The organism is Paenibacillus pabuli NBRC 13638 (genome assembly GCF_001514495.1).
Lineage (GTDB): Bacteria > Bacillota > Bacilli > Paenibacillales > Paenibacillaceae > Paenibacillus > Paenibacillus pabuli.
Genome location: NZ_BCNM01000022.1, coordinates 57,672 through 115,342 on the forward strand (window position 1 = coordinate 57,672; position 57,671 = coordinate 115,342).

Annotated in this window: 55 protein-coding genes and 1 pseudogene (2 of these 56 cut by a window edge); 40 read left to right on the top strand and 16 right to left on the bottom strand. The window is 45.3% G+C overall.

The features are described from left to right. Together PPA03S_RS25350 and PPA03S_RS25355 are read left to right on the top strand one after the other, a co-directional pair. Positions 1-764 carry the 3' portion of an AAA family ATPase gene (locus tag PPA03S_RS25350; protein WP_245683727.1) on the top strand. The gene continues 28 nt to the left of window position 1, outside the view, so 764 of the gene's 792 nt are visible here — the last part of the coding sequence; its start codon lies off the left edge, out of view; its stop codon occupies positions 762-764. Positions 765-794: 30 nt separating this feature from the next. Continuing rightward, positions 795-1,502 carry a DNA alkylation repair protein gene (locus PPA03S_RS25355; protein WP_062327127.1) on the top strand — a complete coding sequence of 236 codons (708 nt, stop codon included), beginning with the start codon at positions 795-797 and terminating at the stop codon, positions 1,500-1,502. A gap of 229 nt (positions 1,503-1,731) precedes the next feature. Here the strand turns inward: PPA03S_RS25355 and PPA03S_RS34430 are convergent, their stop codons facing one another. Beyond that, complete coding sequence (locus tag PPA03S_RS34430) at positions 1,732-1,812, bottom strand: putative holin-like toxin (RefSeq protein ID WP_353057537.1); 81 nt, start codon at positions 1,810-1,812, stop codon at positions 1,732-1,734. Between the two features lie 382 nt (positions 1,813-2,194). Here PPA03S_RS34430 and PPA03S_RS25360 point away from each other — a divergent pair, with 382 nt between their 5' ends. Then, entirely contained in the window at positions 2,195-3,367 is a 1,173-nt protein-coding gene (locus PPA03S_RS25360) for a DUF4317 domain-containing protein (RefSeq protein ID WP_062327128.1), read from the top strand. 184 nt (positions 3,368-3,551) lie between these two features. Beyond that, a complete protein-coding gene (locus tag PPA03S_RS25365) occupies positions 3,552-4,271 on the top strand; it encodes an MBL fold metallo-hydrolase (protein WP_062327130.1) in 720 nt (239 codons plus the stop codon). 122 nt (positions 4,272-4,393) lie between these two features. Here the strand turns inward: PPA03S_RS25365 and PPA03S_RS25370 are convergent, their stop codons facing one another. After that, positions 4,394-5,338 carry an AraC family transcriptional regulator gene (locus PPA03S_RS25370; protein WP_062327132.1) on the bottom strand — a complete coding sequence of 315 codons (945 nt, stop codon included), beginning with the start codon at positions 5,336-5,338 and terminating at the stop codon, positions 4,394-4,396. 172 nt (positions 5,339-5,510) lie between these two features. Between PPA03S_RS25370 and PPA03S_RS25375 the strand changes: the two genes are divergently transcribed. The 4 genes from PPA03S_RS25375 (at position 5,511) to PPA03S_RS25390 (ending at position 10,630) form a co-directional block, all read left to right on the top strand. Next, the gene (locus PPA03S_RS25375) at positions 5,511-6,530 is read left to right on the top strand and encodes a glycoside hydrolase family 88/105 protein (protein ID WP_062327134.1); all 1,020 of its coding nucleotides are present in this window, start codon (positions 5,511-5,513) and stop codon (positions 6,528-6,530) included. 13 nt (positions 6,531-6,543) lie between these two features. Next, positions 6,544-8,724 (top strand): 1,3-beta-galactosyl-N-acetylhexosamine phosphorylase, encoded by a 2,181-nt coding sequence (gnpA, locus tag PPA03S_RS25380; RefSeq protein WP_062327136.1) that lies wholly within the window; start codon positions 6,544-6,546, stop codon positions 8,722-8,724. 147 nt (positions 8,725-8,871) lie between these two features. Continuing rightward, a complete protein-coding gene (locus PPA03S_RS25385) occupies positions 8,872-9,594 on the top strand; it encodes an SMI1/KNR4 family protein (protein ID WP_062327138.1) in 723 nt (240 codons plus the stop codon). 190 nt (positions 9,595-9,784) lie between these two features. Next, the gene (locus tag PPA03S_RS25390; RefSeq protein ID WP_062327140.1) at positions 9,785-10,630 is read left to right on the top strand and encodes a GNAT family N-acetyltransferase; all 846 of its coding nucleotides are present in this window, start codon (positions 9,785-9,787) and stop codon (positions 10,628-10,630) included. A gap of 179 nt (positions 10,631-10,809) precedes the next feature. Here PPA03S_RS25390 and PPA03S_RS25395 read toward each other — a convergent pair whose 3' ends face one another. Then, on the bottom strand, positions 10,810-12,150 hold the full coding sequence (locus PPA03S_RS25395) for a lytic polysaccharide monooxygenase (RefSeq protein WP_062327142.1): 1,341 nt from the start codon (positions 12,148-12,150) through the stop codon (positions 10,810-10,812). Positions 12,151-12,425: 275 nt separating this feature from the next. Here PPA03S_RS25395 and PPA03S_RS25400 point away from each other — a divergent pair, with 275 nt between their 5' ends. The 6 genes and pseudogenes from PPA03S_RS25400 (at position 12,426) to PPA03S_RS25425 (ending at position 18,189) form a co-directional block, all read left to right on the top strand. Further along, the gene (locus PPA03S_RS25400; RefSeq protein ID WP_062327145.1) at positions 12,426-12,737 is read left to right on the top strand and encodes a hypothetical protein; all 312 of its coding nucleotides are present in this window, start codon (positions 12,426-12,428) and stop codon (positions 12,735-12,737) included. Positions 12,738-12,943: 206 nt separating this feature from the next. Further along, the gene (locus tag PPA03S_RS25405) at positions 12,944-13,963 is read left to right on the top strand and encodes a phosphotransferase enzyme family protein (RefSeq protein ID WP_062327147.1); all 1,020 of its coding nucleotides are present in this window, start codon (positions 12,944-12,946) and stop codon (positions 13,961-13,963) included. Then, positions 13,962-14,177, top strand: a pseudogene (locus PPA03S_RS25410) (hypothetical protein); the annotation flags it as partial. The gene PPA03S_RS25405 and the pseudogene PPA03S_RS25410, both read left to right, overlap by 2 nt. After that, complete coding sequence (locus tag PPA03S_RS25415) at positions 14,174-15,748, top strand: glycoside hydrolase family 43 protein (protein WP_245683728.1); 1,575 nt, start codon at positions 14,174-14,176, stop codon at positions 15,746-15,748. The pseudogene PPA03S_RS25410 and the gene PPA03S_RS25415, both read left to right, overlap by 4 nt. Before the next feature lie 111 nt (positions 15,749-15,859). Next, positions 15,860-16,189, top strand: coding sequence for an ArsR/SmtB family transcription factor (locus PPA03S_RS25420; protein WP_062327151.1), 330 nt, complete (start codon positions 15,860-15,862; stop codon positions 16,187-16,189). A gap of 167 nt (positions 16,190-16,356) precedes the next feature. Next, a complete protein-coding gene (locus tag PPA03S_RS25425) occupies positions 16,357-18,189 on the top strand; it encodes a SulP family inorganic anion transporter (RefSeq protein ID WP_245683729.1) in 1,833 nt (610 codons plus the stop codon). A gap of 255 nt (positions 18,190-18,444) precedes the next feature. Here the strand turns inward: PPA03S_RS25425 and PPA03S_RS25430 are convergent, their stop codons facing one another. Continuing rightward, complete coding sequence (locus tag PPA03S_RS25430) at positions 18,445-18,828, bottom strand: hypothetical protein (protein WP_062327153.1); 384 nt, start codon at positions 18,826-18,828, stop codon at positions 18,445-18,447. A 163-nt stretch (positions 18,829-18,991) separates the two neighbouring features. After that, positions 18,992-19,981, bottom strand: a complete 990-nt coding sequence (locus tag PPA03S_RS25435; RefSeq protein WP_062327155.1) for a DUF4003 family protein — start codon at positions 19,979-19,981, stop codon at positions 18,992-18,994. 174 nt (positions 19,982-20,155) lie between these two features. On the opposite strand from PPA03S_RS25435, the gene PPA03S_RS25440 reads away from it, so the two are divergent. From PPA03S_RS25440 to PPA03S_RS25455, 4 genes are read left to right on the top strand one after another with little or no spacing between them, the layout of a single operon-like run. Then, the gene (locus PPA03S_RS25440) at positions 20,156-21,700 is read left to right on the top strand and encodes a serine hydrolase domain-containing protein (protein ID WP_062327157.1); all 1,545 of its coding nucleotides are present in this window, start codon (positions 20,156-20,158) and stop codon (positions 21,698-21,700) included. After that, positions 21,676-22,128 carry a hypothetical protein gene (locus tag PPA03S_RS34065; protein WP_062327160.1) on the top strand — a complete coding sequence of 151 codons (453 nt, stop codon included), beginning with the start codon at positions 21,676-21,678 and terminating at the stop codon, positions 22,126-22,128. Before PPA03S_RS25440 ends, PPA03S_RS34065 begins: the two co-directional genes overlap by 25 nt. Before the next feature lie 53 nt (positions 22,129-22,181). Beyond that, a complete protein-coding gene (locus PPA03S_RS25450; protein ID WP_062327162.1) occupies positions 22,182-22,856 on the top strand; it encodes a response regulator transcription factor in 675 nt (224 codons plus the stop codon). Next, the gene (locus tag PPA03S_RS25455; RefSeq protein ID WP_062327164.1) at positions 22,853-24,205 is read left to right on the top strand and encodes a HAMP domain-containing sensor histidine kinase; all 1,353 of its coding nucleotides are present in this window, start codon (positions 22,853-22,855) and stop codon (positions 24,203-24,205) included. The genes PPA03S_RS25450 and PPA03S_RS25455 overlap by 4 nt, the downstream gene beginning before the upstream one ends. A 9-nt stretch (positions 24,206-24,214) precedes the next feature. On the opposite strand, the gene PPA03S_RS25460 is transcribed toward PPA03S_RS25455, so the two are convergent. Further along, complete coding sequence (locus tag PPA03S_RS25460; protein WP_062327166.1) at positions 24,215-24,994, bottom strand: class I SAM-dependent methyltransferase; 780 nt, start codon at positions 24,992-24,994, stop codon at positions 24,215-24,217. A gap of 337 nt (positions 24,995-25,331) precedes the next feature. Here PPA03S_RS25460 and PPA03S_RS25465 point away from each other — a divergent pair, with 337 nt between their 5' ends. Continuing rightward, on the top strand, positions 25,332-26,711 hold the full coding sequence (locus PPA03S_RS25465; protein WP_062327168.1) for an amino acid permease: 1,380 nt from the start codon (positions 25,332-25,334) through the stop codon (positions 26,709-26,711). A 698-nt stretch (positions 26,712-27,409) separates the two neighbouring features. Next, complete coding sequence (locus tag PPA03S_RS25475) at positions 27,410-28,312, top strand: SDR family oxidoreductase (protein WP_062327176.1); 903 nt, start codon at positions 27,410-27,412, stop codon at positions 28,310-28,312. Positions 28,313-28,437: 125 nt separating this feature from the next. Here PPA03S_RS25475 and PPA03S_RS25480 read toward each other — a convergent pair whose 3' ends face one another. After that, positions 28,438-30,951 (bottom strand): transglutaminase domain-containing protein, encoded by a 2,514-nt coding sequence (locus PPA03S_RS25480; RefSeq protein ID WP_062327178.1) that lies wholly within the window; start codon positions 30,949-30,951, stop codon positions 28,438-28,440. Positions 30,952-31,269: 318 nt separating this feature from the next. Between PPA03S_RS25480 and PPA03S_RS25485 the strand changes: the two genes are divergently transcribed. Continuing rightward, the gene (locus PPA03S_RS25485) at positions 31,270-31,689 is read left to right on the top strand and encodes an ester cyclase (RefSeq protein ID WP_062327181.1); all 420 of its coding nucleotides are present in this window, start codon (positions 31,270-31,272) and stop codon (positions 31,687-31,689) included. 55 nt (positions 31,690-31,744) lie between these two features. Here PPA03S_RS25485 and PPA03S_RS25490 read toward each other — a convergent pair whose 3' ends face one another. Further along, positions 31,745-32,509 (bottom strand): GNAT family N-acetyltransferase, encoded by a 765-nt coding sequence (locus PPA03S_RS25490; protein WP_062327183.1) that lies wholly within the window; start codon positions 32,507-32,509, stop codon positions 31,745-31,747. Between the two features lie 197 nt (positions 32,510-32,706). Here PPA03S_RS25490 and PPA03S_RS25495 point away from each other — a divergent pair, with 197 nt between their 5' ends. From PPA03S_RS25495 to PPA03S_RS25505, 3 genes are read left to right on the top strand one after another with little or no spacing between them, the layout of a single operon-like run. Continuing rightward, positions 32,707-33,342, top strand: a complete 636-nt coding sequence (locus PPA03S_RS25495) for a M48 family metallopeptidase (RefSeq protein ID WP_062327281.1) — start codon at positions 32,707-32,709, stop codon at positions 33,340-33,342. Between the two features lie 43 nt (positions 33,343-33,385). Further along, complete coding sequence (locus PPA03S_RS25500; protein ID WP_062327186.1) at positions 33,386-33,772, top strand: iron chaperone; 387 nt, start codon at positions 33,386-33,388, stop codon at positions 33,770-33,772. 48 nt (positions 33,773-33,820) lie between these two features. Beyond that, on the top strand, positions 33,821-34,354 hold the full coding sequence (locus PPA03S_RS25505; protein WP_062327189.1) for an isochorismatase family protein: 534 nt from the start codon (positions 33,821-33,823) through the stop codon (positions 34,352-34,354). A gap of 185 nt (positions 34,355-34,539) precedes the next feature. Here PPA03S_RS25505 and PPA03S_RS34435 read toward each other — a convergent pair whose 3' ends face one another. Together PPA03S_RS34435 and PPA03S_RS25510 are read right to left on the bottom strand one after the other, a co-directional pair. Further along, positions 34,540-34,620 (bottom strand): putative holin-like toxin, encoded by an 81-nt coding sequence (locus PPA03S_RS34435; protein ID WP_350338901.1) that lies wholly within the window; start codon positions 34,618-34,620, stop codon positions 34,540-34,542. A 245-nt stretch (positions 34,621-34,865) separates the two neighbouring features. Further along, entirely contained in the window at positions 34,866-35,441 is a 576-nt protein-coding gene (locus PPA03S_RS25510) for a dihydrofolate reductase family protein (protein WP_062327192.1), read from the bottom strand. Positions 35,442-35,834: 393 nt separating this feature from the next. Here PPA03S_RS25510 and PPA03S_RS25515 point away from each other — a divergent pair, with 393 nt between their 5' ends. From PPA03S_RS25515 to PPA03S_RS25525, 3 genes are all read left to right on the top strand, one after another. Continuing rightward, a complete protein-coding gene (locus PPA03S_RS25515; RefSeq protein WP_062327195.1) occupies positions 35,835-37,421 on the top strand; it encodes a glycosyltransferase family 39 protein in 1,587 nt (528 codons plus the stop codon). A gap of 5 nt (positions 37,422-37,426) precedes the next feature. Continuing rightward, positions 37,427-37,996, top strand: a complete 570-nt coding sequence (locus PPA03S_RS25520) for a hypothetical protein (protein ID WP_062327198.1) — start codon at positions 37,427-37,429, stop codon at positions 37,994-37,996. A 355-nt stretch (positions 37,997-38,351) separates the two neighbouring features. After that, complete coding sequence (locus PPA03S_RS25525; protein ID WP_245683730.1) at positions 38,352-38,906, top strand: HAD family hydrolase; 555 nt, start codon at positions 38,352-38,354, stop codon at positions 38,904-38,906. Positions 38,907-39,076: 170 nt separating this feature from the next. Here PPA03S_RS25525 and PPA03S_RS25530 read toward each other — a convergent pair whose 3' ends face one another. The 3 genes from PPA03S_RS25530 to PPA03S_RS25540 all read right to left on the bottom strand — a co-directional run bounded on the left by PPA03S_RS25530 (position 39,077) and on the right by PPA03S_RS25540 (position 41,159). Then, complete coding sequence (locus PPA03S_RS25530) at positions 39,077-39,286, bottom strand: DUF6366 family protein (protein WP_062327201.1); 210 nt, start codon at positions 39,284-39,286, stop codon at positions 39,077-39,079. 119 nt (positions 39,287-39,405) lie between these two features. After that, on the bottom strand, positions 39,406-40,011 hold the full coding sequence (locus PPA03S_RS25535; protein WP_062327203.1) for a hypothetical protein: 606 nt from the start codon (positions 40,009-40,011) through the stop codon (positions 39,406-39,408). A gap of 146 nt (positions 40,012-40,157) precedes the next feature. Beyond that, positions 40,158-41,159 carry an AraC family transcriptional regulator gene (locus PPA03S_RS25540; protein ID WP_062327206.1) on the bottom strand — a complete coding sequence of 334 codons (1,002 nt, stop codon included), beginning with the start codon at positions 41,157-41,159 and terminating at the stop codon, positions 40,158-40,160. 326 nt (positions 41,160-41,485) lie between these two features. On the opposite strand from PPA03S_RS25540, the gene PPA03S_RS25545 reads away from it, so the two are divergent. The 8 genes from PPA03S_RS25545 to PPA03S_RS25580 all read left to right on the top strand — a co-directional run bounded on the left by PPA03S_RS25545 (position 41,486) and on the right by PPA03S_RS25580 (position 50,819). Beyond that, positions 41,486-44,179 (top strand): glycosyl hydrolase, encoded by a 2,694-nt coding sequence (locus PPA03S_RS25545; protein ID WP_062327209.1) that lies wholly within the window; start codon positions 41,486-41,488, stop codon positions 44,177-44,179. Between the two features lie 70 nt (positions 44,180-44,249). Beyond that, positions 44,250-46,160 (top strand): beta-glucoside-specific PTS transporter subunit IIABC, encoded by a 1,911-nt coding sequence (locus PPA03S_RS25550; RefSeq protein ID WP_068964236.1) that lies wholly within the window; start codon positions 44,250-44,252, stop codon positions 46,158-46,160. A 157-nt stretch (positions 46,161-46,317) separates the two neighbouring features. Next, positions 46,318-46,890: an RNA polymerase sigma factor gene (locus tag PPA03S_RS25555; protein WP_245683731.1), complete on the top strand. Its 573-nt coding sequence runs from the start codon at positions 46,318-46,320 to the stop codon at positions 46,888-46,890. Beyond that, complete coding sequence (locus tag PPA03S_RS25560) at positions 46,865-47,710, top strand: hypothetical protein (RefSeq protein WP_062327212.1); 846 nt, start codon at positions 46,865-46,867, stop codon at positions 47,708-47,710. The genes PPA03S_RS25555 and PPA03S_RS25560 overlap by 26 nt, the downstream gene beginning before the upstream one ends. Further along, positions 47,691-48,566 carry an ABC transporter ATP-binding protein gene (locus PPA03S_RS25565; RefSeq protein ID WP_062327215.1) on the top strand — a complete coding sequence of 292 codons (876 nt, stop codon included), beginning with the start codon at positions 47,691-47,693 and terminating at the stop codon, positions 48,564-48,566. The genes PPA03S_RS25560 and PPA03S_RS25565 overlap by 20 nt, the downstream gene beginning before the upstream one ends. Next, complete coding sequence (locus PPA03S_RS25570) at positions 48,563-49,618, top strand: ABC transporter permease (RefSeq protein WP_062327217.1); 1,056 nt, start codon at positions 48,563-48,565, stop codon at positions 49,616-49,618. The genes PPA03S_RS25565 and PPA03S_RS25570 overlap by 4 nt, the downstream gene beginning before the upstream one ends. Before the next feature lie 308 nt (positions 49,619-49,926). Continuing rightward, positions 49,927-50,361 carry an SMI1/KNR4 family protein gene (locus tag PPA03S_RS25575; protein WP_062327220.1) on the top strand — a complete coding sequence of 145 codons (435 nt, stop codon included), beginning with the start codon at positions 49,927-49,929 and terminating at the stop codon, positions 50,359-50,361. 11 nt (positions 50,362-50,372) lie between these two features. Then, positions 50,373-50,819: a tetratricopeptide repeat protein gene (locus tag PPA03S_RS25580; RefSeq protein ID WP_062327223.1), complete on the top strand. Its 447-nt coding sequence runs from the start codon at positions 50,373-50,375 to the stop codon at positions 50,817-50,819. Between the two features lie 173 nt (positions 50,820-50,992). Here PPA03S_RS25580 and PPA03S_RS25585 read toward each other — a convergent pair whose 3' ends face one another. Next, a complete protein-coding gene (locus PPA03S_RS25585) occupies positions 50,993-52,144 on the bottom strand; it encodes a hypothetical protein (RefSeq protein ID WP_062327226.1) in 1,152 nt (383 codons plus the stop codon). Between the two features lie 298 nt (positions 52,145-52,442). After that, positions 52,443-52,847, bottom strand: a complete 405-nt coding sequence (locus PPA03S_RS25590) for a CBS domain-containing protein (RefSeq protein WP_062327229.1) — start codon at positions 52,845-52,847, stop codon at positions 52,443-52,445. Between the two features lie 147 nt (positions 52,848-52,994). Here PPA03S_RS25590 and pbp4 point away from each other — a divergent pair, with 147 nt between their 5' ends. The 3 genes from pbp4 to PPA03S_RS33450 all read left to right on the top strand — a co-directional run bounded on the left by pbp4 (position 52,995) and on the right by PPA03S_RS33450 (position 55,496). After that, positions 52,995-55,073: a penicillin-binding protein PBP4(5) gene (gene pbp4 / locus PPA03S_RS25595; RefSeq protein WP_062327232.1), complete on the top strand. Its 2,079-nt coding sequence runs from the start codon at positions 52,995-52,997 to the stop codon at positions 55,071-55,073. 75 nt (positions 55,074-55,148) lie between these two features. Beyond that, positions 55,149-55,328 (top strand): hypothetical protein, encoded by a 180-nt coding sequence (locus PPA03S_RS25600; RefSeq protein ID WP_062327235.1) that lies wholly within the window; start codon positions 55,149-55,151, stop codon positions 55,326-55,328. Then, the gene (locus PPA03S_RS33450; RefSeq protein WP_167666099.1) at positions 55,329-55,496 is read left to right on the top strand and encodes a hypothetical protein; all 168 of its coding nucleotides are present in this window, start codon (positions 55,329-55,331) and stop codon (positions 55,494-55,496) included. It begins immediately after the preceding gene. 190 nt (positions 55,497-55,686) lie between these two features. Here PPA03S_RS33450 and PPA03S_RS25605 read toward each other — a convergent pair whose 3' ends face one another. After that, a complete protein-coding gene (locus PPA03S_RS25605; RefSeq protein ID WP_062327239.1) occupies positions 55,687-56,439 on the bottom strand; it encodes a class I SAM-dependent methyltransferase in 753 nt (250 codons plus the stop codon). A gap of 276 nt (positions 56,440-56,715) precedes the next feature. Here PPA03S_RS25605 and PPA03S_RS25610 point away from each other — a divergent pair, with 276 nt between their 5' ends. Beyond that, positions 56,716-57,135 (top strand): VOC family protein, encoded by a 420-nt coding sequence (locus tag PPA03S_RS25610; RefSeq protein ID WP_062327290.1) that lies wholly within the window; start codon positions 56,716-56,718, stop codon positions 57,133-57,135. A 220-nt stretch (positions 57,136-57,355) separates the two neighbouring features. Continuing rightward, positions 57,356-57,671, top strand: the beginning of a protein-coding gene (locus PPA03S_RS25615) for an FxLYD domain-containing protein (protein ID WP_062327242.1). The gene runs 929 nt beyond the window's last position; only the first 316 of its 1,245 coding nucleotides appear in the window; its start codon is at positions 57,356-57,358; its stop codon lies off the right edge, out of view.

A 57,671-nucleotide genomic window follows, 5' to 3' on the forward strand; every position in this document is an offset into this window, starting at 1 on the left:
ATATATATCCTGATCATGTATTCAAGCATATGTCAGGGGAAGTTCTTTTTTTTGATCGGGTTACGGTGCTCTATGGCAGCAACGGTTCTGGCAAATCCACCTTGCTGAACGTGATTGCCAACAAGTTGGGAATCAAGGGTTCTGAACGAATGACAACTTATGGACACAGCGCCTATGTGCAGCGTTTTCTAGATATGAGCAGTTATGAACTTGGGCATGACGAACAAGAGCGTGTCATCCGGCAACTGCCGGAAGGGAGCCGATACATCAAGTCAGAGGACATTTTGTATGAAATCAAGAAGATTCAGCAAGCAAATGTGCTTCGTGAAGGACTGTTGTATGAACAGATCCAGCAAGGAATGAGCCAGGCCGAGACAGATAAGTTAGAGCATTCCTATGCATTCAAGAAAAAGCTGGATAACATTCAGTTTTCTCAGGAAAAATACTCCAATGGGGAAACCTCTATGCAGTTTTTCGAAGAGTACCTGCTTCCGGGCCAATTGTATTTATTGGATGAACCGGAAACGTCACTTTCTCCTGCGAACCAAATCAGGTTGGCAGAGCAAATCAATGAGTTGGCGCGTTATTTCGACAGTCAATTTATTATTTCGACGCACTCGCCTTTTGTTCTGGGGACACTCCATGCTAAAATTTATAATCTCGACGGAACGATGTTGCAAACGGCAGAATGGTTCGAACTGGACAATGTGCGATTTTTTCACCAGTTTTTCGACAAACATAAACGTCTGTTTGATCAGACATAAAAATTTTATAGGATTGAGGAGTGTTGCGAAGTGAATCTGGATGAAGTGATGCAAGAGCTGGAAGCGCTGGGCAAAGAACGAACCAAAAAAATGTACATGTCTAATGGGGCACATGAGCCGCTCTTTGGCGTAGCAACAGGGGCAATGAAACCGATCGCGAAAAAAATAAAAAAGGATCAACCTTTGGCGGATCAGCTATACGCTACTGGGAATTATGATGCCATGTACTTCGCCGGAATCATAGCCGATCCTAAAGCCATGACCCGAGCGGATTTTGAGCGATGGATGGATACGGCTTATTTTTACATGATCTCGGATTATATCGTTGCGGTCACGCTTGCCGAGACGGATATTGCGCAAGAGGTTGCGGATGCATGGATTGCAAGCGGGGATGAGCTGCGAATGTCCGCAGGCTGGAGCTGTTATTGCTGGTTGCTTGGTAGCCGTCCGGATCATGAATTTGACGAAGGTAAACTAAGCGATATGCTTGGACAGGTACAGCAGACGATTCACGAAGCACCTGAACGAACGAAATATTCGATGAACAACTTCCTGTATACCGTGGCAACTTCCTATCAACCTTTGCACGATCAGGCGGTGGAGACAGCTAAGGCCGTTGGCCCTGTCGAAGTGAACAAGGACAAGCCCAAGAGCACGTTTCTGCAAGCTTCCGAAAATATTCAAAAGGCCGTGGACAAAGGGCGTATCGGGTTTAAGCGTAAATATGTAAGATGCTAAAACGATCGCTAAATGGTCAGTTCTCATATACGGATCATGTGGAGATCGTGGCTACGCTGTGGATTGAAATCTGCAATCACCATGTTATAATAAGGACAGAAACAGCTTATAATGCAAAGAGAGCCGTGCGCTAACACGACTCTCTAATGCAATAGCCGCTTTTAAGGGCGGTGGGCTTAACAAGAGGATACACGATCAAGTAGACCGCAACCTTTGCATGGGGGGCGGTCTACTTGTGTTTATTGGACAGCAACGCTACGATCAGCGAACCGAAGGTAAGCATCAGCATAATCGCTTCAAACACTGTCACAAGGCATCACCTCCCTTCCGGGAGATTAGCCGACCGCACATATAAGCCTTTCTATTGCTCAGAAATTATACCATATTTTTCTTGAGGATGAATAGATGAACCATTATTCGTTCCACTTCCGAGTTGAACATTTTCAACGGGAATCCGACAAGGTTACTCCCAACCGGGGACTACTGTTGAATGCGGACGTTCTGCTGAACGGCTGTTAGAATCACGAAAAAAGGCGTAAGCGAATCATTTCCTAGGCGTCTTTCTTTTTTTGTGCTGCACGCCTTGGAGTGTCAATGTAAATGTTCTTTAGTTGAACTTATCTAGCGAAGGGTTTTTATATCCTTTATACTAATAAAGCCAGAAACATACCTAAGGAGTTGCCAAATTCAATATGAATAAAAAAGAAGTCGCGCATATACGTAAGCAATTTAAGATGGATCATGATTTACTGAATATTTACGATATTCTCAACGTGTATATTACGAAGGAAACGAACGAGGTCTATCACTGGGAACGCCATCCGTTTGAGCTGGTGGACAGAGAGAAACAGGAACTGTACATGGGTAATTTCAAAAAATTGCTGACAGGCGAGTTGGATCAGAAATTGTTTGAGCTGAAGTTCCAGGAACAAGCGGAGGAGCCAGCTCAGGTAATGCTTCACCAAGCACTGGTAACAGGAGATCCGGAAGAATGGCAGGACCTGATGCTGCTGCTCGTGGATCGAATGCTGGTGGATGCGAAGTATGAACGGGATATGGTGGTCACATTCGTTCGTGGACAGTATTACTTGCCGACCAAGGCCCGTAACGATGAAGCGGAAGAGAGCGAGAAAAATGAAGTGTTCGCACATCCATTCATTCTGTGCAGTGTGAATTCCACAGAGAAGCAGCGGAAGACGCTCTTGTTTGATTATGTGGAGAGAGAATTTAAGTACAATGTCATTGTAGATCCGGTTGTCAAATTAAGCACCCCGGAGCAGGGTTTCCTGTACCCGAGCGTAACGGACAACTACTCCGATGTGAATCGTGTTCTATATTGCACAGGGAAATCCAATTTCCCGGATCCGCATTTTGTTGAAAATGTTTTGAATGGAGAAAGGTCTGTGACAGCGCTGGAAGAACGGGCGATCTTCGAAGATATCGTGAAGGAAGTGGCCGGTGAACAACTCGACTCAGCCACAATTGCACATGTGTATGAGGAGATCAATCGGGTCATCGAAATTAACGAAGAGTCACATGAGGAAGAACCTCCGAAGCTCGATTATAAAGATCTGGAACGTGTGCTGACTGCAAGCGGTGTAGAGGACCTGACGTCGGAGAAAGTGGAACGTGCATTTGAAACCATCGTCGACAACAAGAATTATGAAATGAAAGCGACCAGTGTTATGCCGAAGTTTACGTCCAAGTCCATTAAGATTGAAACCAAAGTTGCTACGATTTCGGTTAGCCCACAAGACTTGAGATATGTGAAACAAGTGAATTTTCAAGGCAGACGGTGTATCATGATTGAAGTGGATGAAGATGTCGTGATTGAAGGGTTCACGCTTACGACAGAGGTACTGTAGAATTGCCTCACGGTTTTGTTTTTTGAGATAAATAGATGGAAATTAATATGGGCTATTCTTAAAATCTTTTATCAGGATTTTGGATAGCCCATATTGTAGTTGTAACTCATTTTTCTCTTTTGGGCTTGAAATATTTGGTATAGTACATCTTAAGTCTGTATCATAAAGGTGGGAACGCTATATTATGGAACTGAAAAAATTAAATGAATCTATTTATTATTCCGAAAGTGTCAGAGAAACAGATAGACCTGTTTTAGGGTATGTATTAGGTAGAAACTTCTCCATTATGATTGATTGTGGCAATTCTAAATCGCATTTCGATGCATTTATCAAGTGTCTGGATGATCAAGATCTACCACGTCCCAAATATGCTTTGATCACCCACTGGCATTGGGATCATACTTTTGGCATGCATGCGTTTGATGGAGAAACCATAGTCTCATCGGCAACGAATGAAATACTCCAGAGACTAAAAGGATGGGAATGGGATGAAGAATCTGTCTTAAAACGTCTGGAGACTAAAGAAGAAATAGATTTTGCCTATAATTGTATGAAAAAAGAATATGATACGTTTGATGATATTGCGGTTAGCACGGGTTCGATTATGTTCGAGGATTTTTTGACGCTAGATTTGGGGGATACTACTTGCCAGATACTAAAGGTAGGCGGACCTCATGAAGAAGATTCTTGTGTTGTATATTTAAAAGAAGCCGGAATTTTATTTGCAGGTGATGCACATAGTGGAGATTACTATCATGGGGAAGGCAAGATTGATCCTATTAAAATGAGAGCATATGTTGAGTTTTTGAAGGACCTTTCATTTACTACGTATGTTCCAGGACATGATGCACCAATGAGCAAGGATCAAATCATTCAAGTGTTAAGTCGTTTTTGTAATGTGTAGTACAGTAAGTGGTATCTTCATTACGGCAATTAAATTAAACATTTCAATTCAAGGAGACGCTCGAGACTTGCCCCCGAAGCGTCTTAAATTTGCCTATAAACTCTTTCGCAGATATCCCATCCCTACATCCACCCCGTAAATTCCAATATCGACGCTTTCGCGGATTGCACTTCGGACTGTGCGCCTTTGCGCCATTCTTTTGGCGATTTCCCCATAAGTCTGGAGAAACATCGGTTGAAGCTGGAAATGGACTGAAAACCGACTTGTTCGGAGATCGAAAGAATGGAAGCGTCTGTGCTTTTTAATTGCTTGCAGGCTTCTTCGATCCGGGTGCTGTTTAGGAAATCCAGAGGTGCGGTTCCCATAATGTCATGGAATTTTCTTCGAAAATGAGTGGTGCTCAGATGGCACAGATTAGCTAGGAAATCGATGGTGATGGGTGACATATAGTTTTTGGCGATATACTCCAGAACCGGAGAAATAACAAGATCACCTTTTGAATGATGCTGCGTTTCTTGATCTGCCAAGGGTTCATTCCGGGAATGGATTCGCAGGAGTTCGATATAAAGGGATAACAATAAACCATAGGCACTTTCCTGATAAAAAGGATTTTTCTGCTTTATTTCTTCTACGACGGATGTCGCAAGGGTGTAAATCCTCGGATGTTCTTCCCTGTTTAGAATGCAGTTCAATCCCTGAATTCGCCACCAATTGGGCTCAAAGTTACTGTCGGCACTGCTCTTAAACGAATGTTGAAAGAGGTCCTCCGGTGAGAAAAAGAGATAAGACCATAAACTGGCTTCATTGGGTGAGCTGTACGTCGTATGAGGAAGATACCTGGGGATAAAGGTCACATCACCGGCTTTAAAAGGTACCGATTCACCTTTGATCTCCATAATGCCGCTATCCGAATGGCAAATACCAATCTCCAAATGGTTATGGAAATGAAGATGTTCACTTTTGATATCGGAAATCTTCCAACGTTCTCCGCTTAACAACAGAATAGGAAAGTGGATCGGCAAGCTGTAGTGACGGTATTCAATGATGGGCTGCTTTTTTCTGGGCACATTCGATAACTCCCGTTCATAAATGATTGAAATTGCGCAGTTTTGTTGCGAATATGCTTAGATTGAGACTATTTTACTTCGTACAATGGAATAAGTAAAGCGTTTACAAAAATGGACGAACACCTCTCAGGGCGCACTTGGGGGCGTGAGCGCAGGGAGAGGGGAATTACCGATGCTTCAAGTGAAATATGACAGGGAACAGATTCTACACGTAATCGAGAACGTTACCAAGAAAACACTGGATATGGATCTGACATGGGATTGGCCCGGCGGTGTGGCTTATTATGGCGTATCCAGAGCCTATCAAACGACAGGCAACCAAGAGATTCTGGACAGGCTGGTGAAATGGGCAGACGAATATATCGAGCTGGGACTGCCGAGTTGGACGGTAAATACATGTGCCATGGGCCATGTGCTCATCACTTTATATGAAGAAACCGGAGATCAGAAATATTGGGATATTGTCCTCAGCAAGGTGGATTATCTGCAAAATCATGCGCTTAGATTCGGAGATAACGTGCTGCAGCATACGGTATCCGTTTCCAATGATTTTCCGGAACAGGCTTGGGCGGATACCTTGTTTATGGCGGCATTTTTCCTGCTGCGCGTAGGTAGCAAATTAAAAGATGAGGCCATGATTCAGGATGCGCTGAATCAGTACTACTGGCATATCAAATACCTTCAAGATCCGAGCAGCAGTCTGTGGTATCACGGTTATAACAATATCAACAAGGACCATATGTCCGGATTTTACTGGGGAAGAGCGAACGCTTGGGGAGCCTATACGATGTCTCAAGTGAAGCCGCAATTGAACGACTGGTACCTGTATCCGCAATGTATGGATGTAGAATGTGCACTTCGCGATCAATTGGCGGCTCTCAAGCTGTTGCAGACCGAGAATGGTTTGTGGCGTACGGTTCTGGATGACGAAGATTCGTATGAAGAGGTATCGGCTTCTGCTGGAATTGCAGCAGCCATGATTAATAACGGCAATCCACTGCATACCAAATATGTGCAAAAGGCACTGGAAGGCATCCTGAGCAACATTAGCGAAGATGGACGCGTGCTTGGGGTATCTGGCGGTACAGCGGTGATGAAGGATCGGGATGGCTATCGCAATATTCCAAAAGACTGGATTCAGGGCTGGGGTCAGGGCCTTGCGCTCGCTTTCCTGTCCGACATGTTGAAATAGGGAGGGAACCAAGTTGTCCAAACCTAGCAAAGGCTCCTTTACGCTGCCTGGGGAATCCGGTTATGAGGAATTGACTTTACAACTTGCCGGTCGCTGGGGTGCCGATGTGATTCGAGATAGTGACGGTACAAAATTGTCCGATGAGATTATCAATGCCGGATATGGTATCTATTCAACCATTTGCATTATTCGGGATCATAATGAGTGGGCATCCCGTAATCTGGATAAGTTGCAGCAATGTTTTCTCATTACGAATCCGAAGGTCGCTGTACAAGATTATGTATCCATCTATCTGATGGAGGACTTCTTCGCTGAACAATTCAGGGTGAATGATTCCAAAGAAGCGTTTAAATATTGGCAGGTGTACGACCGAACGACTGGGGAAGAAGTTCCTAGAGGACAGTGGAATTATGAAAGGGAATCTGGCAATGTTGTGATTACTGGCGTTGCTCCTTGGCATAAATACACGGTAAGTTTCATGGTTTATCGGATATGGGAAGAGATTTCCATGTACAATCATACAACGAATGATTGGGACAAAGAGCATCTGATGCAGATTGATCCGATCTATACAGAAACGCAAACGTATCTGCTGGACTGGATGGAAAAGTGGTGCCAAGACCATCCGGAAACAACAGTTGTCCGGTTCACCTCCTTATTCTATAATTTCGCCTGGATCTGGGGCAGTGATGAGCGGAATCGCCATCTGTTCTCGGACTGGGGTTCATATGATTTCACGGTAAGTTCGAGAGCGCTGGATCTGTTTGCTCAGAAATATGGATACTCCCTCTCTGCCGAAGACTTTGTGAATGGCGGTAAATATCAGGTCACTCATATGCCTGCGGATCAGCGCAAGCTGGACTGGATGGCATTTATCAATGATTTTGTGATTGAATTCGGTAAAAAGTTAATTGATATTGTACACAAGCATGACAAGCTGGCGTATGTCTTCTATGATGACAGCTGGGTAGGCATGGAGCCTTACAATGATCGCTTTCAGGAGTTTGGATTCGACGGCATGATCAAATGTGTGTTCTCCGGCTATGAGGCAAGAATGTGTTTAGGCGTTAAGGTGGATATCCATGAGATCCGTCTGCACCCCTACTTGTTTCCGGTTGGTTTAGGCGGGCTACCTACCTTTAAGGAAGGCGGAGACCCTACGCTGGATGCCAAAAAGTATTGGATCAACATAAGGCGTGCTTTGCTCAGAGAGCCGATGGATCGGATTGGATTGGGCGGATATCTGCATCTGGTTGAGCCATACCCGGACTTTGTGGATTACATCGAGAAGATTGCGAATGAGTTCAGGGAAATAAAAGAGCTGCATCATGATGGCAAGCCTTATCAGATTAAGACGAAGGTAGCTGTGCTGCATAGCTGGGGCAAATTAAGATCGTGGACATTGTCCGGCCATTTTCATGAAACGGTTATGCATGACTTGATTCATGTAAATGAAGCCTTATCGGGATTACCGGTTGAAGTACAGTTCATTGATTTTGAAGATATCCGTCAGGGCATATTGCAAAATATAGATGTCGTGATCAATGCCGGCTCTGCCGGTTCAGCCTGGAGCGGCGGAGATCATTGGAATGACCACCAGTGTGTGGACCTGCTGACCAAATGGGTGTATGAGGGCGGTGCCTTTATTGGCATCAACCAGCCATCGGCGGTAGACGGGTACGACAGCTTTTTCCGAATGGCACATGTGCTTGGGGTGGATGAGGATACTGGTGCCAGAGTTGTTCATGGAAAATGGTCATATGAGACTAGTGATAAGCATGGTTTGGTGCCTGAGGGGGCAAGCATAACGCCGAAGAATGGTATTTATCTTACCGATGGATCGGCGGATGTGCTGTACGAAACGGAAGGCAACATTACGCTGTCTACGCATTCGTTCGGCAAAGGAAAAGGGATCTATCTTCCAGCATTCGAATTCAACTGGGAGAACACCAGATTGCTGCTGAATCTAATTCGCTTTGCCGGCCATGAATCTCATGAAACGAAGTACATCACGGATAACGTATATACAGAGTGTACTTATTATCCGGAGAGTAAAATATTGGTCGTTATTAACAATAGTGATCAGGTTGAAACCACGACGATCGATACCGAGTATGGAAAACAGACCCTGGAATTGGCCCCGTATGATACGGTTATCACCAGAATAGGTTTAACAAAATCGGTATCCCCATAGAATAGTGACTCAATAGACCGCATTCCCTAACCAGGAAGCGGTCTATTTTATCTGAAAAGGAATTTTACCCATTCATATTTTTTAATGTAAACCATGGAGCTCGGTTGTTCTTTAATATATACATTATAGAGGCAGGAGGAGATCAACTTGAATGCAGAATATAAATACCTGACCCAAATTTTGGAATGTCACAATGATACGGAAGAATCCATTTCCGAGGAAGACATTCGTGAACAGGAACATCGTCTTAGTATTCAATTTCCGAAAGCACTGCGCGAATACTATAAAAGGTTTGGCAATTCCATGTACATCACGCAACATTGCAATAATCAGTATGAGCCGATGACCCTGCAGAATATTTTTGTGCCGGGTCCCGATTTCTTTACGAGGGACAAGGATTTTCTGGTGTTCTATCAATGTGAAGAATCAGTAATCTATTGTGGCATTCGATTCAGCGATCTGACAAGGGAAGATCCTCCGGTTTATATATGCGCGTGGAACAATCCCGACTGGGTTTTGGAGAACGAATCGCTCACGAATTTTTTGGTATGCAAGGCTTTCATTCAGATGGGTATAGAAGACAGGCTGCCCTATTGGGTTATTTTTGATGAAAATATGTGGGGTTTATCCGAATATCAAGCGTATTGGAATTTAAACGACGAGCAATATGAAATAAAAGAAACGTCATCCATGCAGGCATGGCGAATATTTTATAAGAATGATGTCATCCTTCTGTTTGAAATGGCTCTTGAAGAAAATGATGATGATATTTTGGCCGTATATTTGGCGTCTTTCAATAAGCAGAGTATGTTGGACCTTACAACTCAGGATGTTGCGCTGCCTGAATACAGGACCAATATAGGCTCATAGTTCAAACGGATTCACTGCTCGGAATCACGATCTTATTTCTAATTTCAGCTCGGTTTTTCTTATTCTATGACGTTTATAGTGCGGGTTTTACTGTATCGTGTTAGCATTATTTAGTAAAATATTTAAATAAGGGCAGAGATCATGAGCCCTAATATGTTATTGCTGTCTTTTCAAAGGAGAGAGTGCCCGAATGTACACTTATAAAATGTTGGACAAAATAAGCATGGAAACACTTCACCAAGCGTTTGTGGATGCCTTTTCCGATTACCAGGTTAAAATGGATTTGCCTTTTTGGAAATTTCAGCAAATGCTTCAACGAAGGGGCTACCACCCCGAAATATCTATGGGAGCCTTTAAGGATGAGAAAATGGTCGGGTTTGTTATCAATGGACTTCGAAACTGGAATGGAAAGGCAACCGCATATGACCTCGGAACAGGTGTTGTAAAAGAATTTAGACGGCAGGGCATAACAAGCGATCTGCTCTTGAATATACAAAAGCTGCTAAAAGAAAAAAATGTAGAGCAATATTTGCTGGAAGTCATCCAATCCAACGAATCTGCAGTTCAGCTTTACAGTAAACAAAACTTCAAAATTCAAAGGGAATTTTCATGTTTCCAGTTGCAAAAAGATAAATTCATACCGCAAACGACCTGCACGGTGGAATGTGTGGAGAGGATCGATCTGGAGCAGTACAAGGCATTTTGGGATATGGAGCCATCCTGGCAAAATTCAATTGATTCCATCTACGCTGTGCCGGAAGCTTTTATCTATGTGGTTGCACGTCTGGATCACAGCATTGTTGGCTATGGCATTATAGATAAAAAAACAGGTGATATTCCTCAGCTCGCAGTCAACCAAAATTACCGGGGCAAAGGCGTTGCAAGCAATATCCTGACAGAGATGGTCCTTAATACTGAATCCCCTAAGGTCAGTGTCCTCAATATGGAAGCTCATCTGAAACCGATGGAAGATTTCCTGGTCAAATCAGGCTTTGCGTATCATGTTGGCCAGTACGAAATGCTCTTGAAATTATAACGTGGTTGCCGACAGCCTTTTCCGAATGACACATGTGCTTGGGGGTTGGGACTAATTCCTGAAGCGTCTTATTTTTGCACATTGTAGTACAAAGCCGATCCCATGAATTATGGACCGGCTGTTGTTGTAAATCAGCATCTATATGGAATTCTTTTCAACTAATCCTCCAGTCAATCCCGTTATTGCAGCTGCCAGAGGGTTGGTGTTGCCGAAGGGATCCAATCCACTTGAGACTTGTGGGTTAGGAGGCATTTGTATGTCAGGTTATTGTAGCTCACGATTGTACCCGCTGTGTATTGCGTATTGGCTGCCCATGCAGGTGCAGCAGCAGCTGCGGCTGTTTTACCGCTGACTGTGCTAGCAGCCGATTGGTTGCCTGCTGCATCCACAGCATAAACCGAGAAGTTGTAGGTTGTGTTCGCTTCAAGATTAGTTACCGTATAAGACGTTGCCGTCCCGGATGTCGTTGTAACTAAAGTAGAGCCGTTATAAATTTTATACCCTGTCACTCCTACATTATCCGTGGATGCCGTCCACATCAGCTGAATGCTGGACGCGGTTGGTGTTCCCATCACATGCAGCCCGCCTGGAGCTGTCGGTGCGGTAGTGTCATTAGCAGGAGGTGCAGTTGTGGTAACGCTTACACTATTACTGGCTGCAGATTCGTTGCCTGCTGCGTCGACTGCTTTGACAGTAAAGGTATATGCCGTATTTGCTGTCAGCCCCGTTACCGTATAGCTTGTAGTTGTGCCGGGGACATTCCCTACCAAAGTATTCCCGTTGTAAATTTTATACCCTGTTACACCTACATTATCTGTTGAAGCCTTCCATGATAAAGATGTACTGGTCGCAGCAGTTGCAGTTGCTACAAGGGAAGTTGGAGCTGTTGGTGCTACGTTGTCCACCGGATTCGTCCCGGAGAAGTTTACGTCGATGACATTATAGAAGGCGTTGGCAGTATCCGCAACCTCCCAGACGGCTAGAATGACATGATAACCGCTGCGTTCTGGTACGTTGCATGAGTTGGTGTAACTAAATGGAGGTTGGCTGCCATTATAGGCAACGGAACAGAACGGTGTCAGGTCAAACGAATCACGAGATAGAGGTGCATTCGGATTCCAGTTCGTTTTCGTAATATAATACTTCCAGCTTGCCGTTGAATGGTTAGCTGTTAGCTTCCAAGTAAACGTATTACTACCACTAGACATATTCACTTTCGACCAACGCGTAGCAGATTGCTCATCAAGCTTAGGGAACACACCGTTAGCACTTGCAATGTGGCCGTCGGTAGGTCCAGCACTAGGGAAACCCTTAGTTGCTTCCAGGCTTTGGGGTTCATACACGATATTGCCGCAATCCTGATTGACTCCCGAAGCACACAGTGCAGCCCGGCTCGCTGGCCCTTCTACGTAACCATGTGACAATGCCCTTGGACTGTTGAACAGCATGCTTACCGTTGTAAGTACCAGCAAACAGCAAATCAATACGAGCTTTGAAGACGGTAAAATGAATCTGAACATTCGATAGCCTCCTGTATCATTTTTTTATATAAACTCAAGTCAGAGCTTATATCGTAAGGAAGTGCTATACATGGATGTTGTTTATAAAGAAATCGATATAGGGGAATTTCTAAAGTTATTGTATAGGACGCACATTTGCTGAACAAGGATAAATTTGATAGATAATCCAGTTATTCAAAGCTTAGGTAGTCATGCAAAAAGGCCTTCATCACCTTGAGTTTGGTGCTTGGAAGTAAACCAAATTTTTCATTATTTTTTTGTGGGGTGATATGGTTATGGAAAAAGTATTGGGTATTGTCGGTGGTCTGATTGGTATTCTTGCTTTTATTTTTGTTAATATTGCTCCTAATTCAAATGAAATTTCAACCGTTATTTTGGTTTTTGGTTTGCTTATTCCATCCTGTGGTGTGATATATGCTTCTTTAACTCAAAGAATTTTATTATTTATAATTTTTGTGATTTGGTCTTTACCATTAAGCCTTTATATCTCTTCTGGTGAAGGATTTTTCAAGTATATTTGGATTAATCTTGCTTTATTTTTAATCAGTTTTGTATTAATGGTAATAAAAAAGAGACCAGGCATCTGATGCCAGAGCTCTTTTTTATCAGTAAATTTCGATGGTGCTTGTTAGCAAAACGTTAGCTTCCCAGTTGCATCCTCAATAGCATCATAATCGATTAAATATATATTCTGGAAAATAAAATAAAAATATACTATGTTATAGGTAGATAGATGAAGCATCATTATCTGTATCTATAGTGATGATTATATTAAACTAAAGGGAGCATACATATGTTTAACCAACCGACTGCTTTACGTTCAGTGCTCAATCCTAAATATCTGGAGTTTGTATTGAGTGATCAATATGACATCGGACCATGGAAAGAATGTTTATTTTGGCTGCGAGGGTTAAATGATACCTACCGGGTACGTACTTCCAACGGTTTGTATATTCTGCGTGTCTACCGTACAGAAATTACGGAGGAAGATGTTCGTTATGAACTGTCCTTATTGTCTGCATTAAAAGGTAATCTGAGTTCATCTGCACATACCGACATTGGAGAGTATATCGAGAAAAAGGATCACACCGGATATACGATGCTTGATGCGGCAGAAGGAAAGCGTGTGGCGGTGATGTTTCGCTATATCGAGGGAGCAGAGAATAACCTTGAGGATGAGGAATCCTGTTATACCTTTGGTCAGTCTGCCGCCGAATTGCACAGTGCCATGGATCGGGTAACGCTGGAGCTGCCACGGTATGAGCTGGATACGAAGTTCCTGATCGACGAGCCGCTGGAGCTAATCTTGAATTATGTCGGGAAAAGTAGTGAAGCAGTACCATTTCTGAATGCGTTTACACAAGTGTTAAAAGAACGGATTGCTGCCATATCCAGTCAAGGCCTGGATGTTGGACTGTGCCATGGCGATATGCATGGGAACAATAATGCTTTTCTGCAGGGGAAACAGTTTATCCATTACGACTTCGAGTGGGCGGCCCCTGGCTGGCGTGCCTATGATCTGGCTCAGGTGAAGGCTCGAAAGAGACAATCCGGTGAGCGTAAAGCAGTCTTGTGGGATGCACTCATGGCGGGTTATCGTTCGGTTCGAAGCTTCTCCAAACAGGATGAAGAGGCTGTTGATCTTTTCATCATCGCTCGCAGATTTTGGGTGATGGGTCTGGATGTTGCGTTTATTGAGAGTGATACGGGCGGGCTGGATTATGGTTCGGATTGGCTGGACAGTTTCATTGAGGAGTTTCGTGAGGCAGGAATTGTTGTAAGTGATGACTTACAGCAATTATGGATTCAATGAAGAATGCCTTCTGGATGGGGCTGGCGATTTTAAAATCTTCATGCGCATCGTGCTTCCGCTGTCCAAGCCCGTCAAAGATGTAACCAACATGGTCACTCCCGTATTCATTCGGGCAGCGATCACGGTTGTGACGGCCATGCCTATCGTTTTACTGTATCCGTTCTTGCAAAAATACTTTGTGACTGGACTCACTAGTGGAGGGGTAAAAGAATGAAAAAAGTAATGGAAGGCCAGCAATGCAAGTTCAAAAACCCGATTATGCCCGGGTTTTATCCAGATCCATCCATATGTCGGGTGGGGGAAGATTTTTATTTGGTGACATCGACTTTTGCCTATTTTCCTGGCGTTCCGATCTTTCAAAGCCGTGATCTTGTAAATTGGAAACAGATTGGCAATGTGCTGGATCGTCCTTCCCAGTTGAATCTTGAGGGTGCTGGTCATTCACAGGGCATTTTCGCTCCAACGATTCGTTATCATGAAGGAACCTTCTATATGATTACAACCAATGTATCACATGGCGGGAATTTTGTTGTAACGGCTACTGATCCGGCGGGGCCATGGTCCGATCCTTATTTTATCGAAGGAGCAGAAGGCATCGACCCAACGATTTTCTTCGATGATGGCAAAGCCTATTACCTGGGAACGCGGCCTTGCTCGCAAGGGGTCCGTTATAACGGCAATTGGGAAGTATGGCTGAGGGAGCTGGATCTGACAACCATGAAGCTGGTAGGTGATAGCCATGTGCTCTGGCGCGGGGCTATGGTGGATGTCATTTGGCCGGAAGGTCCGCATTTGTATAAAATCGACGAATATTACTATTTGTTGATTGCAGAAGGAGGTACAGGACCGAACCATGCCGTGACTGTTGCTCGCAGCAAAAGCTTGACTGAAGGATTCGTCGGTAATCCGAACAATCCGATTATTACGCATCGCCATTTGGGCAAGCGTTACCCCATTGTTAATGTGGGACATGCCGACCTGGTGCAGAGTGCGAACGGTCAATGGTTCATGGTCATGCTGGCTTCCCGTCCGTATGGAGGAAGCTTTAGCAACTTGGGCCGGGAGACGTTCCTCGCTTCGGTCGATTGGGAGGACGGATGGCCGGTAGTGAATGAAGGCCGCGGAATTCTGGAGGAGCAGGGTATTGTGAGTTTGACACCAGCTCCCGTCGAGCCGCCATTGCGAACCGACCACTTTGACAGTGATCATCTGGGCTTGCAATGGATGTTTCTGCGTAATCCCCAGGAGGACCTCTATTCATTAACCGAGCGAAAAGGATACTTAAGGCTGAAGCTGAAACCGCAAACATTGAAAGAGAAAGAGAATTCCAGCTTTGTTTGCCTGCGGCAAAGGCATATGGATTACGTGGCAGGCACAGTGATGGAATTTGTGCCCCAAAGCGTTCATGAGACGGCTGGTCTTGTCGTCATTCAGAATGATCAATATCATGTTCGGATTGAGCGTGCGATGACCGAGCAGCAGCAGGTGCTGCGCGTGATGTCCTGGATCGACGGTCAGGAAACCCGCATTGCGCAAATCGTGCTGGACAGCGATGCTTCGCGAGTGTATATCAAAATGGCTGCATTAGGACAGCAGCTCAGTTTTTACTACAGCACGGATGGAAGTCAGTATCATCTGGTTGCAGAACAGGTGGATACGAGCAGCTTGAGTACCGAGGTGGCCGGGGGCTTCGTTGGCTGCTGTATCGGCATGTTTAGCACCAGCAATGGCGAGCCATCGGATCAGGCAGCCGATTTTGACTGGTTTGAATACGGTTCCTACTGACGGAGCCGATAACTCCCAGAAAGACCATCACGGGATGAGGGGACTCCCTTTCAATATGTTATATGTTATGATATTTGCATCTTCAAAAGTTCGATTGAAGGGGCATAGCGTATGAATCAGAGCATACAACAGTTTAAAGCGGATTTTTTCAAAGCGTTAGCGCATCCAATGCGGATTCAGATTCTGGAGCTGTTGAGTGAAGGCGAGAAAAACGTTAACGAGTTGCAAAGTATTCTAGGCTCGGAAGGCTCGGCTGTCTCGCAGCAGTTGGCTGTATTACGCAGTAAAAATGTTGTGCAAGGACTGAAAGAAGGGACCACGGTTATATACTCTCTGCGGGACCCCTTGATTAAAGACTTGCTGGTGGTCACCAAACAGATTTTTGATAATCATCTGGTCGATGCCATTTCCATGTTGGAAGATATACGAAAAGAAACATAAACACATTAAACAAGAGGAACCGGAAGTAAATTCAGGTAACTTCTTGTTTTTTGTGTTGTGGGCCTGCATGACATGTGAGGAGTAAGATTGACAGGGGATCTACTAGGGAGTAGTCTTCATATTATATTCAAATATTCAAATATATGAAGAAAAGAAGGTTAGTGTAGATGAAATGGATGGGGAGATATGCAGGTTACAATGCTGCCGCTTTTCGCAAGGATCTGTTATCAGGGCTGATTGTAGGAATTATTGCGATTCCACTGGGTATGGCGTTTGCCATCGCTTCCGGGGTCAAACCAGAGTATGGCTTGTATACAACGGTGATTGCAGGTATTCTCATTTCTTTGCTGGGTGGGTCCAAGTTCCAGATTGGCGGACCAACGGGTGCATTCATTCCAATCCTCTTCGCAATTGTGATGCAATATGGATACGAAAATCTATTGATTGCCGGGATCATGGCCGGATTGATTCTTGTATTGATGGGGCTGTTTAAACTTGGCGCATTGATCAAATTCATACCACGACCTGTGACCATCGGTTTTACGGCGGGTATTGCTGTTATTATTTTCAGTGGGCAGATTGCTAATTTCCTGGGATTAAGCGGGATTAAAAAACACGAGGATTTTTGGTCCAATATGAAAGAAATCGGGATGCATATCTCAACCGTTAATATATACAGTTTGCTGACAGCAGGCAGTTGTCTGGCTGTTATTTTGCTTGTGCCGAGGTTTGCGCCGAAGGTGCCTGCCTCACTGGTCGGGCTGGTTCTTTCGACGGTAGTCGCAGCGTTCTTTTTTGAAGGACAGGTGGCTACGATCGGATCGTCCTTTGGCGCCATACCTAACTCCTTGCCGCAGTTTCATGTGCCGGAGATCACTTGGGAGCGAATTGTAAACTTGCTGCAACCCGCCTTTGTCATCGCCATGTTGGGTGGAATCGAATCGCTGCTGTCTGCTGTTGTTGCCGATGGCATGACCGGAAGCCGGCATAATAGCAATCGAGAGCTGATTGGGCAGGGGATCGCCAACCTGGTGACCCCGCTATTCGGTGGTATTCCCGCAACAGGAGCGATTGCACGTACAGCAACGAATATCAAATCCGGCGCGGTATCCCCATTTTCGGGGGTTATTCATGGCGTAGTCGTTCTACTGGTACTCGTTCTGTTCGCACCGTATGCATCTCACATTCCACTTGCCAGTATGGCTCCAGTCCTGATGATGGTTGCCTGGAATATGAGTGAACGGAAATCGTTCATGCATGTAATGAAAACCAAAACGAGCGATTCGCTTGTGCTACTCATTACCTTCTTGCTCACTGTATTTACAAGTTTAACAACGGCGGTAGAGGTTGGGTTGATTCTGGCTGTTCTTTTATTCGTAAAGCGGATGAGTGAGATGTTGAAGGTTGCCAAAGTATTGCCCGATCCCGATCATAAACATGAGAAAGTCATGGCCCACATGGTTCAGGAGGGACATGACTGTCCGCAGATCAGCCTTTATACAATTGAAGGGCCACTTTTTTTCGGCGCAGCGGATAGTTTTGAGAAGTCGGTCATGGAATCGATTCATCGACGACCGGGTACTTTGTTGTTGCGCATGAGCAAGGTGCCCTTTATGGATACGACGGGGGAATCCAATCTGGCCAGAGTTGTCAAACATATGGAGAGATCTGGCGGAAGAGTTCTGCTATCAGGCATTCAGGCTCAACCCCTTGAGATGATGAAAAGAACGGGATTGATTGGACGGATCAGTCCAGAGCATATGTTCGAGCATACAGGTGAAGCGATCAATGATGCATTAATGCATCTGGATGTTCAGAAATGTAGGGGATGCAAGCATTTTGCCTTTCGTGAGTGTGCTGCTTTGTCGAGTTCAGGTCCAATCCTGAGCGTAAGAGCCTGTTGGAGCAGTGAAAGGGAGTCAAAGCAAACAGTTTTCAACAGAAATAATCAAAAACTATCCATTCATAATTTTGTAAGAGACACTGATAACAAATCCTGATTGCAGGAATTTCTATTTTTGGAACGTTATTAAGCCTTGCTTTATGTAAAGCATAAACCAAAGGATAAGTTGTCGAAAAGAAAAGACACTTGTTTTAAAACCGTTGATCTCAAAGAAAGATCAACGGTTTTTTATGCTTTGTAGTGTAAGAACAAAGTTGTTTAAGTAGTCGTCTAGTAAAAGAACTTGGTACTATTGCCGAATTAGTTGAAGAAGGGAGGTCTCCTGGTGCATTTCAATTCATTCAGTGATCTGTTATGGTTTAATATTGACACTTGTAGCATACCAGTGCCCGTTCTTGATTTTTAAATTAATTGTTAGCGGCTCACGAAATCCAAAGTTAGGCTGATTATATTCGTGAGTTACGAATACCTTAGCTATAAAAAAGAAATGTAATGGGAACGCGGCACCTATTTTATGATTTTCGGGTTCATATGAAAAATTGTCTGAAGTATCGCCTCGTGCTATTAAATTTGTTTTATCAAAGACAGATTGACTCATGTATTCTCCATAGTTACTGTCTGATTCCAAGGACTTTTCCAAGATAATTTTAGTATCCTTCGCTATCCAAACACCAAACGAAATGTAAATTAATGCGAACAAAAAAATAAGTGTTAGGAACCATTTCTTTTTATTCATAATTAGTCCTCCTATACTAAAAAGTTGGTACAGTTATTAGGAGTTTCGTGAGACAGGAATTGTTCAGTAAGTGATGACTTACAGCAATTATGGATTCAATGAAGAAGGCCTTCTGGATGGTTCCAGAGGGCCTGTTTTATTTTGCAAGATGCATTTCATGACCTTAATTCGATGAAGTCGAAGCGACGACGGCGGCCGAAGTTGCAGCAGCGGCCATGGCAGCCTGTTGAGCGATAATAATGTTGGTGATGCTAGTAGAGACTGTCGTGGTCAGAACTCCGTTTCGAAGCTCCTCCACATATTGTACCGCCACCAGCGAGGACGAGAGCAGCAGCAATTCCTGTTTGTTGATTGACCAGGCACCAAAGCCCTTCTGTGTGCGCAACCATTCGTATGTTTCCTCAACTTGGTCTACTAGCGTATCTCTGTCAGCGGGCAGTAGGGATAGGATCCCCAGAGATGGCAGGGTGTACATTTTGTCTAATCGTATTCCCCGTCTGCGGAATGCCTCATTTAGCGCTAGCACATGAGCGCCCGCCTCCGGATTTTCATCTCCTAGGACCAGCACCTGTGTCAATGCTTGCACGCTATTGCCCGGCGAGAACTCAGGTTTTAATTCAGTATAGAGCTGCTCCATACGGCTCCCACCGGATTCCACGTCCAGATCGGAAAGGGCCAGCATGGAAGCAAAAATATAGTCGTCCTGTCCGGTAAGAAAGCGATGCTGTGCTTTCATGTGATCATAAAATGCTTTGGCTCGTTCGACCTTATGCTCGAATTGGTCAGGCGTCGCGTGAGCTGCAATCTGATAGGCGGCAATAACCAGATAATCGGATGTGCGGAATTTGTTCTGTTTCATTAGCTCGTAGATAAGAAGAGTGTCTTTCAGTTTCTTTTCCTGATCTGTTGTAAGCGAGAGTAAGGTAGCGACGCTGATTGCCGAATTTCCTCTGAAGGCCGAGAAGAGATTGGTGTTTTGTTTAATCAATTCATGACTTTGACGAATGGCATCGCCATCGGCTTGTTTATTTTCCGTTGCATATAAAAGGGCCGCCAGACGGTGCATCATCGCATTTTGCCACTTGAATGATTTCTTGATGATCTGAGTGTTGGAAACGAATAATTCGACTCGTGCAGCATGTTGCTCTTGCATAAGCAGACCTCCCGAATGATTGGACCTTTTCTCCAGTTTACTATATATGAGTTGGTTTTTGTTGGATGAAAATGGGAAAAGTATTCACGCTCCGTTCATACGTTCTTGATATGCTCTCGAAAGAAAGCGTAAGGAACAGGTATTAAAAAATATGCGGAGTGGTGGAGGTTGGTCATGTCATCGTCGATAAGGAAGATTTTTGGGAAAATGATGTTACTGGTGTTGTTAGGCGTTACATTAGGGACAACGGGGTTAGGGACTGTGGTTCCCGTATCGGCAGCAGTATCCAATCCGGGATTAAATTCGGGTCAATTGGACCAAGGAGCCGCAGCGAATCTGGATGATTCCGATCAGTTAACGGCGTTCATTGATGGGATTATGGATGTGCAGATGGGTTCTTTACAAATTCCGGGCGCAGTCGTTTCGATTGTGAAGGATGGTAAGATTCTGCTCTCCAAAGGGTACGGACGTTCGAACATTGAAGAAAATAAAGCCGTTGATCCTAAAACCAGCTTATTTCGAATCGCTTCGACAACGAAGCTGTTCACATGGACCGCAGTGATGCAATTGGTTGAGGCAGGCAAGCTTGATCTTGATACAGATGTGAACACCTATCTAAAAACGGTGAAAATACCGAAAACCTATAAGCAGCCGATTACGTTGCGCCATCTCATGACCCATACCGCAGGCTTCGAGGAAGGCGGTGTAGGTTATCAGATCACTACCGATCCGGGGAAACTTCCCGTCTCTATTGCTGAAACGATGGAGAAACATATGCCTGCACGGGTTAAGCCACCAGGCGAGATGCTGTCGTATTCCAATTATGGCGCCTCACTCGCGGGACTTATCGTCGAAGAAGTCAGCGGTATTGCCTACAATGACTATATACAGAAAAATATATTTGATCCGCTGGGCATGAATTATGCTACGGTAGAAGAGCCTGTTCCAGCCTCTTTGGAGCCTTATGCCGTCCTTGGATACGCCCGAGCCAATGGCGAGTTTGTAACTAAGCGACCAACGTTTGAGGGAGGCTTCCGGCCTGCGGGATCAGGCAGCGTCTCGGCGAACGATATGGCTCATTTCATGATTGCCCATCTACAGGACGGGCGATATGAGGATAAGCAAATGCTCAAGTCGGAAACCGCCAGGCTCATGCATTCCCCGGCATTCCAGTTCGACGAACGTTTACCCGCTATGGACTTGGGTTTTTATGAGTTGAATATGAATGGACTGCGTGTCATCTCTCATGGAGGTGCCGACGAGTTGTTTAATACAGCGCTCTATCTTGTACCGGACCAACAAGTCGGCATATTTGTTTCCTATAGTGGAGGAGATGGTGGAACGGCAGCAGGAGGATTGGCGCAAGCTTTTTTTGACCGATACTATCCTGCCCATGCGGCTAAGCAGCCTGCTGCAACCTCTATTGAACTGGGGGAACCCCTGGAGAAATATGCAGGCTCCTATCAATTTACACGTCGTAATCACACGAAGATCGATAAGTTTTTCAGTTTTCTGACTCAGATCACTATTGAGGTTTCGGATAACCGGCTGTCGCTTGGAAGTGGTGCAGATCAGCAAGTATACACTCCGATTGGGGTGAATCTATTCCAGGAAGTCGGCGGGACGCATCAGATGGGATTCCGTACGGATACAGAGGCAAGGTCACGTATCTGTTTCTGGATATGCTCAACCCCATGCCACTGGAGCCAACCCCGCTAATCAATCAATCGAAGTTTTGGCTTACGTTGCTCGGTATCTCGGCCGTTCTGTTCATTACCGTATTAATGGGAGCTATGTATCGCAGACACGAAATCAAAGCGAAGCCAAGGGCGCAGAAATGGGCAGTCTGGCTGTCGGTAGTTATGTCTGTGTGGTCACTGGTGACCTTGGAAGCTACAATTCTGGTAATGAACATGGATTTGATCGATCGACTCAGTTACATTCCACTATCTCTACGTCTTTATCTGTTCATGCCTCTGATTCTTGTAGGTTTGACTGCTTCCATATTCATGATGACCATTCTGGCATGGAAGAACAAATATTGGACGTTACCTAGGCGTGTGTATTATACATTTGTAACTCTAGCAGCAGTAACCTTATGTTTATTTTTCTATCATTGGAATTTGTTAGGCTGGCATTTTGGTTGACCCTCCACCCAGGTGGATGAGGAGAAGAAAGATATTGGAGGCATGCATTTCATATGACCCAAATCCTTGTCGTGGACGACGATGTGCATATTCGTGAGCTGATTACCTTGTTTTTGCGGAATGAGGGATTTGAGATTGTGGTGGCTAAAGACGGTGAGGAAGCATTGGAGATTGTGGGGAAATCCCAAATCGATCTGGTGATCCTCGATATTATGATGCCGCGATTGGATGGTTGGGAACTATGCCGGGAGATCCGGCGCCTGGACCTGAATATGCCGCTCTTGATGGTCACGGTGAAAGGGGAATCAGCTCAGAAAGTGAAGGGATTCCAGCTTGGAACAGACGACTATGTAACGAAGCCCTTCGATCCGCTGGAGCTTGTGATGAGAGTGAAAGCATTGCTGAAACGGTATCGGATTGTCTCTTCCCAAACGATTCAATTGGGGGGCATCACGCTGAATCGCCGCAGCTTTCAAGTGATTCGAGGTGAAGAGACGCTCAATCTGCCTCTAAAGGAGTTCGAATTGCTGTTCATGCTGGCGAACCAGCCTGGACAGATATTTACCCGGGAACAGTTAATTACGAAGATCTGGGGGAGTGACTATGAAGGGGATGATCGGACGGTTGATGTTCATATTAAGCGATTGAGGGAAAAATTTGCTGACGATGCACACCATTTTCAGATTGAAACGGCCCGCAGTCTGGGCTACCGGTTAATGATCACATGATCAAAACCTTATACGTTCGCATCATTTTAACATTTCTGGTTGTCATTATCTTCAGTCTGCTGTCGTCTTTCCTCATAGGGCTCTTTCTGTTCAAAAAAGAAGTAAACCATCTCGGTCAGAATGACATGATTGCAGCAGGTGAGGAAATGATACGTCTCTATGAACAAACACACCCGGAGGACCGGGAGGCTTTCATTAAAAGTATGGTGAAGATATCCACCTATCCCATTCATCTATATGATGTTTCCGGCAACGTAACATACTATGATCTGGACAATACGGATACCGTTCACATTGCACCAGAGGTGGTTCAAATGGTGTTACAGGATCAGGTCTATCGTTCTCCGGCTGAGGGGGATCAGACCTTTATCGGTCTTCCTTTCCCATTTCAAGGGGAGCCACGAGCCGTGTTTATGCAATTTTCCCCACAGAACGAAAATATCATTAATCGGATGGTCTTCCTGATATTATTACTCGCACTGTTTATCGGAAGCTTCTGTATTCTTATTGCTGCGAGGTACTTGGTGAAACCCATTCAGGTATTAACGCGTGCAACGAAGCGGCTGGCGAAGGGTGATTTTGACGTGGACATCCAAACGAAACGTGTGGACGAAATGGGAGCTTTAACGCACAGTTTTAATGTGATGGCGAGTGAGCTTAAACAGTTGGAACAGATGAGACAGGATTTTGTTTCCTATGTATCCCATGAGATTCAAACCCCGTTGACCTCTATTTCCGGTTTTGCCGTGGCGATGAAAAATAGCAGTCTGGTTGCGGAGGCTGATCGTCATTATTACCTTGATATCATTATTACGGAGAGTGGACGGCTATCCAGACTTAGCGATAATCTGCTGGAGCTTGCATCTCTGGACTCTGATCATCATCCGTTCGAGGCCACTACCTATAATCTGGATGAGCAAATCCGGCAAATTATCGTTACCTGCGAGCCGCAGTGGTCCACCCAAAATATTCAGGTTCATCTCGAATTGGCAGAACCGATTCAAGTTACAGCGGATCGGGATCAGCTTAATCAGGTTTGGATGAATCTGCTGGGAAACAGTATCAAGTTTACGCCAGCGGGCGGGCATATTCACATACAGACCAGTCAGGTAGCGAATGGAGTTCTCTTCACGATAACAGATACGGGTATTGGAATAGCGCCAGAGCAGCTGGAGTATGTATTTGATCGGTTTTATAAAACAGACCTGTCGCGAAACCGCAGCATCAGCGGCAACGGTTTAGGCCTTGCGATCGTCAAGAAAATCGTGATGCTCCATCACGGAACCGTCGAAATGAAAAGCCAGGAGGGTGAGGGTACGACGGTGAAGGTTCATCTGCCTTTTAGATGAGTTCTTGTTCTAGCGTTTAACTCCAAACCATACAGTCCACAGGTCCTTTTCGACAATCGGGTGATGAACGGGCTCCAGCTTACGTTCCACGTATTCCACTAATTCTTGCATCTCCTCATCGGACAGTTCATGAAGGAGTGAGCGGCCGGTGCGCAACAATATATCTTCCTTCAAAGACTCCATATCTTCGTACACACGGCGAGTTTCCCATAGGGAAATGGTCTGGTCGAGCCTGAACCCGTTTGCTTCCATCGCCTGCTGGACCTGATTGGCATCATATCTGCGATTCACTTCCAACTCGATCAACTGAGGGAATTTTTCGAAGAAAAAACCTCTTAAATGATGTTCGTTTCCAGGGTGTATGCAGTCCTGAGGAGTACGATCCTGAATGATGAGAGTTCCACCTGGTTTTAAAATTCGATGGGCTTCCCGAAAACAAGCGTCTAAATCGTTAAGGTGATGAATCAACGCCCGCTCTAACACAAGGTCGAATTTATGATCAGGGAGGTGGGTATCGTAGGCATTGCCTAGTGAAAAAGTAATGTGCTGAATCGATTTGCAGTTTGTAGTGGCTCCCTTTAACATCTCCTGGGAAAAATCAACACCGGTAACCTGTACAGCTCCCATATGGGCCAGAGCTTGAGTATATATACCACCGCCACAGCCAATGTCAGCGACATATTTCCCGGATACGTCCACATTTTCTTGGATCATGGAGATCCAGGATTCGTTCGCAGACCTTGTAGTATAAGTGGAACGATTCTGTTCATCATGAAAATCAATAGGCATATAAACGACTCCTCTCCCTTGTTTTAATTTCATCTGATGAAACTTGGTTTCATTAAATCAACACCATTATACCATAGATATCCAGTGCCGTTTGAGGTAAAATCTCGTCTTTTCCAACTCATTTCTGCTTTTTCAATAAATCCACCTTCCACGGTCTGCCGTATTCATTAAGGGGTTATCCTGTTACTGTGTGCTGAATCCGCTTCCTTACATTCCTTGTTGTATTTCTGCGGCACATCTCGTACAATTTGGTGAAGCAATCCTGTATTGCGTTAATGTGAAAATGAAAATGTAATCTTACAACACGAAGCTGTACACAAGAAAAGGGGAGAATCGTTTGGAATCGAAGCAACTATCAAGAGGGCTGAAGCCCCGTCATGTAGAGCTGATTGCACTCGGGGGTACGATCGGCGTTGGATTGTTCATGGGATCGGCAAGTACGATCAAATGGGCAGGTCCTTCCGTACTGCTGGCCTATTTGCTGGCCGGGATCATTATCTTTTTTGTCATGCGTATTATGGGAGAAATGTTGATTCAGGAACCGGTCACCGGTTCGTTTGCCACATTTGCTCACAAATATATCAGTCCGCTTGCCGGGTTCCTGACTGCCTGGAGTTACTGGTTCCTCTGGGTCACGGTTGGGATGGCGGAAGTTACGGCGATCGGGATTTATGTAGGCTATTGGTTCCCGGATATTCCACAATGGCTGCCTGCCTTGGCTGGTGTGCTTATTATTGCGGCAGCGAATCTGGCAGCGGTAAAGTACTATGGCGAATTCGAATTCTGGTTTGCACTGATCAAGGTAACGGCAATTGTCTTCATGATTGTGATCGGAACCGGACTTATCTTCTTCGGCTGGGGGAACGGAGGACAGCCAATCGGGCTATCAAATCTGGTGAGCCATGGCGGTTTTTTCCCTGGAGGGATCAAAGGCTTCCTCTTCGCGCTGTGTATTGTTACGGCTGCGTATCAGGGCGTTGAAATGGTCGGTATTACAGCAGGCGAAGCGGAGAATCCGAAGCATACGCTGCGTAAAGCGATCAAAAATATTGTGTGGCGTATTCTCATTTTTTACGTCGGCGCGATCTTTGTCATCGTGACATTGTACCCTTGGAATGAAGTGGGAGAGACGGGAAGTCCGTTTGTAGTGACGTTTGCCAAAGTCGGCATTGTGGCTGCTGCGGGGATTATCAACTTTGTCGTGCTTACCGCTGCGATGTCGGGATGTAACAGTGGGATCTATAGTGCAGGACGTATGCTTTACACCCTTGCGGAGAATGGACAGGCACCGGCCTTTTTCAAAAAGTTATCCAAAGGCGGGGTTCCCCGCAACAGTATTGTCATTACGATTTCCTTGCTGCTGGTGGGTGTGATACTCAACTACCTGATGCCGGATTCCAAGCTGTTCCTGTACATCTACAGTGCAAGTGTTCTTCCGGGGATGGTTCCGTGGTTTGCTCTGGCCTTCAGCCAGTTCAGGTTCAGAAAGCGTTGGGGCAATGAGATGGGAGACCACAATTTTAAATCCAAATGGTTCCCGATCAGCAACTATATCATCATCGTCTATTTGACGCTCGTTATTATCGGTATGGCGTTTAACCCGGATACCCGGCTACCCCTGATTGTCGGGGCTACATTTATGGCGATCGTTGTGATCGGATATTTCGTATTTGGCATAGGAAAAAGACAGCGGGTAGATGAAGGCGAAGATCACTAGCCTCATATTATAAAATCGTTGAGATGAACGTGTTTAGAAGTTGTACCTGAATTTTACACCGGAACGGAGAGGGCAGAACCAATCTGAAGAAGCGAAGCGTGCGCCTTTATCCCCGGATTTTCCCTTTTTAAAAAGGTGAATCAAAAAATCTGGGGATAAGAGCGATCGGAAGATGGTACTGCACTCGTAGTGGCAAGGTGTATAATTTCCCTAGTCAACTTATTATCGTAATATCATACGTGCATTCCTTGAATACATTGGAGAACCTTCGGGAGATCCAGTGTCATGAAGGGAGTGCATTTTTTGTTTTGGATTTATCTTATATTCAATGTAGTGATGCTGGTGTGGCTGATTGGGGGCCGAAACAAACCTCGGAAAATGGTGTGGGGAGGATGGGGCATATCGGTTGTATTTTTGTTGGTCCATGGGATGATTGAGGGATTGCGTTGGCCCATGATTCCGGCGTATCTGCTTACACTGGTTCCACTGATTGTTTTAATTGCTAAGGCTGGAGTTTCCAAGTCAACAGGTCAGGCTCTATTATACAACCTCCAGTCACTGGAGATTCAAAGTCGGAAGGTTTGCCATGGAAATGTTCCGATTCAGTTTAAATTCCACCCATCTCGGTTACAAAGGAAAGAGTGCAACTTTTATGAAAACAACTTACAAAATAAAATAAATCCGAGGAGGAATTGAACATGGCTAATCAAGACCAACACACCATTCAAGATCCGACGACACAATACCCGAAGGCTACATCAGATTGGAAACAACAGCAGGAGGAGCCGGGGCTTCAGCGGGAAATGAACCCTGTACCTGATGCAGGTGAGAAAAGCTATAAAGGCAGCGGGCGTCTGACCGGACGTAAAGCCGTTGTGACCGGAGCCGATAGCGGTATTGGTCGGGCAGCAGCCATCGCTTTTGCTCGTGAAGGCGCGGATGTCGTTCTGGCTTACCTTCCTGAGGAAGAAGCAGATGCGAAGGAAGTGGTCAAGCTGATCGAGGAAGCAGGCCGCAAAGCTGTTGCGATTCCAGGTGACCTGAAGGATGAGAAATACTGCGAAGAACTCATTGAGTCTGCTGTAAAAGAGCTGGGCGGGATCGATATTCTTGCTAACGTGGCAGGTAAACAACAGTTTGTTGAGCAGATCGCTGATCTGACCACAGAACAATTTGATGCGACGTTCAAAACCAATGTCTATTCGATGTTCTGGCTCTGCAAAGCAGCGGTGAAACACATGAAACCAGGCAGTTCCATTATTAACACGTCTTCTATTCAGGCATATAAGCCATCTCCAATCCTGCTGGATTATGCAACAACAAAGGCAGCAATCAATACCTTCAGCAAAGCGCTGGCCCAGCAAGTCGGCAGCAAAGGCATCCGTGTAAATGTCGTCGCACCAGGTCCGGTATGGACACCGCTGCAGGTCGTTGGTGGACAACCCGTAGAGAAACTTGCAAGTTTCGGCTCCAATACTCCGCTTGGTCGGGCAGGGCAGCCTGCCGAGATGGCGCCTGCGTTTGTCTTCCTGGCAAGTCAGGAATCGAGCTATGTGAGCGGTGAGACATTGAACGCCAACGGCGGTACAGTTAGTCCGTAATATTGGATATAAAAGGTCTATGAGTCATAGGTCAGTGATCATCGGCAAGTGAAGCAAAGAACTCCATTCCCGAATGTAGGGGAATGGAGTTCTTTGTTGATATGGAATTTTTCATAATTATTGAATTACTTCTGTTCCGGGTTAGAGTCCAGAATGGCGTAACTGCCGAGTGTAGCCAACTGCGCCGTACCCAGAAGGGCTTCATCTACGGCAGCAAGAGCTTCGCCTGCAGCGGTCATCAGTTCATCTGAATCAACGGGCGAGGCAAAACGGAGAATGACCCGTTTCTCCCCATTTTTCAGTTCACTCTCAGTCTTCGTTTTGTATTCACTAATCGAAGCGACTTCGAGATCGTTCTGTACATAATAATCGTTCGCATCACTTTCGCCATTAAACAGAGCGAGTTCGGAATCAAGCCAGTAATCCTTATCCGCAATCGTTTTCTGACTTTCAGCCGTCTCATCATTTGCATTGTACAGGAAGTAAGGAATACCGGAATTGGTCAGGTTGTTGGTGGCATCCACATGGAACCATTCATTCCCGATTTTGACCTTGTTCCACGCATGAGGAACACCGCTGGATGCTCCAGTTACGACAATGCTTTCCAGTCCAGACAGATCGGAGAGCAGTTTGTAGACGGAAGCATAGCTGGCACATACGCCAACGCCTTTGACAAGGATACCGTAAGTTGTAAACGAATCGTTGAACTGTGCATCCACATTTTTAAAGTTGTTCTGTTCCGCATTTTCCAATGCAGCATCATCATACTTCGCGTTATCGTTCAGATAATCGTAGATGGCTTTCCGTTTCTCATCATCCTTCATGTCATGCTTGATGATGGAAGCAACCACTTCGTTTGCTTTGGCAATAATCTCGTCCTGTTTCTTCTGGATGACATCTGCCGACTCATTGTAATGGATCGAAAGGGTAAGTGTACCGTAATTGTATTCAAAACCTTCTACACCAAGAATCAATGGATTCTGGTACATCACTTTCAGGACAACATCCGAGAGCGTTGTGAAATTTTGGGCTTCTGGAAAAGCTTTTAATGAGATCTTGTCTTGGGCAGCGATCATGTTTTTGGCTAAAACTTCTTCCAATGCAGAATCTGCATTGATCATTGCATCGCCTGTAGCCGGCTCAGGAACCGTCTCCTGATTGCCTTGTTCAACATTTTGCTGTGTATTGGATTTTTGCTCATCTACCAGATTATCCTCTTCAATTTCGGAAGCTGGATCAGGAGATTCACTCGTAATTTCATCAGAAGCTTTATCGGAAGTTTCATCGGCAGCCTCGGTGGATACCGGATCTGTTTTATCTTCTGACGCTCCAGTATCGGTTGTGGACTCCGTAGAAGGAGCTTCTTCCACCGTCGGTTCTGCTTCTGTTTCCGTTGCCGGCTCAGTCGCATCATGATTGTTGATAATGGTTGGCACATTAGGTGCAGGGACGTATGGTGTGTCATTTTTTGGTTCCACGAGTCCGTTACTGGACTCAGCGACCGTTTGATTATTCAATTTGTCCAGGTCTTCTTGGGTGATATTTTCTACCCGTACGTAACTTTTCAGAGCTGTTCCTTTAATGTGAAAAGGAATATTCGTTTCGTTAAATTCTGAGATTTCTACGTTGGCGGTATCATAGACAATGGTTTCACGGGCTAGAGATCCGTCATTGTACTCAACTGTTGTTTTCTGAGGAAGTAGATCTATATTCTTTAGTTTCTCCATGTACAGTTGTTCTTTCAACGCTGTCGGTAATTGGGAAGCAAGTGGAGCAGTAGGGACCCCTTTGCTAAAATTGGACTCTTTGCCTCCACCCATTGCAGTGACGTAATATTCTCCTCGTATACCATGGTTCTGATGAGTAGTTATCATTTCATTATAAGTCCCAAGCCCGCCTCTTCCGTCCTTCATAAAATCATTAAAGGAAGTCTCAGTCGTTACCGCAATATCTAAAGGTATACTATTGCTGAAAGCATCCTCTTCGCCAGTTAAAGGCTTGTTTGTATCAAAGTCGGTTAGGTCAGAACGTTTATAAATTTTATATTCAGTTGCACCCTCAACCTTGTCCCAGACCAACTTGAACCGTCTATCTTTGTCAATTTCGTATCTTAAGTTGGGTACAGGTAACTCTGATTTCACTGTGAACGGAATGATGATTGGATGGTCGAGCAATGTCAGTTTCGCTGAATCTGGATCATAATTCAGACGAATGTAATAAATGGGGGCCCCACCCCAAGAGCTTTGACCCTTGGTTCTCATTGAATCTGAGCTTAAAACTCCCCAACCAAGAGGTTTAATAGAAATACTATTGTCATGAATATTGGACAACAATGCTACTTCACTTGCTTTAAGTGCTTTTATATCGGTATGTACTGAAATCATATCACTCAGCGACCAGTTAGATTTACTTAAATCAGCTTTAAACTTAAACGTAAATTCTTCATCCTGAGCTACGTTATACATCGGCATGATTGCTTTATCCGAATCGGAGCCGTACTTCTGCTTCAAACTTAATACGCTAGAGCCTTCTAATGTTTCTGTGGGGTTATTCTCGGACGGACTACTCTCCTTGTCATTGCTCTGGCAACCAGCCAATAACAGAGTGAGCGCAAACATAATCAAAAATAAACGTTTCATGGTACACCGCTTTCTCGTTTTTCTAAGTTGTTGCAAAGGCTAATTCCTGAAAAATTCCAAACACCGGAGATTATCATCTCTGGTTAAAACCCATTTTCGAACCTCTTATCAGCAAAACCTCCTATTAATTCCCTAATGTCTTTTGCTAGTCTATGGTCATATAGACTTATTGTCAAGATATGTAATGGTATATTATGACTATATACAATAGAGTAAGAATCCTGTATAAGAGCCAGTTAAATTGATCTTTGCGAGAGAGTGAGTATTGTCGAGACTTCTGATACAATGCATGATAAAGCGAAAAATGGAGTGGATCGAATGACGCCAGAACAGATTGTCAGGACTTTTTTTGAAGAAGTGCGCTCGGGTCGCAATCTTGATTATGCCAATACACTGATGGCTGAGCAGGTATTAGCTCACCAAGTGATCTCGGAAGAGGAAGTGACAGTCACAAGAACACCTTCCGATTATGCAGATCATGTGAGGGAAATGATCGAGGCCTATGGAGATTTTTCGCTCCAGATTCAGGAGCTGCTTGCACAGGGAGATAAAGTATATGTACGCTGGAGACAAGTGGGTACTCATGTCGGAGAGGTGGATGGATATGCGCCGACCAACCTGCCAGTAATTGAGATTGCGAGTGCAGTATATCGAGTGGAGAATGGAAGAATTGCAGAATATTGGATTCAGATCGACAGGCTGGGGATCGAAAAGCAATTGGAACGCAATCAGAGCTGAGAACCAGCTCTTTGTTTGTTGTTTAAAATTACGCGAAGCCAAAGTCTGATCTAGATCAGACTTTGGCTTCCTTGACTCTATAGCAGTAGGTATAGATTTTCGAGAATCCAAGCTTGGCATACAGTTTTAATGCAGGCGCATTATTGGCCACAACGGCCAAGTAACTGAACGCAGCGCCATTCTCTTTTCCCCAATGTAACAGATGCAGGATCATCTGCTCGGCTAATCCCCGATTCCGAAAGTTAGCGTCCGTAATGATGTCATACAATCCCATATAGCCACGTTCCACCACACCGAACCCACAAGCGACGACCTGCCCGTCGATTAACAAGGATATGAAACCTACACGTGTACAGATGTTGGTCAACATTTGTTCCATCGTTCCCCGATGCAGATCATTCACCTGATTCAATCTGCAAAAGTGATCCAGCCACTCTTCCGTTAACTGTTCGTTAATTTTTACATCAGGGTGATCAGGCTCCTTTAGATTTTCCAGACTTCGGGTCTGGATATGGGTCCGATCCACAATCGTATATCCTCTTTCCTGCAAAAGCTGGTCTAAGTGATTCGGCTGGACAAACGGCGTAATCTTGAATATGGTACTTAACTGATGAGAAGCGTAGATTCGCTCACATTCTTCAATCTTTTCATGCACATCTTGGGTAGAGTAGTGAATGGGTTGAATGGAGTTGGCACGTTTCGTATATCCTTTTGCAAAACGCAGCACCCATCCGTCATATAGCAAGGTGGATAAGGGCTGCCAATGATTGAGCGATAGCTCTTCAATCATTTTGTGGTCTGGATTCGTTGTAGGGTTCATATCATTCCTCCGATTTTGTAATTCAATAATAATACATATTAATGAATAAAAATTCAATATTTAATATCAATTATCGCGGAATATTATGCATAGATACACTGGATGGTATACAATCTTCATGAGTGAAAGAACATGGTGAAGTTGAAATATTGGAAGAAGCGGAGCGCATTATGCTAACTATTGAAATAAACAATCACATGATTAACTGTCATATCGAATACGGGAAACGGAAGAAAGTTTCCATTACGATGGATTTACCCTATATGGTCACAATCAAGGCTCCTAATGGAACCAGTGAAGAGATGATCCAGCAGCTTGTGGAGCAGCACGGAGAAGTGATTTTGAAGAAATCAGCTCTGATGCAGCAGGCATTGGACGGTCCTCAAGCGAAAGAATACGAAGAAGAAGGCAGAGGGAAGTTTCTTCTCTTTGGCAAAGAACATGCACTCCATGAGTTAATTGAAGTAGAGGGACGTTCGGAAGAGGATTTGCGTGCGAATCTGAAGAAGTTTTATTTTGCCGAGTGTAAAAGAATGATCGGTGAACGAATCGGTCGTTACCAGCAGGCGTTGAAGGTGAAGCCGAAGTCGGTGGATATCGTGGAATCGGCGACCAAGTGGGGCAGCTGCAGTTGGGATAAAAAACTGACGTTTAACTACCGCTTGGCGATGGCGCCGCTGGAAGTCATTGATTACGTGATCATTCATGAGTTATGCCACATCCATCATATGAATCATGATCGTTCGTTCTGGCGCCGTGTGGGCAGTATTATGCCTGACTACAAAGCCAAGGAGGATTATCTGATGCGAAATGGCCGAGCCATGACGTTGTGAAAAATGCCCATACCACGAATGGACGTGGTGGAAGGAGTTCAAGATGTCAGAGAGTACCTCTTTTGATGTGCTGGTAGATGATTATATCTCGCAATTCCCTTCGGATGTACAGATCAAATTACAAGCATTAAGACAGATGATTCGCGATTCCGCTCCCAATGCCGTGGAGAAGATCAGTTACAAGATGCCAACGTATGCAGAGCACGGGAACTTGGTCCATTTTGCTGCGTACTCCAAGCATATCGGATTTTACCCGGGTGCCAGTGGAATCGAGGCATTTAAGGAAGAACTCTCACGATATAAAGGGGCCAAAGGATCGGTACAATTTCCTTTGGATCAACCATTGCCAGAAGAATTAATCCGCCGGATCGTGGAATTTCGGGTGCAGGCAAATGTGGAAAAGGCTCGGGAAAAGAAGCGAAAGAAGTAGTGGATCGGGGAAAACGCCTATTGATCTACTATAGCAAGGGGAGAGCGTATGAATAAAGCCCTGATTGTGTTGGATGTGCAATACGGGATTACGTCATTGAGGGATTTCAAAGCACAGGTAGGCAAAATTGAAGCGATTATCACTGATTTTGAACAGCGGAATGAACCGGTCATTTACTTGAAACATGTAGACTATGATCATGAGGGGTCTTCACTTTTTTACAAGAATACTGCGGATCTGGAAATTGTCGTTGACACTGGGCGGCATGCGGTTTTGGAAAAAAGTAAACCTAACGCCTTTAGCAACCCGGAGTTGAAGAAATGGCTTCATGAACAGCAGGTGGAACATGTGTTTATTGTTGGATTTAACACAGAATATTGTTGCCTGTTTACGGCAATTACTGCGGAACATGAAGGATTCAAAGTCACTCTGATCGAGGATGCAACGGGTACGGTAAACACAGAAGAGACGTATGAAATGCCGGGATTGGACATCCAGGACTTTGTCGGTTCGATTCTGAACTGGTCCAATTGCATTGAGGTTCTATATTGGCATGAATATAAGGAATTGTATGAGGATTAACACGGTTTATATGTGACTTCAAAGATTTTGAGTATGGTATAATGAGAGCAGATTAGACGTAAAATGCTCAGAGAGCCGTGCTGGTAACACGACTCCTCTGAGCAATAGCCGCTTTTAAGGGCGGCGGGCTTCGGTAACATAACGGCACGATGAAATAGACCGCAATCCTTTGCTACGGGGGCGGTCTATTTGCGTTTATCGGACAGAATGGCAACGATGAGTGTACCAAAGGTAAGCATCAGCATGATTGCTTCAAACACTGTCACAGGGCATCCCGAAACCCTTGTAAATAAATCTCTCTTTCCAGAAGTGTTTGCATAGAAAGTTGAGTATCTTCATATAAAAAAATGGTCTGATTCAGATGTTCAGGTAAAGCTTGGCGAATGGTATGAAAATAATGATCAGATTCTTCAGATCGTTAGGTATAATCAGGCTGCGTGTGACCGCCTTTGTGAAAAGGCGGTTAATTGCGCTGTCGTCTCCCGTTAGCGTAATCACTTAAGTGACAAGGTCATCTTACCGTCTGGTAAACGAGACCTATGGCTCCAGAATCAAAGGTCTTGTTTTCGATTAGCTTAAGATTGATCTTCTCCTTGATGCCTTGGAATAACGGCAATCCCTTACCGATCAGCACAGGAGAAACCGTAATTTTATACTCATCAATTAAATCAAGCTGCATAAGATGGTGTGCGAACCTAGGACTGCCGAGGATGACCATATCCTTGCCAGGCTGCCGTTTGAGATTATTGATCTCTTCCTCGATATCTTCTTTCACGAGTCTGGAATTATTCCATTCGACGGTCTCCAACGTCGTGGAAAAAACGATTTTGGCTGTCTTTTCGATCCACTCGGCATGATTCCGTTCATGTTCCGAAGCTGATGGGTCCGAAGGCACAGATGGCCAGTAACTGTGCATCATCTGATAAGTCCCACGTCCCCAAATAACAGTATCGGCAGTACTCAGAATTTCTTTCGCGTGCTTCTCCAAATCAGCATCGTAGGAAACCCAGCCAATGTCCATTGCACCATTCGGCCCTTCTACAAAACCGTCAAGCGATGTGTGCAGAAATAGAACGAGTTTTCTCATTTTTCAGTTCTCCTTTGTTCAAGCATAATTTAGCCTGGGTTGTTTCTTATGGATTGCTAATCCCACACCTGCCCGTTAGCTTAATAAGAAGAAGCAGAAAGCCGAAGCTTTGTGTTCGTGTCGGTGACAGTAACCAGGCACGATTTGATCAACATATTCTTCTTATTCGATGAGGTATTCTCATATTCCTTGTTGTCTTTATAACAGAACCCAGCCAAATAACTTTGAGTTAAAAAAATAGACATGGGACCGTTACCTTATCCAAGGGACGGCTTTTTTGTGTTTGAAATCATCCCCCAATAAGCATTCTTAAGCACGAAACTGAATTCAGCCTTTTTTCAGGTAGAGGCATTATACTATTCCCGAATCCTGTACTGGAAAAGGAGTTTTGGCATGTCTAAGGTGATTCATAAGTCGCTTTATCTCATTATGCTTGTTTTTGTCGGCGTGTTTATCGTTTCGTCCCTGTTCGTCAGGGCCCAGTACAACTACACCCTGTACGGGGATAATCCGATTCTGGGCACGCAGCAGTGGAGTATATTTATCCCGGTGATTGCTTTGCTTCTGGTATCGGGTGTTGGATTGTACCGACTTTGCCTGAAGCTGAACAAATACAGTCCGAAGGTTGTCATTCCGGTGGTGCTGCTATGTTCTCTCGGAATTCAAATCCTAATTATCTTCGTATTTCCACGAGTGCCCACGGATGATTCACAGACCGTGCTTTCACTCGCGATGAACATGCTCTACAATCAGGACTATTCATCATTTGAAACGGGCGGATATCTGCACATGTTCCCGTTTAACTATTCCACCGTCTTGTATCTCAAAACATTGCTGTACCTGTTCCCGGATAATTATCTGGTAATCAAGTTGTTTAATAGTTTGTTTTCAACGGTAACGACGTTAATGATTTATCTCATTTATAAACAGTTAAATACCAAGTCCGCGGAACGTGATTACGGGGTTCTGATCTTTGCAGCCACGTACCTGCCATCCCTGTTTCTGAACAACCTGATCTATAACGATGTAATTGCTACAGCATTTCTAACAACTTGTTTATATTTTTTGATTCGGTTTGTACGGGAAAAGTCTTGGCAGACGATCGTCATTGCCGCCATTTTGCTCGCGATTGGCAACGACTTCCGAAGCATCGGCGTGATCGTGCTGATTGCTGCTATGTTAACCATCCTGCTAAATATGCGAAGTATTGGATTCAAGAAAGGGATTGCCTCCATCTTCGTGCTGGCTATTTTGTTTAACGTCCCAGGGTGGACTCAGAATGCGGCATTAAAATCTTCAGGTGCTGTAAGTGAGCCTGTTGGGGAAAATTCGGCACCGGTCTATATGTGGCTGAACATGGGTATTAATCTGGAACGTTTCGGGTTCTGGGACAATATGGAGAGCTACCAGATTTATCAGAGACAGGCCAATTATAATAAAGCTAAAAGTACAGCACTGTACAAACAGGAGATTGAACGCAAGCTGTCGGAAGCCAGCTTAAGTGACTTGGCTCAGATGTATTACAAAAAAATGATTTGGACCTGGACCGAGGGTACCTACCAAATGGATCGATATGGCATCGGCAATGAAAACAGCTCCTCAGGTATGGGAAGAGGACGGGCAGGCGGAATCGCAGGCTCCTACAGTTATACCAATGCGGTAACAGACTTATTCCAGGGATATTCCGTCTACCGGATAGGGTTGCTCTGGGTCGTTTATGTGATGAATTTCCTGATGTACTGTTTTATTTTCATTCGATTAATCGGTGGAATTTGTGGAAAGCGGTATGACGAGGTTCCTTTGATTCTAATCATTCTCGGATTTATCGGGTTCTATATACTGTGGGAGATTAAATCGAGGTATATCTACCCCGTATATCCGCTGCTGGTTGTATTGTCGTACATGGGATTCAAAGATGCGTATAACTTCATGTTTCATAGAAAACTCGGCTGGGAACGTTCTTCCCTGGGAAAAAGGTGATCCGTATGCGAAAAAATAGTTACCTCACATCGGCTATGCTCATGTTGTTGACCTGCTCAGTCTTGCTCGCAGCCTGCGACGCCATTACTGCCCAGAACATTACGAATACCGGTTCTGCACAAGGCATGAATGGTGGTGGTCCGGGCATGAACGGAGGCACACAGAGGGGCGGAGGCCAAGGGATGAATGGCAGAACAGGCGGCCAGAACGATATACGTGGCATGATGAATGCCGATATTACAGGCAGAGTCATTTCTGCTACAGGGAGTACAGTCACGATCATGTTACTTGAGGTGCAGGACAGCTCATCCACAGGCTCCACGAACGGAAATGGAAGACAATCAGGCGCATCCAGAGGCGGAAGCATGGATATGAAAGATACGGGCATCGAAATGGAATTGAACATCAGCGAGGATGTGAAGATCACTGAAGGTATGGGCATGGATGCCCCTGGTAACAACCAAAACGCTAATTCATCTATTCAGGTGTCTGATCTGAAAGAGGGAAATGTCGTTATGGTTTGGTATAAGGAGAACACCGAGACCGTAGAACGAGTGGTCGTTACCCAATACTGATATTCGTTGCCTATACTCACGTGTTGGAGTGTTATGGAAATCACTTGTTTCTCGAAGGGAGTGAGTGTCATGAAACGACGAGCTAAGATGATGCACAGTGTGACTACAACAATTAAGGTGATCACCAATTGAATAGAGCCGGCAGAGCAACGGACGCATGGCCGGAATGGATCCTGATTACTTATCCAGTCGAGATGATTTAGCTTAATTCAGGCACTTGCATAAACTTCATAAATAATGATTGATTTTTCATTCGGCTCCATTGTAACATTGGATTAAGCGCTATACCTTACATTGGGCTTTCATGTTTGATTACATGGTCAAACGGAAAACTGTAAGCGGTTTCGACAATTGAATGAAGAGGACGGTCATGACGAATATGGACAACAAAAAGTTAATTATCTTTTTTGACAGCGGCGATACTATCGTTGATGAATCGACCGAGATTCGGGACGAAGAAGGAATCGTTCTGAGTGCGGATCTGATTCCGGGTGCGGATATCACAATCCGAACGCTTCATGAAAAGGGGTATACGCTAGCCCTGGTTGCTGACGGGGATGCACAATCCTTTAAGAACGTATTTAAGCAGCATGGGCTTCACGATTATTTCAGCACAATGATTATTTCGGAGAACATTAAAGCCAGCAAGCCAAGCCCGCGGATGTTCAAGGCCGCAATTGGTGCGCTTGATTTGTCTGAAGTTGATTTCTCCAGGACAGTGATGATTGGCAATAACCTGAGCCGTGATATGAAGGGAGCCAACGCACTTGGCATCACCAGCATCTTTCAGAGCTGGACGCCGCGTTATCCCCATGAGCCGGTGGATGAAATGGAGCGTCCGACTCATACGGTCAGTGAACCAATGGAGCTGCTTGAACTTATTGAACGGCTGAATGCCGAGGTCAAATAAATCAGTTTCAACCATGCCCTTGGATAGAAGGATGGAATGTCATTCTATCTTCTGCTCAGGGGCGTAAAATCCGTAACTGGGGTAGGTGTCCAGTGTCCACATGGAAGAATCACATCGGAAGCCGTTGCTATACTTGGGCATATTTCAGCAGATTAAGCACCAGCACATTTTCACTGCAATTTATAAATTACATACCCTATAACCACTATTACAATAAGAATTCCGGTCCCTTTCCATCCCAAACCGCCAACTAAATCTGCGAAACTTCCAAATTGGGCACGATTTATGCCATCACCAAACGTACTCATGTGGTTTCCCTTTAATTCTTCTTGTCTCAAACGCTCTCTTTTTTCTTCTGGTGTTTCTTCTCGAAAATCCAATGTAACCACCCCTGAGATTTTTTTTCGGTAAACAGAACCTATATTCCAAAAGAACACAGGTGATCCGAAGTAAGTCAGGAACGCTTTGTGCTCTTGGCTGTATTCAAATGATGTTGGAATTAGGGTTCGATGCTTAGATCAAAATCAGGCTCACACATATAGTCAATTGGATAGAGATCATCTCTCGCCGAGATTAATGCACGAAGGTGCAGGTAACGATTTTGGGGTTGTTTGACAACACCATCGACAGAATAGGGGACAAGTTCAGCCACGACGAAAACATCCTCTGCATGGTTACATTTAAAGATTACATTATTCGGGTTACACACTTCCTCCATATAACTGTAGGTCATGACATGAAAGGAACGGCCCTTCCAAATCGTCTTAATCACTTTATAGGACTGCGTCCGCACAAGATCAAGATAACGCTCCAGTGCAAAGGTATGCTCGAACTGGGTGATATACCCTTTTTTATCCACATCAATCGTAAATTCCACATCATAGCTTTCGTGAAACTCTTCCTTATACGTTCCCTTCATCATCTTCATCGCATCAAAGTAAGAACCGAATTCAGAATCTTCCACATAGGGAATGGCAATAAGCTTAGGCTCAACATGATCGGTAATTTCGGTATTCTTGGAAGTGCCCGTAATAAACTTGGATGGCTGAAGGTCAATCGACCCAATCATTTTTCCAGCATAAGCAGGACTGCAGGTAATTCGCATAGTCATCTCCTTTGTTGTTAGTCAGTAATTAGACGAAAGGCAAAGGCGAAAGTTGCGCCAAAATAAGGAAATGAAGATTAGTTATGGCCGCGCAATACTCTATCGTCGAGCAAAATGGTTACAGAGTTGCGCCGCTGTATTCGCCGTCATTCTTGTGTTTTGGTAGCGTTTTGCTCCCTATATTGCTGGGGTGTGATGCCGAAGTGATCCTGAAATTTTTTATAAAAATAACTGAGATTGCTATGTCCCGTACTGCTGGCTATGTCATAGATCGTACGATCGGTATTCACGAGTAGAAACGAGCAATAGTTTAGTTTTTCGCTTTGAACCAAATCTTTGAATGTATGTCCCGTCGCTTTTTTAATGAAAGTGGATAAATAATTTGGATTGAAATTGAAATGGCTTGCCGTGCTTGTAAGTGAGCAGTCCATGTAATGATTCTCGATGTATTTCAGAATTTCGATGATTGTCACCTTGTTCTGCGCCAGTGTGCGGGGGCGATTCGTATCATACTGAAACACACGCAGCAGCTCGTGGAAGATCAGCAGCATGTAGGAATCCATCATTTCGGACGAGCCGAGTGATTGGTCATAATATTCACAGAGCAACTGTCTCATCAGAATGGGAATGTTGCGGTTATTCTCCGAGTGAAAAATAACGTAGCGGTTGTGATTCTGCCGATCCGAAATCGCATTCGCTAGAAAGTGAGACAAAATGCCGTTGTTCGCCAACTTGCTCAGAAATGAAGAGGAGAAGTATTTCTTACGAATCAGCATGTTGATGATCACATCATCTTCCGATGTGGGCAGAATGGCGTGAGGCACACCTGTATCTACAATACAGAACTGTCCTTGCTTTAGCGTGACCTTTTTACCATTAATGATCTGAGCGCACTGACCCGAATACACGAAGCTGAGCTCAATGAAGGTGTGAATGTGAAGCGGCACCTCGGCAAACCGTGTGTGCTTGGAAATCGTGATGTTGTCTTTTTCCGCAATCATGTCCGCAAAAACATAGACTTCCTGTCCATCATGAACGATTTTTTTCATTGAATCATAGGTGGCAGAGCGGGAGGATGGATGAGCCTGATAATGCAACTCCCTGTCTGTGAGTGTCCGAAGCTTCACATCCAGTTGATCATGGTCCATGTCGGCTGCCTCCATTCGGCTGAAGTTTGTAGGTAACCATAACATCTGAAATTATGACAGTCAATATGTACTGTTTTGATATTTCAGTCTTTGTTTGAAAGCGCTATATCAAAAGTGTGATATAAAAATAATCTTTGTTTATATTTATCTTCACCCGTTTTCGACTGTTTCATGAGTTTTATGCACTTACTTGTATTTGAATTAAACTCTAATCGCCTTTCTATAATATGTAATTTTGATACTTATATAAGTTGAACCTGAATTTTTACATCATAACGGAGAGTGCAGAACCAAGTTGTTCGTATTGCAGAAAGGAAGGATGTTGGATGAGAAAGATTACCGAAGTATTGGAAAACCGGGAGGGAAATTATATTCTGCCTTTCTTCTGGCAGCACGGTGAGGAGGAGCATGTACTGCGTGAGCATATGCAGGTCATAGACGAGAGCGGAATCAAGGCAGTGTGTGTGGAATCCCGTCCTCACCCGGATTTTGTTGGACCCCGTTGGTGGGCAGATCTGGACATTATCATGGATGAGGCGCGTAACCGGAACATGAAAGTGTGGATTCTGGACGATTCTCATTTTCCTACAGGATACGCGGCAGGAAGAATCAAGACGGATTATCCCCAGTACCAGAAGCAGTTTCTGAAAGTACATCAGCAGGATTTCGTCGGACCGCAGCTGCAGGCGGGAATCATGGTGAAATGGGCGCTGCAACGACCGGGCCAGAGAGGCATCAGTGTTGGGGTGGAGCAAGTGAAGTCGGATCAGGGGGGCGAACAAAAGGAAGCCTTCTCGGCTAAAGATCGGATTGTCGGGGTAGTGGCGGCTCGCAAAACAGGTCCCGATGAGATTGATCCGGATTCCCTGGTTGATCTGACCGCACAACTGCACGAAGGAACAGTCCACTGGGATCTGCCGGAAGGGCGCTGGAGAATCTTCACACTGGTTCTGACCTATGACGGGGGTGAGAAAGCAACCGAGGGATATCTCAACCCTATCGTACCAGAGGCGACGCAAGTGCTGATTGATACGGTGTACGAGGCACATTATGACCGGTACAAGGCTGACTTTGGATCCACACTGGCCGGGTTTTTCTCGGATGAGCCGAGGTTTGGCAATGTAAAAGGACCGCTGGCTTCCATTGGACGCATGGATATGATTCTTCCGTGGCGGGAGGATCTGCCTGACATGTTGAAGCAGCATATCCCGGATGAGGAGGTTATTCGCTTGCTACCCCTGTTATGGGCGAATGCAGGAGTAAAAGGCCATGAGATGCGCTATCGCTACATGGATCTGATCACCCGATTATACGCCGAACATTTTACGGGCAGACTGGGAGATTGGTGTCGCGCCCATCATGTAGAGTACATTGGGCACGTGATTGAAGACAATAACGCCCATGCGAGACTTGGTTATGGAGCAGGGCATTTCTATCGCAGTCTGTGGGGGCAGGACATGTCCGGCATTGACGTGGTGCTGCATCAGATTTTGCCTGGCATGGATGACGGCTATTACAAATCCTTCACATCAACCGGATGGGACGGAGAGTTCTTCCATTATGGCATGGCGAAAATGGGGACTTCACTCGGGCACCTGGACCCCAAGAAACAAGGACGGACCATGTGTGAGGTATATGGCGCTTACGGATTTGGAGAAGGTCTCAAGCTGATGAAATGGATCACGGACCATATGCTGGTGAGGGGGGTTAACCACTTTGTACCTCATGCGTTTTCACCGAAAAAATACCCCGATCCGGACTGTCCGCCGCATTTATATGCCAACGGATATGATCCGCAGTATCGATATTTGCCAATACTGACACATTACATGAACCGAGTAAGCCATCTGTTATCCGATGGGGTGCATGTTGCACCAGCGGCCATACTATATCACGCAGAAGCCGAGTGGTCCGGAGAGTATATGCTGTTCCAGAAACCAGCGAGAGAACTCACACAGCACCAGATCGATTTTGACGTAATCTCGGCTGAGCTTGTTGCTTCATCGCAGGTAGAAGGCGGAAAACTTCACATTAACGGAGAGCACTTCTCTGCCCTGATTATCCCTTATGCCGAGGCGTTGCCGGAGCACCTGATTGCTCAGCTTTATGCATATGTAGAAGCGGGTTTGCAGGTCTATTTCGTGGATGGACTGCCTGATCGCAGCAGCGAAGGGGAGGCTTGCGAAACCGAATTGTCAGTACTGGATCAACATGAACGAGTAAGTATTGTTCCATTGCATGAACTTGCGGCACGGCTGCGGAGCGATGACGTGTATGAGATTTCCGTGTCTGAACACCAGCCGTACTTGCGTTATTATCACTATCGTCATGACGATGGCGATGTATATATGTTCTTCAATGAAGATCCGGCGAAAGCTATCGATACAACGATTGAAATCCCCGTGTTAGACGGAGTGAATGAGGCCTACATCTATGATGCTTTTGCCAATGCACTCTCACCATTACAGGTTAGCACAGGTGAGAACAAGCAGACGTTCACTCTGAGACTTGAAAAATATGAGTCTGTAATGATTGTGCAGGGTGCTGGACTGGCGGATCAGATCACAGAAGCTTCAAACTCAGATCGTTCGTACCCAAAAGTGCAGGAGATCACAGGAGAGTGGAACCTCTCGTTGGCAACGGCCATGCAATACCCGGAATTCTCGGCGTATGGGACGTGTTCGGAGCTTGCTTCTCTCGCTGTACCAGAGGTGCTGCCAGACTTCTCGGGAACCGCAAGATATGAAATTGAGTTTGACATGGATGAAGTACCTGAAGCAGCCCGACTGGTGATTAATGAACCGTATGAAGTGGCTCAGGTTTGGCTGAATGGTCATGACATCGGAACGCGAATCAGTCCACCGTACGCGTACGACGCCAGCGGATGTTTACAACCGAAGAACAACACCCTTGCGATCGAAGTGACAAACACCCTTGTGAAGGAACAGCAAGACTTCCTGTCGCAATTCCTGATTCAGGAACCGACAGGCATCGTAGGCAGCGTCTATTTACAATACTGAAAATGGATATGGATGAAAGTGTGAGAATGGATTGTTCATTCATATCGCACCTATGAGGGAGTGATCAGGCATGGATCATCGTCAACTGGCAACGGATGTGTTACGCAGTGTCGGAGGCAAAGAAAACATCAACAAGGTTACGCACTGTGTTACCCGTTTGAGATTTGAACTGAAAAACAGCAAAATTCCCAATGCCGAAGAAATCAAGAAAATGGATGGCGTGCTTACCGTCATCCAGCAAGGGGGGCAGTATCAAGTGGTCATTGGGAACCAGGTGGTTCCCGTATTTAACGAGCTGTCTTCCCTTCTGGGAGACATGAGCAATACTGAATCCTATAATGATGTACAAGGAGAGAAAAAGAGTCTCTTTGACCGCTTCACATCCATGATTTCCGGTGTATTCACGCCTGTTATGGGAGCGCTTGCAGCAAGCGGTATTATCAAAGGGTTGCTGGCGTGTTTGTCTGCATTCGGTGTTCTAACCGCAACGGATGGAACGTACATCGTGCTCAATGCGATCGGGGACGCATTATTCTACTTCTTCCCGATTTTTCTGGGTAGCTCGGCGGCGAAATACTTCGGTCTGAATCAATATGTGGGGATGATTATCGGGGGCTCCATGGTATATCCCACGCTTGTGAGCTTTGTAGGTTCCGAGCAGCAGTTGACCTTCCTCAGCCTGCCAATGAATATGATGAATTATACGTCATCCGTATTCCCGGCAATTGTAGCGGTGTGGATTGCATCCCTGTTGAATCGTGTCATCGAGAAGCGTATACCGCAAGGCTTCAAATATTTTCTGGCTCCGTTTATCGTGCTGCTGATTACGGTCCCCCTGACCCTATTCATCATTGGTCCAGTGATATCGTACCTCAGTAACGGACTGGCCGATATTACGACAGCCATCTACAATTTCAATCCGGTTCTGGCAGGACTTGTGCTTGGTGGACCGTGGATTCTCATTGTCATGTTTGGTTTGCACTGGGCCTTTATTCCGATCTTTATTAACAATATGGCAACCATCGGTTACGATTCCGTGATGGGATTGCTGGCAGCGAATCAGTTTGCGATGGCAGGCGCAGCTTTGGCCTTTGGACTGAGAGCACGGGACAAACAGGTGAAAACGCTGGGTATTTCAACTGGCGGTACAGCCTTGCTTGGTGTGAGTGAACCCGCATTGTATGGTGTGCTACTTCCACAGAAAAAACCTTTAATCATGGCTATTATCGGTGGTAGTGTTGGTGGAGTCATTGGTGGAGCCTTTTTGTCCAAAGTCTATGCGTTTGCTCCGTCCGGTGTATTTGCTATTCCGGGTGCCGTTAATCCTCAAGGCATTGATGCTGGATTCTACGGTTATGTAGTACAGATGGCGGTGGGTCTCGTTATTGGTTTCATTCTAACCTATCTCTGGGGGTACAAAACCCGATCGGAATCTGCGAAGTCTACACCCCAAGGTTCAGTAAATTCCGTATCTGTATCTGATGTCCGTGGACAAAATAACGATTCAGGTTCCCCCGTACAAAAGGCAGAGATGACGGTACACAGTCCGCTGTCGGGCGAGGTGGTAGAACTGGCCAGTGTAGCGGATGAAGCATTCTCCAGTGAAGCCATGGGAAAAGGAGTTGCCATTATCCCTTCGAGTGGCACAGTGGTTTCTCCTGTTGAGGGTGTAGTAACAACCATCACCAAATCCAGACATGCGATTGCCGTCATTGGCAACGATGGGGTGGAGGTATTGATCCATGTGGGCCTGGATACTGTCAAACTGAAAGGCGAGGGCTTTACCCTCAAAGTGCAGGAAGGTGATCAGGTGAATGTCGGGGATGTAATGATGGAAGTGGATTTGGCAAAAATCAAGGAAAGAGGTTTTGAATGGATTACTCCGGTAATCATCACGAATTCTGGCAATTATTCATCGGTAAGTGGAATCGGGGAACGGAACATCTCTGCAGGTGAGCCAGTGATCGCGATAAAAGTGTAGATTTATCCGTTAATGATCCATTAATTTAAGATGTATGATAATATGACTCCAAGCCTGCGTTCATCGCGGGCTTTTCTGCATTCAGAATATATACATAAATATTTTTGATCTTTTATGATCGAGGCATCGTTAATTGAATTGAGGGGGTGAGGGAGCGTTGAATGATGAAGAGCTTATTCAGGAGATTCGTGAAGGCAGCCGGGCTGCGATGGAAGTATTGGTGAAGCGGCATTATAAGTCGATATTCGCTTATGTGTACCGGAAAACGGGTGACTATCATACTGCTTATGATCTGACCCAAGAGATATTTGTGAAAATGATGAATTCACTGGACAAGTATCGGGACACCGGAAAATTCAGTCACTGGCTGCTGAAAATTGCAGTAAATCATTGCCTGGATTATTTTCGTGGACGCAATTTCAAACAACAGCAGAGAGAGTGTGAGTTAACGGAAGGGGCGCTCCCTGCCAGTGAACACCAGAATGTATGGAACATATTCCATAAACGGCTTCAGAACGAACAAGTCAGGCAGGCGGTATTAAGTTTGCCCGAGCACCAGAGGGACGCGGTTATCCTGAACTATTACAACGGACTAAAGATCAGGGAGGTTGCCGATCTTACGGGAGCAAATGAATCGACAGTAAAGTCACGCATACGTTTGGGCATAACGAAATTAAGGGAAATCATTCTGGGAGGTGAACGGGATGAAACGAAGAGGACACGGAGATAAACGAAATCGAGCAGCTGAATTGGAGATGGAGGAGTACAACGAAATTGCTCCCTATCTGGACGAGTATGCGGTCGATTTTCCATCCGAAATGGAGATCGACAGAATGATCAGGGCACTGGATGCCCATATGCCGGATCAGGCGGGCGTTCGACCGAAACCATCATACGGAAGGTCAATGAGGGAATTGTTCCAGCTTGTTCGGGGTGAGGTCGCAGTTTTCCACAAATCATACTGGTTGGTTTGTTCACTGCTCTTGCTGCTCGGATTTTGGCTGGGAACACACAGTAAAATCGATCCTTACATGAGCGGTCTCGTTCTGGTTCCTGTACCTTTTGTTCTTGGATTGCTGGAAGTATTCAAAGGCAGGGATCAGGGGCTCATGGAAATCGAGCTGACCTGCAAAATAACGGCACAGCAGCTGATGCTGACCCGTCTGATCGTAGTGCTCGCAGGGAATATGGCATTTATATTTTTGCTTATGCTGGCGATATCCGGTGGAACAGACAGTTCCATCTCATGGAGTGCAATCGGTCTATGGTACACACAGCTGATGATCGCTGCAGGGGCCAGTCTGTGGCTAGCGATGCGTGTCAGGGGTGGAACAGCTGTCAGTATCTTTTTGACACTATGGTTCGGACTGATATGGCTTGCATTAAGTAATCCCAAGTTCATTGCGCTATTTCAATCGATCCAGCCGTCTGTACAGATCGCAATTGCGCTATGCGGAGTGATCCTGTTGATCAGTCAGATCTACCAGATGGCGCGAAAATACACATCACAAACGGAAAGAGGTTATTCCTTTGATATTGACCATGGATAACGTATCCAAGAATTATAGGAAAAAGTGGGCCGTGCAATCGTTCTCGCTCGAGCTGTCCAGCGGAGGCGTCTACGGTCTGCTCGGACCGAACGGAGCTGGCAAAACAACGTTGCTTCGCATGCTTGTAGACATTTCCAAGCCAACGTCTGGGCAAATTATGCTGGATGGGCAACCCATAGCGCAGCTGGGAGATCGATATCGCAGCATATTGGGATATATGCCACAGCGCTTTGGATTTTATAACCGTTTCAGCGCACATAAATTTCTCATGTATATGTGTTCGTTGAAAGGGCTGAGTGTGGAACAGGCCTCTGTCCGTGTGCAGGAGACATTACGTATGGTTGATCTGGAGAAGCAGGCGCAGCATAAAATTCGCACGTTCTCTGGAGGCATGAGGCAGAGGCTCGGCATTGCACAAGCCTTGCTGAATGATCCGCAGATTCTGGTTCTCGACGAACCCACGGCTGGGCTGGACCCGAAAGAGCGCATTCGATTCCGCAATATTATTGGCGAGTTGGGAAGAGATCGGATTGTATTGTTATCGACACATATCATTTCGGACCTGGAGTTTTCGTGTAAGGAAATGATCCTGATGAACGATGGCAAGCTTATTACCCGGAATACACCGACTGAAATTATGAACAGCATGAAGGGCAGTGTATGGAAAGCAATTTTGACGGAGCAGCAGCTTACCGAACTTACATCTCATTTCAAGGTAAGTGGTTTGTCCTATCAGGCAGACGGGATTGTAGCCAGAATCCTGGGCAAAGAACGTCCTGTTCCGCAAGCGGTACCAGAGCCACCTCGGCTCGAAGATGTATATATGCACTATTTTGACGAGGAGGCGACATCGTGATTCGTTTAACCCAATTTGAATTTTTAAAAATTATGACACGTAAAAGCATTTATCTGGCACTCGCCGGGCTCCTTGTGCTGCTTGTTTTATATGCCTGTTTCAGACATTCCGGACCGATGAACGGTACATCATATTACAAACCCTATGAAGGCCCCATTACAGCCGAGAAGGTGAAAGTCGCACAGGATCAAATCCAAAATTATAGCGAAGAAACCCAGAATCGTTATGGTGTATTTTATGATATTTCCGTATTTTCGCCATTCAAGAACTCGATAAGATATGACGAGCACGGCAATGTTATGGAGCGCACGGTAACCGTCTCCGAAATTCACTACAATAAACCATGGGGCTATCTGCTGGAATACATTGATCAATTTGGAGTACTCTTTATGATGGTCATGATTTTACTGGGCTTGGCTCCGGTATTTGCAGAGGAGTATGCATTGGGAACAGCGGCGTTATTGCGAAGTAGCAAACGGGGAAAAGGGCAACTTGTATCGGCAAAATTGATGGCGTCCATGTTCTATGTTGTGATATGTGTTGCTGTGTTCACAAGCGTTAACTTGCTGGTGTACTGGCTGAGGTTTGGCAATCTGGCCGGGGCGGATACACCAATACAGAGTGTTGGGATGTACTTTTACAGTTTTGATTATGAGTTCTCACCCTATAAGTTCACCGCAATTCAGTACTATGGGGTTCAACTCGTTACACATTTGGTGGGCTGCCTGATCTTTGGGTGTATTGTATTGTTGGTGTCTGCCCTCAGTTCCACGTCGTTTATTGCCATGGTCGTGAATGTAGCGCTTGTAGGGGTACCTTATTTGGCATTTGATGTAATGAATTTTAATCCGGGCTGGGCTACGTGGATTGAGGAATTCTCATTTAGCACGATGATGCGGGTAACGAGGTTTTTTCTAACGCCGGTAAGTTATTCCGTATTTGGAATAGAGCTGTCCTATTTGAATTGGTATATGATCATCATGGCTGTGGTTACTATTGGAGTCATACTTGGTACTTATCGTACGTTCCGCACTCGCGAGGTGTTTTCTTGATATAATTCGATTAGGGATGATTATTATTAAATTGGGGTCCGCAGTTATGCGGGCTTCTTTTACATCATGTGATATTTCCAATCGTTCTACTCTTTTGATACAGTAACAGTGCACCCTATCGTTCTGCGCTTGATGAGAGAGTATGGATTCCTGTTAAACCTTTGTCGTGATTTAACGGATAAAGGCGATCGTAGGGGCTGTTCTATCATCACAGTGTCAAGTGTGAAAAATTTTTAGTTCACTTGATATAGTACCTGAGGGTTTTATCATCATGGCTGCATCATGTTCGATTCATTAGGAGGCTTAATATGTTATCTAATAAAGTGATTGATTATTGCCAAAATCAGGGCTGGTGGCATGAAGATGTGCTGGCAGAGTACGAAGAAGCTTTACGTAAACTCGGTATTGATCTTGAATCTGATTTTGCACATTTTTATTTGCATGCTGATGATGGTCCGACCTTTTACAGCAGACATCAGGAAATCTATCAGATCTGCTGGGTTATGGAAAACACCGTATATTTGGAGGACATGACGGTAGCTCAACTCACGTTGGGATTGCCTGAAGCCTACATACCGCTTGACAGCTTTGAGGGCGAGGGTGGATTCTTTTATAACCGCCAAACGGGAGATGTGGTCCTGGTGGAGCTTGGTGAGTCGATCGAACGTTTCCTGAACGGTGAGAGTACACCGCAGTGGGCGAGCTTCAATAACTTTTTGGAATGGTATTTCGAACTGGAGTAGGAGGTTATGGAATGAAGGATCTGACACCGGAACATCCCGAACTGGAGAGAGAAATTATCAAAACAGTTGAAGCGGGCAATGTTCTGGATGAAACGAAGCAGCATGAGCAGGCCCTGATCTATTATGATCAGGCTTGGGGGATGCTGCCTGAGCCGAAGACTGACTGGGAAATGGCAAGCTGGATCGCTTCCTGTCATGTGAATGCACATATGGACCTGGAGCAATACACACTGGCGAAGCCGTGGGCTGAAATGGCCCTGCAAACGAGAGGTTCCGATATTAATACCGGGCCGTGGATTGAGCTGGGTATAGTCTGCATGAGGCTAGAGCAGCATGATGAAGCTTTTGCTCATTTGAACCAGGCATATGCATATGGCAAGGAAAGGGCGTTTCAAGGCAGTCCGCGTGACGTTTTGCAATATTATAAGGAACAAAAGATGAAACGTGAACAAAACTGATTCTACGGATTACAGGATAAAGGGTACCCTATCTGCCAAATCAATGGCCGTCGGATACCCTTTCTTTCTAATTTATATATAGGTTTGATCCTTCACCTGGTTAATCTTTCGCTCCGTAAGGGAAAAATTCATCCACGAGATCCTGCGGCGATATGGACACTAATACGTGCATTTTACATGCGAAAAGGACGTCGTGCTTTTCGATCTTCCCGGGAGCGTCGCTTTATGGCGCCATGGGTATTCCGTTGTCTTCTCCACATCCAGTAGAGGACGAGTCCATGGATTCCGGCAGCCGTTAACAAGAGTCGAATAAACCATCCCACCGATGTTTTCATCAGTGGGTCCGCAGGGCTGAGGACCTTGGTAACTTCAGATGGGTCAGGAATAGAACGTGGCGTCCCGTCTTTCTCTTGCACATTCATTGCTGAAGAGCGATCCAGCAGAACGGTCGTTGTCAGATTCCATTTGCCATTCACAAGTGCACGTATGGTGGCCCGCTCAGCATCGGCATCGGTATGAAGCGTCAGCAGTCCATCCGGCGTAATAGATATTCCCTGCACGGGGGTGTCGAGCTGGAACTTTACATCAGGCGTTTCCTCTGAGGAGGATTGAACACGGTATTGGACAACGGATTCCCCGGTTACAGGCTTCACCACACGCTCGTCACCAGTCAGTTGCAGTGTGGTGAGCGCGTTCTCCGCAATAGCTTGCTTCTTGGACAAAGGCTTGATATTGCCGATGCGGAAGCTCAATTTGGCGTTTTCGGGAGTTGTGGTTGTAATGCCCCAGCCAATGACTGTGCCCAAGTTCACTTGGCCTGCCGTGCTGGCCTTGTTTTGGACCATTAGGCTGGAAAAGGGAATACGAATCTGTCCGACAAATCCCGGTTCTAACTCAATCAGACCGGAAACCGGGTGAACCAGTTCAGCCTGTCCGGTTGATTTTTCGACGACGATGATGTTTCGATCATCAGACACAGTAAGGGAGCTTTTATCCGATCGGGTCAGTACGATATTAAGAGGCAGCTTTCGGTCCGAGGCATTGCGGATGGAGAAGGTCAAAGCCCCATAGGCTGACCAGTCCCGATTCTTCAGCTCATAGACGTAAGCCGAATAGTCTCCTTTTTTGAGCCCCTGCGTAGAGGTCTTAATCTGAATACTGCCTTTGTTATCAACGCTGGTGTCTACCTTCGCTCCGTCGTTCCATTCATGGAGTGTATTCTCACTCACTTTGAGCTGCTCTGCCTGAACAGCCTGAATAGGATATACGTTCCATAACACAGCAAGGCTGGCGACAAGCGTCAATTGTTTCCACTTTTTGATCATTTGTATTGCCTCCGCTCTATAAATAAGCCATCTCGTTCAGTTCGTCTGGAGAGATGTTGTTTAGCCATTTAATCTATTTTCAATGGGTGTATTTTGTCGAATAATAATAATCATTGTATTTATATGTCGAAAATTGTGCAATATAACGGTTTTATTTATTCGTATACATGAGGAGAAAATTAAAAGTGTTCTGGCATGAGCATCTAACACAAAAAATGACGAGCTGGGGCTCGCCATTTTTGTTTCAGCCTTTGCCATCTTCATTTTCCATCGCTAAAGACCTATATTCAATTGAAAATTAGTCGGATATGTTGCGCGTATAATACTCAATAATATCCTTGCGACGAATAATACCGAGGAAGACACGGTCTACGTCCACTACAGGCACAAAGTTTTGGTCAGCTGCCAGCGTCAGCATATCCTCCATCTCAGCCTTGATAAAGACGCATTCATTATATACCCGGTTGTCAATCTCATGGACCTGAACTTGATCCATGGTTTCGAAGGTCAGACCCGGAGTGCTCCGCATTTTCCATAACAGATCGCCTTCGGACAGGGTGGCAACATATTTTCCATCCTGGTCAATCACGGGAATGGCGGTATAGTGCTGTAATTCAAGCATCTCGATCGCATCTTTCATGGAAGCGGAGGAGTCAATATAGGCCACTTCGGCTTTAGGGAGTAAAAAATAGCTGATTTCCATCATCGGGCTCCTTTACTATAATCTCACTATCCTTATTTAAACATATTATGTGAGCTTCCGGCTATTTTTAATGATAAATTCATCAGATTTGTTCCATTGTTTAATTGGGGCTGGAAATCTATAGTATATATTAGAGGTGATATGATCATGAAATCAAAACGTAAAATCTTATACGGGCTGCTTCCCATCTTGTTTGCCGGTGGAATCGGAATGTACTTATACATGCAGAATAACAAAACAGAGGAAGTGAAGCCGGAGGTCACTGTTAATCAATACATAGAGCATTTGCACAAGAAAGAATTCGATCAGCTGTATACCTTGATGACCCCTGCTTCGCTGAGTGAGTCAGGCATGAATCGGGAGCAATTTGTGGAGAAATACAATGCAATCTATTCGGGTATGGAGGTTTCTGCGATTAAGGCAGAGTTGAAACCAAAAGTAGCAAACGTAGAGACAACAGACGGCACTAGTAACGAAGAGGAAAGCAAAAACCAAAACCTGGATATCTATGAAGTGGACTACAATCTGCAATTAATGACCTTCCTGGGGGAAGTCAATGAGACACATACACTGAAACTGGTACGTGAAGAATTGGAGGATGGCGGCAAAATATGGCGGATCAACTGGAAGCCATCCCTGATTCTGACCGACATGGTTAAGGGAAGCAAAGTCCGGGTGAGGACACTCTTCCCGGAACGTGGGGACATTGTTGATCGTGATGGACTTCCTCTCGCCACCAAGGGAAACATATATGAATGGGGCATTGTGCCGGAGAAGCTTGGAGAGAACCCGGATGCCATGATTGCTCGGATTGCGAAGCATTACAAGGTAACGGAAGATGTAATTACTCAAGCGCTTGGCCAGAAATGGGTGAAACCGGAATATTTTGTCCCCATCGCTTCAACAGAGGACTCCAGGGTGCCTGATGCCCTGGCGGGTGTGCAAGTTCAATCCAAGGAAATCCGATATTATCCGCTTGGTGAGGCTGCTGCACATCTGATCGGTTACGTGCGCAAGGCCACCAAAGAAGATCTGGAAAAAGATACAGAAGGATACTACCGTGCGGAAGATTGGATTGGCAAAGCGGGACTGGAGCAATCGCTGGAGAAACAGCTTCGCGGCGAACGTGGGGGTCTGATCGAGATTACGGATGAATCTGGCAACACTCGCAACGAGCTAATCCGCAAGGATGCGGTAGATGGAGAGAACATCCAACTGACGATCAGCTCAGCAAAACAGCGGAAGTTATATAAAACGTTATCCAGCAGCGGTGACGCCGGGGCAATGGTGTTGATGAACCCGACAGATGGGAACCTGTTGGCACTGGTTAGTGCGCCTGCCTACAATCCGAACAAGATGGTTACAGGGCTGACACAGGCAGAGTGGGATGCCTATTCAGCAGATGAGAAGCTTCCATTTATCAACCGATTCACAAATCGTTATGCACCAGGTTCAACCTTCAAAGCCATTACGGCAGCGGCAGGGCTGATGGAGAAGGTCACTACTGCGGACAAATCGCATGACATCTCCGGCCTACAGTGGCGCAAGGACGAGAGTTGGGGCGGGTATTATGTTAAACGTGTAAAAGATGTGTCTCCTGTAAACATGGTGGATGCGTTGGTTTACTCGGACAATATTTATTTTGCGAAGGAAGCCGTAGAGATGGGCAGCGCCAAGTTTATCGACGGTATCCAGAAGTTCGGTTTTGGAGACAATTTTGGGTTGGATGAACTGTATTTGAAACCAAGTCAGTATGCAAACGAGGCTCATCTTGATCTGTCGTCCGAGGTGCTGCTCGCTGACACATCCTATGGACAGGGAGAGATGTTGATGTCGCCGATTCATCTGGCGTCGTCCTTCACCCCTTTTATTAATGAAGGAAAAATGGTGAAGCCTGTACTGATAGAGGAAAAGGAAACCGTCCAACCGGAAGTTGTAATTACACCCGAGGTTGCAAATACGGTGAAGGATGCCTTGGGCCAGGTGGTAACCCGAGCGGGAGGAACCGCCCATTCCTTGAACTCACTCCCTGAAGGATTGGCAGCTAAGACAGGGACTGCCGAGTTGAAGACCAAGAAGGGAGAGAAGGGACAGGAGAACGGTTTTGTCGTGGTATTTGATACCGATTCGCCATCCTTCCTTATAGCCGCAGTCATTGAAGGGGTCAACGGACGAGGCGGCAGCCATTATGTTTTGGATAAACTGAAGCCTTTCCTGGAGAAGTAGGGAGTAACGCAGTAATTATTCAAGATGCAAATATGCAATAATCGTAATATGTTAAATGTTGTGGAGGTGTTGTTAATGTCATCAAATGAGGATATAAAAAAAATCATTAAATTAACAGGTGAAAGAGCACGCCTCGACGCTAAAATACATGCAACATATGTTGTCTACAGCACTCCGAATGGAGAGATTGTAAAAGAATATGCTGACGGAGTAAAAGAAACTATATCTCATGGACCAAGTTTGGATGATGCATAGATGGGATCTACAATGTTTGTTTTTGCAGGTAATAACGGCAGTGGTAAAAGTACAATTAGGAACTTGATCATTGATCGTATTGGAACAAACGTTAATATTGATCCTGACGCTCTAGCTAGAAGAATTAATTCTCCATTTCCTGAAACGGTTCGAGTATCTGCAGGCTAATCAAGATGGCTTGCAAGAATGTGTGTCAGAGTTTCCTGAATGGGCAGTACAAATAAAAGAACAAATTCATAATAGAAGCAATAATTAAAACAGAAGTTTTTTTTAAAAGGCCCAGCCTCCATTCATATGATTTGTGAATGGGGCTGGGCTTTATCTTTTGCTGCTTATTGTTGAAAAATATAAATTCAGTTTATTTCCGGGCAGTCAGCATAAAGCGTGCCGAGTTCGTTCGAATCCCTTTATCGCAGCGATTTTGCTCGACAAACTGCTGGAAACGCTCTAAGTCGGATTCCTTCTCTCCAAAACCGGGAATGATCGGTGCATGGGTCAGCAGGAAAAGCAGATCATCAGTCGTGGCGTAATACTCTGTTGCATTATATTCACGGATCCGGATGTCATGGAAACCGGCTTCGTGAAGTTCATTTTGATAGCGCATCATCAATGTGCCGGAACAGTCAGCAGACTGTCCACGACCGAATGCTTCGGATATGTTGTGTTTATCCTGCTCGCTGACCTGCTGGGTGAGAAACACGCCATCGTCGTCGAGCACTCGAAACACTTCTGCCGCGCAAAAGGGAGCATGCCTGGAAGTAACAATAGTAAAGAATCCATCCGGAAATGTCAGTTGATCTGCGTTCATGGACATAAAACGTACATTCGGACTGGAACCTGACTTAGCCAGATTACGCTTGGCGGTTTCAATCATGCTTTGGGAAAGATCGATCCCAACCAATAACAGGGCTGCATGTGCGATGGACAGTACAGCTTCTCCACCACCTGTGCCAATGTCGAGCAGCAGATCGGATGGGCAAGCGCAGCGCGCAACTTCCTCATAGAAGTTCCACTCCACACCCTCTGCAATGACGTTCAGGGAACTGAAGTCCCAGCCATTCAAACGACCCATGTGTTCGTAAAAAGCATTATAGTCCATCGTTTTTTTCATTATATATGTTCCTCCAATGTGAATTATGGATTCAAGGCCAAATGTTGTTCATCATCGTTACGGTTCTATGTCGAGCAGACTCAAAAGGACAGACGTATCCCATGATAAGCTGGTACGCGTTTTGACCCAGCCCGACGACTAATTACTTCGACGATTCGGAAGCAACATCCGTTTCACCTCACATTGTGGAATATCGTTATTATAATGAATTGACAGCGCATACGCGAGATGTTATTTTGAGGTGAAATCCATTCTTTTCAATTGAGGTGATCCATGGTGGCTGTTCGTGCCAAGCAGATTTTTGTCAACTTGCCCGTTAAGGATTTAAAGAAGTCCGTCGAATTTTTTACCAAAGTAGGTTTTGAGTTCAATGCGAATTTTACAGACGAGTCTGCGACTTGCATGATCATTGGAGACAATATCTATGCGATGCTGCTGGTGGAGGATCGTTTTCAATCGTTTATTTCCAAAAAAATATCCAATGCGGCGGAAACGACAGAAGTTATCGTAGCCTTATCGGTTGAGAGTCGTGAACAGGTTGATGTCATTGTACAAGCTGCCCTGGATGCTGGCGGTAAGCCATCTAATGATCCTCAGGATCATGGGTTTATGTATGGCTGGAGTTTTCAGGACCTGGATGATCATCTGTGGGAAGTTTCCTATATGGATCTAAGCAGTTTTCCCACACCAGAATAGAATAGTTTGTCAGTGCCTTCCTACCTAGTAGGGAGGCATTTTTTGCGTTTATTTATCCAAATCATACACCCTGCAACCGTCCATTTCGATTCTGAAGAACATGCACGGGTTTTTATCCTGATTACATATGGTGTAATTTACCTTTTTGCTATATGATAAGTGTCGATTCATGTAAAAATAGCATAGTATACATACGTTTCTTTTTGATGGAGGGATCAGGGTGTATTGTCACGTATGTGGGACCAAAAGCAGTTCAGGGGACAGCACATGTAGAAAGTGTAGAACAAAATTAAAAGATTCAAGCTCTACAGATGTACAGATTCGGGCAGAAACAGCGGTTGGTCTGGAAAGTGGAGCGGGAAACGCAGTAAATCAACTATCCAGACAGCAGCAGCCTGCCCCAAAGAAGAGTAACACTGCTCAAGGACGTGCATTTACCTGGATTATTCCACTGCTGCTTGCAGCCGTGATGGGGGCTTTACTGACGTACTACTACAAGCAGGAAATGGGCATTAATGCGGAGGTCAAATCACTGC

Bases quoted from the DNA above. Each gene is read 5' to 3' on its own strand.
- PPA03S_RS25365 (WP_062327130.1), top strand. From the start codon at position 3,552: ATGGAACTGAAAAAATTAAATGAATCTATTTATTATTCCGAAAGTGTC.
- PPA03S_RS25485 (WP_062327181.1), top strand. From the start codon at position 31,270: ATGACGCCAGAACAGATTGTCAGGACTTTTTTTGAAGAAGTGCGCTCG.
- PPA03S_RS25425 (WP_245683729.1), top strand. From the start codon at position 16,357: ATGAAATGGATGGGGAGATATGCAGGTTACAATGCTGCCGCTTTTCGC.
- PPA03S_RS25375 (WP_062327134.1), top strand. From the start codon at position 5,511: ATGCTTCAAGTGAAATATGACAGGGAACAGATTCTACACGTAATCGAG.
- PPA03S_RS25450 (WP_062327162.1), top strand. From the start codon at position 22,182: ATGACCCAAATCCTTGTCGTGGACGACGATGTGCATATTCGTGAGCTG.
- PPA03S_RS25520 (WP_062327198.1), top strand. From the start codon at position 37,427: ATGCGAAAAAATAGTTACCTCACATCGGCTATGCTCATGTTGTTGACC.
- PPA03S_RS25390 (WP_062327140.1), top strand. From the start codon at position 9,785: ATGTACACTTATAAAATGTTGGACAAAATAAGCATGGAAACACTTCAC.
- PPA03S_RS25575 (WP_062327220.1), top strand. From the start codon at position 49,927: ATGTTATCTAATAAAGTGATTGATTATTGCCAAAATCAGGGCTGGTGG.
- PPA03S_RS25360 (WP_062327128.1), top strand. From the start codon at position 2,195: ATGAATAAAAAAGAAGTCGCGCATATACGTAAGCAATTTAAGATGGAT.
- PPA03S_RS25600 (WP_062327235.1), top strand. From the start codon at position 55,149: ATGTCATCAAATGAGGATATAAAAAAAATCATTAAATTAACAGGTGAA.
- PPA03S_RS25430 (WP_062327153.1), bottom strand. From the start codon at position 18,828: ATGAATAAAAAGAAATGGTTCCTAACACTTATTTTTTTGTTCGCATTA.
- PPA03S_RS25545 (WP_062327209.1), top strand. From the start codon at position 41,486: ATGAGAAAGATTACCGAAGTATTGGAAAACCGGGAGGGAAATTATATT.
- PPA03S_RS25540 (WP_062327206.1), bottom strand. From the start codon at position 41,159: ATGGACCATGATCAACTGGATGTGAAGCTTCGGACACTCACAGACAGG.
- PPA03S_RS25550 (WP_068964236.1), top strand. From the start codon at position 44,250: ATGGATCATCGTCAACTGGCAACGGATGTGTTACGCAGTGTCGGAGGC.
- PPA03S_RS25515 (WP_062327195.1), top strand. From the start codon at position 35,835: ATGTCTAAGGTGATTCATAAGTCGCTTTATCTCATTATGCTTGTTTTT.
- PPA03S_RS25475 (WP_062327176.1), top strand. From the start codon at position 27,410: ATGGCTAATCAAGACCAACACACCATTCAAGATCCGACGACACAATAC.
- PPA03S_RS25560 (WP_062327212.1), top strand. From the start codon at position 46,865: ATGAAACGAAGAGGACACGGAGATAAACGAAATCGAGCAGCTGAATTG.
- PPA03S_RS25525 (WP_245683730.1), top strand. From the start codon at position 38,352: ATGAAGAGGACGGTCATGACGAATATGGACAACAAAAAGTTAATTATC.
- PPA03S_RS25455 (WP_062327164.1), top strand. From the start codon at position 22,853: ATGATCAAAACCTTATACGTTCGCATCATTTTAACATTTCTGGTTGTC.
- PPA03S_RS25420 (WP_062327151.1), top strand. From the start codon at position 15,860: ATGAATCAGAGCATACAACAGTTTAAAGCGGATTTTTTCAAAGCGTTA.
- PPA03S_RS25435 (WP_062327155.1), bottom strand. From the start codon at position 19,981: ATGCAAGAGCAACATGCTGCACGAGTCGAATTATTCGTTTCCAACACT.
- PPA03S_RS25510 (WP_062327192.1), bottom strand. From the start codon at position 35,441: ATGAGAAAACTCGTTCTATTTCTGCACACATCGCTTGACGGTTTTGTA.
- PPA03S_RS33450 (WP_167666099.1), top strand. From the start codon at position 55,329: ATGGGATCTACAATGTTTGTTTTTGCAGGTAATAACGGCAGTGGTAAA.
- PPA03S_RS25535 (WP_062327203.1), bottom strand. From the start codon at position 40,011: ATGCGAATTACCTGCAGTCCTGCTTATGCTGGAAAAATGATTGGGTCG.
- PPA03S_RS25495 (WP_062327281.1), top strand. From the start codon at position 32,707: ATGATTAACTGTCATATCGAATACGGGAAACGGAAGAAAGTTTCCATT.
- PPA03S_RS25405 (WP_062327147.1), top strand. From the start codon at position 12,944: ATGTTTAACCAACCGACTGCTTTACGTTCAGTGCTCAATCCTAAATAT.
- PPA03S_RS25605 (WP_062327239.1), bottom strand. From the start codon at position 56,439: ATGAAAAAAACGATGGACTATAATGCTTTTTACGAACACATGGGTCGT.
- PPA03S_RS25500 (WP_062327186.1), top strand. From the start codon at position 33,386: ATGTCAGAGAGTACCTCTTTTGATGTGCTGGTAGATGATTATATCTCG.
- PPA03S_RS25480 (WP_062327178.1), bottom strand. From the start codon at position 30,951: ATGAAACGTTTATTTTTGATTATGTTTGCGCTCACTCTGTTATTGGCT.
- PPA03S_RS25490 (WP_062327183.1), bottom strand. From the start codon at position 32,509: ATGAACCCTACAACGAATCCAGACCACAAAATGATTGAAGAGCTATCG.
- PPA03S_RS25585 (WP_062327226.1), bottom strand. From the start codon at position 52,144: ATGATCAAAAAGTGGAAACAATTGACGCTTGTCGCCAGCCTTGCTGTG.
- PPA03S_RS25400 (WP_062327145.1), top strand. From the start codon at position 12,426: ATGGAAAAAGTATTGGGTATTGTCGGTGGTCTGATTGGTATTCTTGCT.
- PPA03S_RS25395 (WP_062327142.1), bottom strand. From the start codon at position 12,150: ATGTTCAGATTCATTTTACCGTCTTCAAAGCTCGTATTGATTTGCTGT.
- PPA03S_RS25580 (WP_062327223.1), top strand. From the start codon at position 50,373: ATGAAGGATCTGACACCGGAACATCCCGAACTGGAGAGAGAAATTATC.
- PPA03S_RS34065 (WP_062327160.1), top strand. From the start codon at position 21,676: ATGCCACTGGAGCCAACCCCGCTAATCAATCAATCGAAGTTTTGGCTT.
- PPA03S_RS25590 (WP_062327229.1), bottom strand. From the start codon at position 52,847: ATGGAAATCAGCTATTTTTTACTCCCTAAAGCCGAAGTGGCCTATATT.
- PPA03S_RS25415 (WP_245683728.1), top strand. From the start codon at position 14,174: ATGAAAAAAGTAATGGAAGGCCAGCAATGCAAGTTCAAAAACCCGATT.
- PPA03S_RS25440 (WP_062327157.1), top strand. From the start codon at position 20,156: ATGTCATCGTCGATAAGGAAGATTTTTGGGAAAATGATGTTACTGGTG.
- PPA03S_RS25505 (WP_062327189.1), top strand. From the start codon at position 33,821: ATGAATAAAGCCCTGATTGTGTTGGATGTGCAATACGGGATTACGTCA.
- PPA03S_RS25460 (WP_062327166.1), bottom strand. From the start codon at position 24,994: ATGCCTATTGATTTTCATGATGAACAGAATCGTTCCACTTATACTACA.
- pbp4 (WP_062327232.1), top strand. From the start codon at position 52,995: ATGAAATCAAAACGTAAAATCTTATACGGGCTGCTTCCCATCTTGTTT.